This window comes from Catenulispora yoronensis (assembly GCF_039531695.1).
Taxonomy (GTDB): Bacteria; Actinomycetota; Actinomycetes; order Streptomycetales; family Catenulisporaceae; genus Catenulispora; species Catenulispora yoronensis.
On sequence record NZ_BAAAQN010000018.1, the window covers coordinates 57,672 to 115,342 of the forward strand.

The following is a 57,671-nucleotide window of genomic DNA, read 5'->3' on the forward strand; positions in this document are numbered from 1 at the left end:
GCCGAGCGGCCGGTGCTGCTGTGCGTGGACGACACGCACTGGCTGGACGAGCCGTCGCAGGACACGCTGGCGTTCGTGGCCCGGCGGCTGTCCGGGGCCCGGCTGGCGCTGCTGGCCACGGTCCGGGAAGGGCATCCGAGCGCGATCCTGCGCGCCGGGCTGCCGCAGGCCGACCTCTCGCCGCTGGACGACCGGGCGGCGCGGGCGCTGCTGGAGCGGGCCGCGGCCGATCTGGGCCCGGCCGACCGCGACGTGGTGCTGCGCGAGGCCGCCGGCAACCCGCTGGCCCTGGTCGAGCTGCCGGTCGCGCGGCGGCACGCGGCCGGGGCCGGGCACGGCGCCTCGCCGCTGGCCCAGCCCCTGAACGACCGGCTGGAGCAGGCGTTCGCCGGACGGCTGGACAAGCTGTCGGCCGGCACCCGGGCGGCGCTGCTGGCCGCCGCGGTCGATCCGGAGGACGCGCTGCCGGAGATCCTGGCCGCGGCCGGCACCCTGGCCGGCGCCCCGGTCGGCGTCGAGGTCGTCGACGACGCGGTGGCCGCGCAGCTGGTCGCCTTCGACGGGCTGCGCCTGCGGTTCCGGCACCCGCTGGTCCGCTCGGCGGTGATCCGGGCCGAACCGGTGGCCCGGGTGCTCGCCGCGCACGCGGCGCTGGCCGACTGCCTGGCCGAGGAGCCGCTGCGCCGGGTGTGGCACCGGGCGCAGTCCATCGTCGGGTTCGACGACGCGATCGCCGAGGAGCTGGCCGCCGGCCACACCGAGTCGCTGCGCCGGGGCTCGGTGCTCTCGGCGATCCGGACCCTGGAGCGGGCCGCCGAGCTCACCACCGACTCCGCGGCCCGCGGCCGCTGGCTGCTGCTGGCCGCCGAACACGCCTTCGGCCTCGGGCACGGCGGCCTGGTGGCCGACCTGCTGCGCCGGGCCGGCCACACCGAGCTGTCCGACCTGGACCGGGCCCGGATCTCCTGGCTGTCGGAGATCTTCGACGACGGCGTGCCCGGCGACGCCGAGCGGGTCTTCGAGCTCTGCGGCCTGGCCGAGCTGGCGCACTCCCGCGGCGACCGGGACCTGGCGCTGAACCTGCTGCTGGCGGCGTCGCTGCGGTGCTGGTGGGCCGATCCGGGCCCGGCCGCGCGGGCGCTGGTCGCCGAGAGCGCCGCCGCCCTGCCCGGCGCCCGGCCGGACCCGCGCGCGATCGCGGCCATCGCCACCGCCGAGCCGGTGCGCTGGGGCACCCGGGTGCGGGAGATGCTGGCCGCCGTCCGGATCAGCCACGACGTGGACCCCGACACCCTGCGGCTGCTCGGCCAGGCCGCGCACGCCGTCGGCGACCTGCCGCGCGCGGTGGAGCTGTTCGGCCGCTGCGAGCAGCTGCTGCGCGAACAGGGCCGGCTGGGCCTGCTCTCGCACGTGCTGACCATGCAGGTGATCGACCGGCTGCTGCTGGGCGGCTGGGAGCAGGCGGCGCGCGCGGTGGAGGAGGGGCGCCGGGTGGCGGCCGAGACCGGCCAGCCGATCTGGACCTCCGGCTCGGCCGTGCTCGACGCGATCGGCCGGGCGCTGCGCGGCCGGGCCGCCGAGGCGCTGGAGCTGGCCGCGCAGGTGGAGGACGACGTCCGGCACAGCGGTCTGAGCAACCTGCTGTGCTGCGCGCAGCTGGCGCGGGGCATCGCCCGGCTCGGCGCCGGCGACGCCGAGGGCGCGTTCGCCGACCTGCGGCGGATGTACGACCCGGCGGATCCGGCGTACCACGAGCGGGAATCCTTCGACGGCGTGATGTTCCTGGCCGAGGCGGCGGTCGGCGCGGGCCGGCCGGACGCCGGGCGCCGGATGCTGGCCGGGCTGCGGGCGGCGGCAGCCGAGACCGACGCGCCGCTGCTGCACGTCCAGCTGCTCTACGCCGAGGCGGTGCTGGCCGACGACGCCGACGCCGAGGTCGCCTACCTCAGCGCCCTGGGCCGGGACCTGACCCGCTGGCCGCTGGTGCGGGCCCGGATCGAGCTGGCCCACGGCGGCTGGCTGCGGCGCCGGCACCGGGTGGCCGAGGCCCGCGGGCCGCTGCGGTCGGCGCTGACCGCGCTGGACCTGCTGGGCGCCGAGGCCTGGGCCGAGCAGGCCCGGGCCGAGCTGGGCCGGTGCGGCGAGCACGTGGGCGAGGCCGGGGAGCCGGCGGAGCTGCTGAGCGCGCAGGAGCTGGAGATCGCGCGGCTGGCGGCGCAGGGGATGTCGAACCGGGAGATCGGGCAGCAGCTGTTCCTGTCGCCGCGGACGATCGGGTCGCACCTGTACCGGATCTTCCCGAAGCTGGGCATCACCTCGCGCGGCCAGATCGCGGCGCGGCTGGGGCTGGTGACGATCCCGGACCGGGTGGCGGTCGGGGCCGGGGTCGGGATGGCGGCCGGGGTGACGGCCGGGGCCGGGATGGCGGTCGGTGCGGCGGCCGGGGCCGGGGCCGAGATATCAGAAGCCTCCTTCACCTGACCGACCGCACAACGCTCCGAAGTCGCATGACTCAAGCCGTCCCGTCCGGTGCGCCTTAAGGTCGTCGGCGACGACACCGCCGAGGGGCGGCACCGGAAGGGGAAGAGACCTCGATGAGTCCACGGCTCCTGGTCGGGCGGCAGCGCGAGACCGATCTGCTGACCGGCGTGCTGGCGGCGGACGGCGGCGGCGCGGTGCTGCTGATCCTGGGCGAGCCCGGCATCGGCAAGTCGGCGCTGCTGGCGGTCGCCGACAGCCAGGCCCGGGCCCGCGGCCGCCAGGTGCTGTGCGCGGTCGGGGTGGAGCCCGAGGCCGGCTATCCGTTCGCCGGCCTGCACCAGCTGCTGGCGCCGTTGCTGTCCCGGGCCCAGCGGCTGCCGGCGGCCCGGCGCGACGCGCTGCTGGCGGCGTTCGGCCTGGACGAGGCGCCGCCGCCGGATCCGTTCCAGGTGGCCCAGGCCGCGTTCGAGCTGCTGGCCGCGGCCGCCGCCGAACAGCCGCTGGCGGTGCTGGCCGACGACGTGCAGTGGCTGGACCCGCAGACCCAGGAGGCGCTGACGTTCCTGGGGCACCGGGCCGACGGCGCCGCGATCGCGGTGGTGGCGGCGATGCGGACCGGGCACCGCGGACCGTTCCAGAGCGCCGGCTTCCCCGAGCTGTCGCTGGACGGCCTCGGCCGGACCGACGCCGTCGACCTGCTGCGCGCCGACGCGCCGCAGCTCAGCGCCGGCCAGCGGGAGCGCGTACTGGCCGAGGCGTCCGGCAACCCGCTGGCGCTTCAGGAGCTGCCGCGGTTCCTGGACCAGGACCCGCGCCCGGCCTCCGGCCTCCGGCCGCTGCCGCTGTCGGCCCGGCTGGAGAAGGCGTTCGCCGGGCGGGCCGCCGGGCTGCCGCCGGCCACCGCGGACATCCTGCTGGTCGCCGCCCTGGACACCGTCGACGACCTCGACGAGGTGCTGCGCGCCGCGCACGTCCTGCACGGCGGCCCGGTCGGACCGGAAGACCTGGCCCCGGCCCAGGACGCGAACCTGGTGACGGTCCGCGAGGACCGGCTGGAGTTCGGGCACCCGCTGATCCGCTCCGGCGTGATCCAGGCCGCCGGCGCCGCCCGGGTCCACGCGGCGCACACCGCGCTGGCCGGCGTCCTGCCCGACCAGCCCTACCGCCGGATCCGGCACCTGGCGCAGGCGGTGGTCGGCCCCGACGACGACATCGCCGACGCGCTGGAGGAGATCGCGGCGGTCGCGGCCGGCCGCGGCGCACTGCTGTCGGCCATCGCCGACCTGGAGCGCGGCGCCCAGCTCACCTCGTCGTCCCGGACCCGCGGGCGCCGCCTGCTCGACGCCGCCGAGCACGCCTTCGCGCTGGGCCGCGCCGATCTGGTCGACGAGCTGGTCACCGAGGCGTTCCACACCGATCTGGGCGAACTGGACCGGGCCCGCGGCGAGTGGCTGCGGGAGATCTTCGACGACGGCGTGGCCGGCGACGCGCCCCGGGTGTTCGAGCTCTGCGCCATCGCCGAGCGGTCCGCCGCCGCCGGGGAACCCGGAATCGCCCTGAACCTGCTGCTCGGCGCGGCCCTCCGGTGCTGGTGGGCGGACACCGGGCCACAAGCAAGGGAACGGGTCGTGGCCACGGTCGAACGGCTGGCGCCCTGGACCGCGCGCGATCCGCGACACGTCGCCACCCTGGCCGTCGCCGAACCGGTGGACGAGTGCCGCACCGTCCGGCAGCGCTTGGACGAACTGTGCCGCGACGGAGCCGGCGACGCCGACACACTGCGGATGCTCGGCATGGCCGCCCACGCCGTCGGCGACGAGGTCAAAGCGGTGCAACTCCTGGAAGCCGCGGCGGAACTGCTGCGCGCCGACGGCCGGCTCGCGCTGGTGTCGCAGGTGTTGAGCATGCAGGTCATGGCCCGCCTGGACCTCGGCGACCTGGAGCGGGCAGGCGACTGCGCGCAGGAGGGCGAGCAGCTGGCGCGGCAGACCGGGCAGCCGGTGTGGCGCACCGGGACCCTGGCGTGCGACTCGATCCTGGCGGCGTTGGCCGGGCGCGCGCCGATAGCGCTACGGATGGCGGCGGAGGCCGAGCTGGAGGCCGGAAGGCGCGGGCTCAACGACCTGCTCTCGTGCGTCCAGTTGGCGCGCGGACTCGCGTGGTCGTCCTGCGGCCGCGACCGCGACGCCTATATGGCGCTGCGCCGAGCGTTCGACCCGGAGGACCCTGCTTTCCACCGGCGCGAGCGATTCGGAGCCCTGATGTACCTGGCGGACACGGCGGTCCGGGCCGGGCACACGGAGGACGCCCGGGAGGTGCTGACCGGTCTGGAGCTGGTGGCGACAACAGTGGACGCGCCGATCCTGCACGCACACCTGGGCTACGCGCGCGCAGTGCTGGCGGCGGACAGCGACGCCGAGAAGCTGTTCCGGGCCGCGCTGGCCGACGATTCGGCGAGCGCCTGGCGATCCGTGCGAGCGATGACGGACCTGGCATTCGGGACGTGGCTGATCCGCCAGGGCCGGGTCGGCGAGGCCGAAGCCCACGTCGCCAAGGCCAGGGCCGAACTGGACCGCATGGGGGCGCTGCCGTGGGCGGACCGCGCCCGGGCCGTGGCGGCGGAGGCCGGGCTCGCGGTGGTGTGGCCGTCGGCGGGGGACGCGACGCGGGCGTCGGTGGAGGATCAGGCGCTGGCTATCAGATCTCTGCATCGCGCCGACCTGTCGCCGGAGACACTGGCGCGGCGGGTGAGCCTGCCGGCGGAGGTCGTGGCGCTGTATCTGGAGCGCCGGTGAGGCTGCCCGGAAGGTGATCAGCGACGAGCCAGCCGCCCGGCGAGCAACGAGATCGCGAGCAGAACCACTGAGCTCGGAACGGAAACAGCGCAGCGCCGCCTGGAACCTCCTCCCCACAGCCGTCCCCGCACCTGATCGCAGTCACCTGACTCAAGAACCGCGACCAGCCCGCCGCCTACCGTTGGAGACGCGCCACTCTCCCGGCGCCCCGGGGCCCGCGGCCCTCCCCTGCGGTCGGTTCCCTCCGACCGGCCGTGGGTCCCGGTGGAGAATCCGAACCCTGACGAACTCTCCGTGCCGCACAAGGTGCCTCACAAAGCGCCGCACAAGGCGCCGCCCCCGGCACGCGCCCTGGAGAGGGTCGGCGCACGCCGGGGGCGGCTTTATGAACGGCGCTCGCAGGATCCCGCGGGCGCCGGCTCCGCGAGTCGGCAGCTCAGCTGCTGACCCAGGTGTTCTCCTCGGTGAGCGTCCAGTACGCCTCGTACACCCCCGGGTCGAACACCACCTTCTGCAGAGCGGTGGTGGTGGTCAGGTCGGCCATCTGGCCCTGCTCGATCTGGCCGGCCTGGATGTAGTAGGTCGGGTGCAGGTCGAACTGGTGGCCCAGGTTGATGCCGCTGTTGCCGGCGACGGCCGGGCTCGGGGTGCCGTTGTCGCCGACGGCGATGGCCAGGGCGACGGACGGGCCGGCTTCCGGGGTGTACTTCGGCACCTGGGCGGTGGTGTCCAGGTAGACGTAGCCGTTCTTCACCGCGTGGGCGCCGGCGTTGTACTTGAACAGGTAGTCGCCGTCGTAGTCGAGCAGGACGCTGTTGTGGCGCTTGCTGCTGTCCTTGACGTCGATCGAGCCGTTCTCGGTCCAGACCGCGCCGGCCTGGGCGCCCTGGGTGGAGAACATGAAGGAGTAGTCGAGCGTCCAGGAGAACGTGACCTTGTTGCCCTTGTTGAGCCGCTTGGTCTGCCAGGCGAGCGGGAAGGTCTCGGCGTTGGCCGTGACCATGTCGATCACGGTGTAGACGGCGAAGGTCAGGCCCGGCTGGTCGGACTCGTTCTTCAGCGTGAGCTGGTACTGGTCACCCATGGCAATTACTTCCTCTCGTGCACGAAATTGATTCTCAAAAAGCGGGTCGCGCCGAATCTTTTTGCGCTTCTCGGGCGTGCGCCGCCATTGCCGACTCTTGCATTTCTTGCGAATCCGAAGCGGGCGGATCCGGCTTTCTCGGCCTCGATCCACAAATCGTCGTCGGGGAGCGGGACGGTGCCGCCGACGCTGCCCTTGTGGCCGTACACGCGGCACTCGCCGCCGCGTTCCGCCCGCAGCCGGGCGGCGAGCGCCGTCGCGAACCCGAAGTCCGTGCCCGGCCCCGGGTCCGCGCTTTCGCAGGCCGAGATGTAGACGCCGGCGCGGTAGCCGGGCGGGAAGATCGGTCCGACGTTCGTCCAGAACGTGGAGGCGTTCAGGTACAGGGCGTCGTGGGCGTCGCCGAGGAGCGGCTCGCCGTCGTCGCCGTCGGTGGCGCCGTGCGCGAGGACGTGGAGGTCTTCGGTGGCGCCGAGCATCGGGATCTCGGAGGCGAAGACCAGGTGCACGTGGCGGAAGACGTCGGGGTGCGCCTGGAACGACTGTCTCCCCACCTCCCAGGTGCCCCTCAGGTCGTCCCGGCAGACGCACAAAATCATGGCACCACCCCACCCCTTCATTTTCCCGGCTTATTGACAATCGCGGTTTTTGTCCGCATCCCGCTGATACCCGAGGAGATTCTCCGTTAATCGCATGATCGAACCTCCAAGGAGTGGATCACTCGAAGGTGGTAAAGCCTCGGCGGGCGCCGGTTGGACAACACCTTTATGGGCATCCGAACGAATATTGATAACGCGTTCTGCCAATTCCGTGACGAAAGGCGAGGACCGGCCGTGGAGTGTTCGATGTGCGGAACCCCGACCGGCGACACCGGCACCGGGCGGCCCCGCCTGTACTGCTCGGCGGCCTGCCGGCAGCGCGCCTACCGGGCCCGGACCTGGCAGGGCACCCCGCGGCAGACCATCGTCCTGCGCAACCGCGCCGCCCACCTGGCCTGCGCCCTGATAAACAAGGCCGCCTGCCTGCACGTCCTGCTGAACGAGCCCGAACCCGGCGTCGTCCGGGCCTCGGCCAGCGCCCTGACGGAGGCCGCCCTGGACCATGCGCGCGAGCTGCTCCAGGTGCTGGAACGCCGATGACGCCGTGACGAAAAACAGTGCCGTGACGCACAGCAGCGTCGCCCGGTGACGAATCGAAGCACGGCGAGCCAGCACACCCTCACCAGAGCACGGAATGTCATTAATTCAGTACTCTGTGTCAGCCCGCGCCAGTAGAGTCCGGCTGCCAGCGTCCGTCCTCGTCCCACCGGGAGTCGCGATGCCCAGCCCCGCCGCCGCAGCCGCCACGGCACCGGAACCCGCACCGGAACCCGCACCGGAGCCGGAACCGACCGCCCCCTCCGCCCCCGACCCGCTGTTCGGCCACGCCGGCCACTACAACACCTCGTGGTCCCGCCACGACCGCGCGATGGGCACCTCCACCTTCCGCACCGTCGCCGCGCGCCTGCCCCGCCTGATCGCCACCTGCCTGCGCCTGGCCTGGGCCGCCGACCGGCGCGCGGCGGCCATCATGCTCGCCGCCGAGCTGGCGACCGGCGCGTTCACCGCCTTCGGCCTGCTGGCCGTCAACGGCGTGCTGCGCTCGCTGCTGGCCGGCGGCGCCACCACGGCCCGGCTGCACGCCGCGATCCCGTCGGTCCTGCTCGCCGCCGTCGCGGCGGCCGCCAACCGCTGCTGCTCGGCGGCCTCCACCGGGCTGGCGATCCGGCTGGAGCCGAAGGTGCGGCGCCTGGCACAGGACCGGCTGTACCAGTGCACGAACGACGTCGAGCTGCTGGCCTACCAGCAGGGCGACCTCAAAGACCTGATCGACACCGCCCAGTTCGGCGCCTCCTGGATCGAGATGGCCATCAGCCGCCTGGTCGACCTGGCCTCCGGCCTGATGGCGCTGATCGCGGTGGCCGGCGTGCTGGCGGTGCTGCACCCGGCGCTGATCGTGCTGCTGCCGCTGATCGTGCTGCCCGGCGGTATCGCGGCGGTGAAGGCCAGCCAGCAGATGTACCGCTCCCGGCTGTCGATGCTGACGCCGAACCGGCAGCTGTTCCAGCTGGCGTTCCTGCTCACCAACGCCGACACCGCCGAGGAGATCCGCGTCCACGACACCGGCGGCTTCCTGCTGCGCCACTATCGGCGCCTGTCCGACTCCCTCGCCACCGAACAGGACCGCCTGGCCCGGGTCCGCATCCGCTCCTCGCTCACGGCGGGCGCCGCCACCGGCCTGGCCACGGCCGCCGCCTACTGCCTGCTGTTCGTCCTGGTCGACGACGGAACGATCGCGCTGTCCTCGGCCGGCGCGGCCGCGTACGCGCTGCGCACGGGTACCGCTCAGCTGGCAAGCCTGGTCCGCAGTATCAATGCCCTGTATGAGCTCGGGCTCTACATCGGCGACTGGGAGGCCGCGTGCACGAAGGCGCAGGCCCTGGCCATCCCGCCGGGCGGTGCGAAGGTCGACCGGGCCCCGGAGGTGATCGAGGTCCGCGACGTCACGTTCACCTACCCCGAGGCCGCGTCCCCCGCGCTGTCGGACATCAACCTGACCATCCGCGCCGGCCAGACCATCGCCCTGGTCGGCCACAACGGCTCCGGGAAGACCACCCTGGCCAAGATCCTCGCCGGGCTCTACCTCCCGGACGACGGCACCGTCTCCTGGGACGGAGCGCCGCTGCACACCCTGGACCGCCGCGCCGTGTTCCAGCACATCGCCCTGCTGTCGCAAGGCTTCTTCTGCTGGCCGTTCTCCGCCTCCGCGAATATCGGCATCGGCCGCCACACCCGGTTCGAGGACGCCGAGGCCATCGACGCGGCGGTGCGCGACGCCGGGGCGGACTTCGTCCACGACCTGCCGGAGGGACTCAACACCCTGTTGTGCAAGGACTACGACAAGGGCGTCAAGCCGTCCGGCGGCCAGTGGCAGAAGATCGCCCTGGCCCGCTCCGGCCACTTCCGCGACGGCACGCTGGTGATCCTCGACGAGCCGACCGCAGCGCTGGACCCGAAGGCCGAGATCGACACCTTCGAGACCGTCCGGCGCCTGCTGGCCGACAAGACGGTGGTCATGATCACGCACCGGCTGGGCTCGGTCCGGCAGGCGGACTACATCTATAGCCTGGACAACGGCCGGGTCGCCGAACAGGGGACGTTCGAGGAGCTGATGGCCGCGGACGGCGCCTTCGCGCGGCTCTACCGGTTGCAGGCCAGCCAGTACGTGCTCGGTGAGCCGAACTCGGTCACGCTCAGCGAGTACGAGCGCTGATATCGCCCTGAGCGGTGGTGGCGCGGATGGCGAGCTGAGCCCCGGAGCCGGTGTTCTTCAGGGCGTTCGTGACGCGGCCCAGGGCGGTGCCGGCGTCCAGGGTCGCGGAGGACTCGGCGGCGGCGCCGACGGTCACGTTCCCGACCTGCGTGGTCAGGGTGACGGTACCGGCGACCGCCTCGTCGACGGTGATGTCGCCGCGCCGAGTGCTCAGCTCCGCCGCCCCGCCCAACCGGCCGACCGTGATCGCGCCGTCCAGCACACTCAGGCGCGCTTCGGCGGTCTCGTCGAACCGGATCGGACCCTGCGCCGCCTCCGCGCCGACCTCGCCGAACCGCCCGACGCCGCGGATCGCACCGGCGGAGGTCCTGGCCCGCACCTTCGACCCGGCCGGCAGCGTGACGGTGACGTCCACCGAGCCGTTGTGCCCGATCAGCTTGTGCTTGGCCGGTTCGGCGCCGACCCGGAGCACGCCGTCCACGAACTCGACGTGGATCTGTTCCGCCAGCTTCACGTCGCGGTTCTTGGCCGCGTCGGCCGGCCGGACCTCGACGGAGGCCTGCGTGCCGGCACCGGCGACGAACCGGACGGCGCCGGCCGGGATCTCGACGACGGCGGTGATGGCGGCGGCGGTCTGGAAGGTCTGCATCGTTCTGCTCCTCGGGCTGTGACTCGTTGTTTCCGACACCACGAACGCTACGTTGCATTTATAGTTTCGGCAACTACTTCGTTGCACAGTTTCATTAAACTGGCAGCTCAGCGCCCAAAATTCGTTGCATTGAGCCCGACGGTTAACGCAACACGCACCTCATCACGTTGCAATGGATTGAAGGCGAACGCTATGCTGGACCTCCACCGCCACGAAGGAGACCGCGATGCCGGGAGGCAGGCTCACCCAGCAGGAACGCCAGCAGATCGCCCTGGGGCTGGCCGACGACCTCGCCTACGCGGAGATCGCGCGCCGCCTGGACCGGCCCACCTCGACCATCACCCGCGAGGTGATGCGCAACGGCGGCCCCACCGCCTACCGCGCCGACCTGGCCCACCGCGCCACCGAGCGCCGCGCCCACCGCCGCAAGCCGGCCGCCGCCGCGAGCACCGACACGCCCGCCCAGGCCGAGGGCCGCGACGCCGAGGCGCTGCGCGAGTACGAGGAGACCTTCACCACCGTCCTGATGGCTTCCGGCCTGTCCAAGATGATGGCCCGCGTCCTGACCAGCTTCTACCTGACCGACGCGGCCAGCCTCACCGCCTCCGAGCTGGCCACCCGGCTGCACGTCAGCCCGGCCTCCATCTCCAAGGCCATCAGCTTCCTCGAAAGCCAGGGCCTGGTCCGCCGCGAGCGCGACGAGCGCCGCCGCGAGCGCTACATCGTCGACGACGACGTCTGGTACCAGTCGATGATGGCCAGCGCCCGCTCCACGGCCCAGCTGGGCGACATCGCCCGCTCCGGCGTCAGCGTCCTGGGCCGCGGCACCCCCGCCGCCGCCCGCCTGGAGAACATCGCCCGCTTCGTCGACTTCGTCTCCGAGAGCATCACCCGGGCCGCCGAACAGGCCCGCGAGGTGCTGTATACGAAGCCTGAGACCGCGGACGCGCCCGAGACGCCCGACGAGTCCTGACCCATTCAGCCAGCAAAACGCCCTACGGCGTCACCACGTGACCATCAGAGGTCTTATTGCCCGACCAGACATTGCCCGCCCCGGACGCGTTCCACTTGGCGACGAACCCGTAGTAGCCGCCGTTCGGATGCACCTCGGTGGAGAAGACGTTGTTGGTGACCTTGATGTTGTGAGCACCAGCATCACCGCCGTAGAACGCATACGAACCGCCGGCCAACCAGTTGTCGTCCACCGTCGTGTTCGCCACCGGACCGTCGTCCGCGAACAACCCCACCGACGCCGACGCACCCTTGTCGATCGGATCCTCGTTGATCAGGGTATTGTGACGGATCACCAACCCCCCGGTGTCATCCCCACTGGAGATGATCGAGTCGGTGTGCACCCACTCATGGCCGAGGTTGATGAACATCGCCTGATTGTGCGCGAAGTTGTCATGCACATTGCCATGCCCGGTGGAGACAGCCGCCCCGAACTGCGAGATGTCACACCACCCCACCTCGAACGAACCATCACTGTTGTTCGAGACACCGTAGTCAGCACCACCGTTGTCGATCCCCCCGGTAGAGGTACCGATCAACGTCGTGTGCAGCACCCGCAGGTTCGTGTACCCCTTCCGCAGGTTGATGGCCCACCAGTTCTTCGACGTGATGCGGCTGTCGATGATGGTGACGTTGTTGGCGTAGACATCGAGCGAACCAGTCAGATCCCACCCACTGATCACCGCGTTGTCCGTAGTGACCTCCTGATCACCATGCTTAGGCGTCAGCGTCTTCAACCGAGCCCCAGCCGTCGCAGCACTGGGAAACCCACAACTCACCGACGTATTGCACCCCGCCGGCCGCGCCGTCCCCGCCACCGAAGTGGACGGCGCAGCACTGGCCGACGTCGACTTGGCAGACGCAGAAGCAGAGGAGGCAGAAGCGGAAGCGGAACCCGACGTAGCCGAAACCGAGCCCTTGGCCGAACTGGCCCCCGACGCCGAAATACTCGCAGCCGAACGCGCAGCAACCTGAGCCGCAGTAGAAGTCGGCGCCCCAACAACAGGACTAGCCGCCACCGACGACCCAGAACCACCCGCCACCACCGCAGGCGCCCCGGCCGAAGAACACCCCGCAGCCAATCCCAACGCCACTACCAGCAAGAACACCCGCACGTATCCCAAAACCCTGCCTCGCTCCCTACAGATGCGGCAGTTGCGGAACGAACGGTACAGCTGACCCTCCACATGATTCGACCAAACTTACGAAGAGGGCCGGAACCGGCCATGCCGAACCCGCACCCGGCTACCGTGTGCAGCGTGGGCGGCAGCCCAGCTCACGGCATCGGTCCTTACAGACGCCGAGCGTGCCCTCCCCGTCATTCGGCACCCAACAGAGCCGGCCCGTACCGCGAGGGATACGGCCCGGCCTGTCGCCGTGCGCAGTAGGCGCACTGCGCGATCAAGAGTTTCCAGGTGATGAATCAGACAACGAATCAGGCCGTCGCGAAAGGCGTCGCCAGAGTCGTGTTGCCACCGAGGTTCCGCTGTCCAGAGCCGTCAGCGTTGATGGCCCACAGCTTGTCGTCCATGCCCTGGAAATAGACGACGCCGTCAGCCGCGAACGGCGCGGACTTGGTAGTGTTGCCGCCGAGGTTGTGCTGGTCGGTGCCGTTGGCGTCGATGGCCCACAACTGGTTATCGGTGCCCTGGAAATAGACGACACCATCGTGCGCGAACGGCGTCGAAGCCGTCGAGTTGCCTCCCAAGTTGCGCTGATCGGTGCCATCGGCGTTGATGGCCCACAACTGATCGTCCGTCCCTCGGAAGTAGACGACGCCATCGGCCGCGAAGGGCATCGAGGCCGTCGTGTTGTTGCCAAGGTTGTGCTGATTGCTACCGTCGGCGTTGATGGCCCACAGCTGGTTGTCAGTGCCCTGGAAATAGACGACACCATTGTGCGCGAACGGCGTCGAAGCCGTCGAGTTGCCACCGAGGTTGTGCTGCCCGGAGCCGTTGGCGTTGATGGCCCACAACTGGTTGTCAGTGCCCTGGAAATAGACGACACCATCGTGCGCGAACGGCGTCGAAGCCGTCGAGTTGCCTCCCAAGTTGCGCTGATCGGTGCCATCAGCGTTGATGGCCCACAACTGATCGTCCGTCCCTCGGAAGTAGACGACCCCGTCGTCCGCGAAGGGCATCGAGGCCGTCGTGTTATTGCCGAGGTTGTGCTGATCGCTGCCGTCAGCGTTGATGGCCCACAACTGGTTGTCAGTGCCTTCGAAATACACCACGCTGCCACCCATGGAACTCTCCTAACTTTACGAGAGCGCTGCCGCGGTCTCCCTACAGATATATGGGGAGGCTAGGACAAAGCGGAGTTCCGCCTTCACGACAACACAACACGACGCTAGGTACGGCCCTGCGCAGCTGCATGCCGCATCGGCCATCCAGGCGAGCGAAACCCGTTCGAACAACGCGCCCCCGACCCTGTCACACCGGCTACGGACCCGCAGAACACATGGGCTGGTGTAGGCAGACGCGGAACGTCTGCCTACACCGAGGCGCAATCACGCGATCACGCGATCAACCGCCCAATCAGGAGTGCCGACCGCGCCGAGTCCGACCCGCCACCGTCACCAGGACGACACCAGCACCCAAGGCCAGGACCATTCCGAACCCGTACTCCACCAAGTGGACACCAGTCATCGCCAGCGGATGCGGCGCCGTGGGCTTCGGTGCCGGCTTCGTAGGCACAGTGGTCGGCGGGACGCTCGTCGGCGGAACAGTCGGCGGCGTGGTGGTCGGCGGCGGGCTGGTGGACGGCGTGGTAACCGGCGGCATGGCCTGATCGACGTTTGTGAACATACAAGTGATGTCTTGACCGAGATCCGGAGTCAGAACGCCGTTCGGCGTCGAAACCGCGGTCGTCGTCCCGGTCAGCACACAGGCAGGCCCGCCCAACTGGTGGTACCCCGTCGACGGACCGTCGCTCTCAGCGAGCTGGTAAGCGATCCGCGGCACGGCAGTCGCGCCGGTGACCGCCACCTCGCCGCTGTGTCCGGAAACAACCGGAGTCTGCTCGTCGACGATCGACGGCGTGGCGCTGAGAACCCAGTCGGTGGGGACCGCCGTGCCGCCGTTAGAGTTATCAACACTCTTCTTCAGCGTCAGCTTCGCCGGCTGCGCGGTGTTCTTCGCCGTGCACTCCGCATTCCGCCCCAGCTCGACGGTCACGCCGCCGTTAAGGCCGTCGAACTCGGGGCCGAGTGTCCCGCTCCGCGTGCGCAGCGCACAGTGCCAGGATCCCGTCGAACCGCTGACAGGGTTCGAGAACGCCGACTGCTCCTGCGCGTACCCGGGAACCGAGGTCTCCGCGAGCGCGTAGGTCACCTGCGGAGCGATGATCCCGGAGATCCCGGTGGTGCCGGTGACGACCGGGGTCGCGGACCCCACCGGGAGCGCGGACAGCGTCCAGGTGTCGGGCGAGGCGGTGGGCGGCCCGTAGGGGTTGATGACCTGCTTGAACAGCTTCAGCCCCGTCGTGCAGGTCACGACGTTGGCCACGCGGAAGACGTTGAGCCCGGCGACCAGCGTGTGCGCGCCGAGGTCGCCGCTGGCCGCGTCCGTGCAGCCCGGCGGCAGGAGGGTGAGATCGACCTGCTCCCCGACCGTCACCGAGTCGCCCTCGGAGTAGCCGCTGAACAGCTGACCCCAGGTCGGGGCCGTCTGACCGGTCAGGCTGAGCGCCGACTCGAAGGCCGTGGGCTGTGCCGGGTCGGCGTAGTCCGTGCCGTTGATCGTCCAGTTCTTGACCACCCGGACGCTGGCGGACGGGATCGGCGCCCGGTTGTACACGGTGCACGTCACGATGGCGTTGGCCAGCGCGTCGACGGTGAACCCGTCCGTCCCGCTGTTGGTGGCGGTCACCGGCGAGCCGTCGGAGGTGCAGGTGGCGTTGGCGCCGGCGACCTGCTCCAGCGTGAAGCCGGGCTGCTGCGTCTCGGTCACGGTGACCGGGAGCGTGGTGCTCCCGCTCAGGTCGGCCTGGAAGCTGACGGCGCCGGAGTCGCCCGCGGTCTGGCTGCTGGGCGGCGTGACGTTGGGGGTCGCCGTGGAGAAGGTCCAGCCGCCGGCGGGCAGCGCCGTGTCCGGCGTCCCGTTGGGCTGGATGACCTTCTTCACCACGTTGACGGTGCCGGAGCAGGACTTCAGCGCGATCGAGCGGAACACCGCGCCCAGCGCCGGGTAACCGGTCTGCACGTAGTCGGTCCCCACCACCGGACCCGAGATGGCCTGGAGGTTGATCGGGGTCCCACTGATGCCGGCCCCGACGCCGACGGCGACAACCTTCGTACCCAGCGCCTTGAGCGCATTGGCGGAGAAGATCCCGTTCTCGACCTCACGGAACCGGGTGAAGTCGCCCGGCCCGGCAGCGTTCGGACCGTAGTAGGTCGGCTCGCCGTCGGTGAGCATGATGACCGCGTCATAAGTGCTGCTCGCAGCGGCGATCTGGAACAACCCAGCGTCCCAGTTGGTGCCGCCGCCGGCAGTAAGCGCGTCGATCTTGGCCCGCACAGTGTCGGCGTTCGCGGCGGTGGACACGGCAGTCGGGCCCAGCAGGGTGGTCCCCTGGGCCGCGAACGAGTAGAGCGAGATGTGCGACGGCGTACCGGTCAGCGCGTCGACGAAGCCGTCCGCCGCGGCCTTCACATCCGGCAGGGACGGCCCGATCGACCCCGACACGTCGATGAGCAATGCGATGTTCAGCCCGCAGTGATCCGGCAACACGGGATTGTTGCGAACATCCGCCCAGACGCTGCCCCGCGCGGTCGGGTTGGCGTTACCGGTCCCGGCCTGCGGGAAGGAGTACGCGACGTTGTTCGACACCGGCCCGGTGAACAGGCTGTTGTAGTCCGTCGGCGTGGTGACGGCACCGCCGGTGGCAAGCTGCGGCGGCGCGGTGAACCCGGGCGGAGCCGTCCGCTCGACGATCCAGTAACCCTGATCAGTCCCGGCACGACCGGGAACGTCCACACTGCAGGTCCCAGCCGGCGCCGTCGTCGTGCAACTGGTCAGCGGGATGGCCCCGGACGCCGGAGGCGCCCCGGCGACACCGGCGTAGAAGTCGAACGTCGCATTGCCGAGCCCCGAGACCGTCTGCGGCCCGATACGGTCACCACCCTTGGAAACGGTGAGAGTGGTATTGGTCGGCGACGGCGCAGCGGTCGACCGCGGCGCGTCCAGATACAGGCCCGCACTGACGACAGCGGTCATAACCGCAGCGCAGGCGGACCATCGGCGAACAGAACGATCTCGACGGGACAAGGCGACTCCTAGGGAAACCGGACTCCTGGTGATGTCCCGGCACCGTCACATCCTTGGCCGACATATCGGGGCAAACCGCCCATTGCTCCGAAAGCGGGAGTGTCACACCCGGTCCCGCTGCGCGCTCGGCATCGCCGCCGAGCGCCTAAAAGGTGTGGATAACTCGTTCGATTTTGTGGACGCAGCTGTGGATGAAGCTGTGGACAAGCGTTCGAGCGTGCCGCTCACGACCGACGCCTACGTGAAGCTGCACGCCGCTGGGATTGCCGACCCGACCGTCCGACAGATCGCAGTGCGCGCCGCCCAGCGCCCGACGAATCCGACCGCCAAGTCTGACATGCCCGCGATCACCTGAGTCCGGGGTCGCCGACCCCCAGGACCGCCGGTCAACCGGCGGTCCCACCAGCCGCATCCGAGATCCCCAGCGCGCCCAGGACGAACCGCAGCTCCTCCGGATGCACCGCCAGCTGGAAGCCGCCCGAACCGCCGACGTCGATGCTCGCGATGCGAAGCTCAGGATTCACCGACGACCAGGCTTCGCGGCCGGTGGGTTCGCGCACCCCACCAAGGGTCAGCGCGCCGCCCGCGAGCCGATACTGCCTGTCGATGCCCGAGTAAGCCCAGGTCGGCAGCCCGGAGTTGATCGTCGCCTCGCCATGACCCCACTGCCCGCGGGTGATCGCCGGATGCCACAGACCGCAGGGCACCTTGACGACCTCGCCCTGCTCCAGCCCGGCGACCCGAGCACGGCGCTTCCGGCGTTCACGGACACCGACGAACCCGCCGCCGATCAGTCCACCCAGCAGCTCGACGATCATGATGACAGTCTGGGCATGATCAGCCGCACAAGCAATCGACGACCACCCCCACCTCGACGTCAGCTGGAGAAGCGGGACTTCAGCCTGGGGAATGGTCACTGAACGCTCGAAGCCGCCCAGCGAAGTCGCCGCGATCATTTCGTGCGTTGCCACCAATGGAAGGGGGCTTGCTCGGGACTGCCGTTCGGCAGTCCCGAGCAAGCCGGGCAAACCGAGAACTAGATCCCGATACCTTCCATTCCGCCGCCCAGCGTCCCGGTACCGACGCTGACCGTCGAGGTGGTGGCCGACACGGCGGTCGTGATCACCGAAACCGTGTTCGAGCCGCGGTTCGCGACGAAGACCGACGTGCCGTCGGGGGTGACGACCAGGCCGCCGGGACTCAGGCCCACAGCGACGGCCACCACCGGGGCGATGGTTGCGGTATCGATGACGAACACGACGTTCCGCGTCGCGTCCGTGACATAGACCAGCGTCCCGGACGCATTGAACACGACCGCGTTCGGTGCGCCGCCGATGTGCAGCGCCTTGATGACGGTCCTGGCGGCGGTGTCGACGACCTCGACACTGCCGGTCTTGCCTGACGTCACGTAGAGCCTGGCACCGTCGGGCGAGATCGCGAGCCCTGATGTACCCGAGACGGCGGGGTTCAGCGCGATGCTGCCCGCCGGGGTGTCAGTGCTGAGGTCGACCACCAACACCCGCCTCCAGAAGTCGAACACATAGGCGGTCTTGCCGTCCGGGGAAACCACCACCGACTGGGGCAGGTCCACAGGGAGGGTCGCGGTGACCTTCCCGGTAGCGGTGTCGACGATCGAGAGCCTGCCCTGATATTTCGTGGTGACCAGGGCCGACGCGCCATCGGGGGTGAACACGATCGACGTCGGATATCCCCCCACCTCGACGGGAGCGCCGATGATCTTGTGGGTCGCGGTGTCGATGACCCGGATGCTGCTGCTCGCGGTACCGCCGACGTAGAGCTTCCTGCCGTCCGGGGTCACCGCGACGATGGTCGGCCCGTCCACCGCGTCCGCGATTGTCGCGGTGGCCTTCGCGGACGCGGTGTCGACGACCGTCAAGGTCCCGTCGGAGGTGTTGGTGACGAAAGCCACCGCACCGGACGGGCCGAACGTGACCGAGCTGGGGCGTGTCCCGACAGTGACGGTCGCGGTCACGGTGTGCGACACCGTGTCGATGACCGACACGGTGTTGGACGTGGTGTTCGGCAGATACGCCAGCGCACCGTTCGGGGACAGCGAGACCGGAGCCGGATGGGTATAGGCATCGCCGGAGATACCGATCTCGGCCGTGACGGACCCCCTGGCGGTACTGATCACCGCCACGGAGTCCGCGCAGGTCACGAACGCCTGCGTCCCATCGGCGGAAAGGACTACCTGCTGCGGCTCCCACGCCACGGCGATCATCGCGACGGTGTCGGTGACAGTGTCCAGCACCCCGATCGAGGAGGCGTAGGGACTGGTGATGTACACGTGGCGACCGTCAGCCGTCACCGCCATCACACCCGGCGAGAAGGAAACCGGGATCGTGGCGACGACCGTGTCCGTCGCCGTATTCACCACGGTGACCGTGCGGGCCCCTGTGCCCCCGGAGATGTAGGCGCGGCCACCGTCCGGGGCCAGCGCGAGGTAGCTGCTGTAACCGCTGACGGCCAGGCTCGCGCTGACCTTGCCGGTGGCAGCATCGATGGTCAGGAACTGCCCGGCGGTGGTGACGGTGTAGAGCGTGGCGCCGTCGGGCGACAGGGCCGTCGAGGCGGCGGAGGACACGTTCTTGATCGCTCTGACGATCTTGTGAGTGCTGAGGTCGACGGTCAGCAGATGGTCGTCGTTGGAGACATAGGCCATGGCGCCGTCGGGGGACAGCAGGAGTTGCTCCGTCTCGGTGCGGGCCGGCATGGCCGTGGCCCAGGCCACGGCGCCGGTCGCGATGTCGTACTCGGCGAGCGAGTCCCCGAGCACGTAGACCTTCCTGCCATCCGGCGACAACCGGGAGATGTGTGCGTTGATCGGGATGCCGCGCGGATTCGTGGTCGTGGTGGTCGCGGTGACCGTGCCGGTGGCGGGATCGATCGCCGAGACGGTTCCGGCGGAAGCGTTGGAGACATACACCGTCTGATGCGCGGCGGCGTTAGCCGGACCAGCCCGGCCTACTGGACCTGCCGGACCCGGTCGGGCTGCGGCGTGCGCGGTCAGGGGGCTCGCGATCACGGCGGCGCTGACCGCGAGGACTGCGAGTGTTCGAAGATGAGACTGCTTGATGCGAAACATCGGCCGGCTCCTCCTTCAGCGTCCGATGACGATGCCGACGGGACCCATGTGGTCGCCGGGGGAACCGACCGGGATCGTGGCGGTGACAGTGCCGGTCGCGGGGTCCAGGACCGAAACCGAATCGGCGCCGGCGTTGTCGACGAACAGCTTGGTCCCGTCCGGTGTCATCGCCAGGCCCGCGGCGTCGGCGCTGTCGGCGATGCGCATGGCGATGTTGTGCGAGGCGGTGTCGACAGCGAGAACGGAGCCGGCCGCCACATAAGCGGTTCGGCTATCCGGAGCGAACACGACAGCATGCGCGCCCTCGGAAGTGAACACGGTGGCGACCAGCGATTCGGTGGCCGCGTCGATCACCGACACCGACCCCGAATCGTCGGTGACGACCACCTCGGCACCGTTCGGACTGACCGCGACCGACCCGGCCCCGCCGTCCAGCAAGGGGATCTTGGTCTTGACGGTGGACTTGGCCGGGTCCAGGACCACCAGATAGCCGGAGTCGACCAGGTAGAGCTTGCTGCTGTCCGGGGCCTCGGCGATACCGGACAGGCTACCGCCGATCATGATCCTGCCCCCCGTGCCGGTGGCGGTGTCCATCATGACCAGCATGCCGCCGGCCGTCGCGACATAGGCGTAGCGGCTGTCGGGGGAGAACGTGATGGCCCGCGCGGTGTCCGGCAGCGAGATGACCGGGCCGAAGACTTTCATGGTGGCCGGGTTGACCCTGCGCATGACGTTGCCGACACTGCTGGCGACCAGCATCAGCTTGCCGTTCGGCGCCTCGGCGATCGCCCCGGGCTCGTTCAGGATGCTCGAAACGGTGTTCACGACCAGGTCGACGTCGGCCTCGATGATGCTCAGGGTGCTGTGGTCCCGGCTGGCCGTGAAAACGTACGCGCCACCGTTGCCGAACACCACCGGCAGCGGATGCGAACCGACCAGGATGGAGGTTTTCACCCTCCGCGTCGAGGTGTCGATGACATCGACCTTGCCGCTGTGAAGATCGTTGACATAGGCCAGCGTCCCGGCCGCGTTGAAACGAACCGTGCCGCCGAACGTCGCGAGCCAGATCGTCGCGGCGACGGTGTTGGTCGAGGTGTTCACCACATCGATCGTGCGGTCGCACGATATGTAGATCTCGTTGCCCGTGGTCGCGCTCTCGTTGTCCGGCTTGTCGCCGAGGTCGATCGTGGCCGTCTGGGTCTCGGTCGCCGTGTCGATGACACTGGCCTTGCCCGAAGCCCGCTCCAACACATACGCGCGGCGTCCGCCGTCGACGAAGAGGATCTGGCCGGCGGGCGCCCCCAGGGCGATGTGCGCCACCGCCTTGAAGGTGGACGTATCGAACACCACGATGTCACCGCTGGTTTTGCCGCCGACATAAGCCCGGGTGCCGTCGGGGGAGAGCGTGACACGGTCCGGACCGAAGGCCGGGTCCATCCGACCTGAGATCGTAGCGCTGGCGGTATCGATGACCGACACGGTCTGGGCGGCCGTGTTCGTGACGTAGAGCTTGGACCCGTTCGGCGCGAGGCGCTCGCTGTGCGTGTCCTGACCGATGGCGATGTCGGCGGTGACGGCGTCGGAGACGAGATCGACCACCACGACCTGGGTGGGGGTGAGCACGTATGCGGACTTGCCGTCCCGCGCCACATCGAACCCCAGCGGCCCGAAGCCGACCGGTATCGTCGCGGTCACCGCACCGGTCGTGGCCCTGACCACGCTCACCGTCCCGCTGTCCCGGTTCAGGACGTACACCTGGCTGCCGTCAGGAGCCGCCGCCTCAGCGATCGGCGAGTCACCGATGCCATAGTTCTCCGCGACCTCGATGTTCCCCGCGACCGCCCCGGTGGCGGTGTTGACGACGGCGACGGCGGGGCCGTGACCGGTGACGTAGGCCATGGGCGGGAGCACAGCGGCGCGCGCGGGCGGCGCTGCCGCGACGGCTGCGCGTGCACCTGGCGCCGCGCCGACGGCCAGACCCAGCGCACATGCGCAGGCCCCGACCAAGGCCGACCAACGGGAGAGCAGAGCAGACGTCATCGGAAGCCTCCATCCCGCACCGACCCCGTCGGACCGCCCAACGCGACCGCCCGAAGCCGTGCTACGACGGGGCCGGGCCCGCACGCCACAGGTATCGCAGAACCCTGACCCCCATTGGCGCCCCAGTCTGTGCGCGCTTCGCAGGGCTGTCGAGGCGCGGAACGTGGCGGAATGCCCCCTTGGCGGGTTTACGGCACCGCCCACGACCACCCCGCCGATTTCAGGACAAGGTATCGATCAGGACGGAGGGAGCGGCTCACCCCATCACCCTGACCTGCACCAGCCAGGGCCGACGCGGTATTTCGTCGAGCAGCGGACCGCCGTGTCCTGTCCCAGCGGGGCCGACGAGATGGTCAGCGATTTCGTCGAGGCCCGCGGCGGCCTGACAGGCCGCTTCCACGTGAGGCGTCGGTCCGTGTTCAGTCGTATCTCGCCATACGGTGCGAGGTGGGTCCCCAGAACAGAGGGGTGGGGCCGCGTAGGTCTTCGTCCGTCAGCGTGTTCTGCCACTCGGGTTCGGCCAGGATGTCCTGGATCAGTAGCGTCTTGACGTACGCGAAAATCTGGTCGAAGATCCGCAAACACGTACTCACCGAGGCCGAGTTCGCCACGACGCCGGGCCGACGCCCGTACGACCTGCGCCATGCAGCCCTCTCCACCTGGCCCAGGTGCCGGACCGTCTCATTCACGGCAGGCGCATCGACGAACCGGACCGAGGTGCTGTCGCACGGCGACGCAAGTATTGACACCGTCCCGGGTGAGCAACCAAGCCCTGACCCAAGGAGAGCGCGCAAAAACGGGGCCGCAAATGGACCGCGGACACCGACGGATCGTGATCCACAATGGGGCATGGTGACGGATCGTCAACCCCGAGCAGGTTTCAGTAAACCAGCCCTGACCTGGCCCTTAGGCCTCTCACCAGCTGCGGAGGGCCAGGTCATTCTGTTACGAAGTGGAGCTGATGTTGCACTACTTGAACACCGCTGACCTGATGGAATACCCCTGCATGAACTAGACCCGGGAAGAGACCCACTCGTGGGAGGCAGGGCGGCCGGTCGATGGCTCAGTGGTAGTCCAGTGGCACTTCAGCGGCAGTGCTCAGTGGCAGTGCTCGTGCCTCCCCAGCGACTCCTCGGGCGTCGCGCCGGGCCGGGTCCACTGCGGCGCCGGCCGGCTGCGGTCCCACAGCGACCCGTCGGCGTTGCCGTTCCCGTCCGCGTCGGCGCGCCAGTACCAGCACGGCCCGTTGCCCTCGGGCCAGCCCTCCGGGGTCTCCTGCCAGGCCTCGCGGCGGCCGTAGGGAGTCATGTCGAGCAGCGCGAAGGTCCCGGAGTGGTTCTCGGTACCGCGTCCGGTGGTGTAGTAGGTGAGGAAGACACGGTCGCCGTCGCGCAGGTAGCTGGTCAGCACCCCCATGTCGCCGCCGACCGGCTCCTCCAGGCCGCGCACCGAGTACCAGGGCGTGGTGTAGCCCATGAACTCCACGAACGGCGCGACCTCGCTCCACGTCCCGGTGGTGACGATCGCCAACGAGACGCCGCGCACGTTCAGGTAGGTGGCGTCGCGCAGATGCCAGGCCGCAACCGTGCAGCCCTCGCACTGGCCCTGATGCGGCGCGCCGTCGTGCCACATGTGCTTGTAGACCAGGAGCTCGTCTCGACCCTGGAACAGGTCCAGGAACGGCACGGGCCCGTCGGGGCCGACGACCTCGGTCTTGCCGTCGAACTCGAACATCGGCAGCCGGCGCCGGGCGGCGGCGATGGCGTCGCCCTCCCGCGTGTGGGCCTTCTCCCGGATCAGGAGCTCGTCGCGGGCAGCCTGCCAAGCGGCCAGGTCCACGATCGGCGGCCGGCCCGGCAACTGCTCGGCCGACTGGGCGCTCTCGGTACTGATCATCGCTGTCTCCTAGAGTCTCCACGCCGGGGCAGCCGTCAGCGCCACACCGGTCTTCCCGTACAGACGACCCGGGCGGCCGAAACTCATCGGCGCGCCGACACTACGCTATTCCTGCACTTCAGCCGCCATCCGCCGAAGCTCGGCGACCGCCCGCCGAACCGATCGAGCCGTTCGTCACCGTCCACCGCATGACGGCCGTCTCGACGGCGTCCGGGAACGACGAAACGGCGGCATCATCGAGGATGATGCCGCCGTTTCGGTGTAAAGCGTCACAAAGTGGACTCACCGGGATTCGAACCCGGACCAGCCGCGTGCAAGGCGGCCGTGCTGCCGTTGACACCACAAGCCCATGGCGGGAGCCGGATTCGAACCGGCGACCTCGGATTTATGAGACCCGCGAGAACGACCGAACTTCTCCACCCCGCCTGGACCATAGTCGCTGGTGAGCAGCATGAAGCGCGAACGGTTTTCCTGCGGAACCCCGGGGTTCGGGAAGCTACTGCGGCGGAGCCCCACACGGCATAGCAGAACAATGGTTTGTGTCAGTGGTCTGCGAGATGCTGGCCCTCGTGGGGTGCACACTCGATCCGGCGGTGGTGCCGCCGCACACCGACGCGAAGACGTGGGCCCGGTTCTGTGCCAAGACCGTGGTCACCAGCGACCACGTCATCTGGGTGGCCGGCCCGTCCGACGGCTACGGCACTTTCTACGACGAGCGCTTCCGCGACGTCGACCTGGAGCTGCTGAACCACAAGCCGACAGTGACCGCCACCCGGTGGCACTACACCGCCTGAAACGGTCCGATCGAGCAGCGTCAGCGCATCATGCACCGGTGCGAGCTGCCGATCTGTGCCGGCTGGACCACCTTGGGGGTCTGACGCACGCAGACATCCCGAAGATCGTACGTGTCCTGGCCGATATCGCCGACAACACCGAGCCGCAGCGGTGGGACTACCTGCTCAGTCGCGAGCAGGAACAGCCAATCTCCCGGGCCTCTCAGGTCCGGCGCCAAATGGACGCCGATCGGCCCGCGCTGCTTCCCGAGCTGACCGGCAACGCGCTGGAGTCCCTGCTGGTCGCCGCCGGGCTCACCCGATACGGACTGATCAGCGCCGGGCCCCGGCACATCGACCTGATCGTGGAGACCGCCATCGAAGCCGTGCTGCTGCCGAACGGATCGGTCTTGTACATCTCCCAGTCTCCGTCCGGCTGCCGCCTCCACCGCGGGGACGGCCCCGTGATCACCATGGACATCCGCGAACTTATCGCCGCCGACGGCGGTTCGATCCCAGCAAGCGAAGCGGCTCGGCACATCCTCACCGTGCTGCACAACCGGCGGCTGACCGCCGCACTCGTGAGCCTGCCGCCGCTCGGCCTGCCCAACGACGCGACCTGGGGGTTACTCGATGCCCAATCCCCAGGCTGCACCCCGCCCAGTGGGCTCTCGATCAGAAAGCGGGCCGATGCCCATCCTGGAGTTGTGCGCTGGCTACAGCGGCCTGGCCGTGGCCGTGGCCGTGGCCGTGGAAGCCTTCACCGGGGACGTGACAACGGTGGTCGCCGAGGTTCACCCGGCGGCCTGCAAGATCATGGCCGTCCGGTTCCCGGACCCCCCCAACCTGGGCGACGCCCGGGATATCGACTGGAAGCAGCTGCGCGGGAAGGTTGACACGGTCTCCTGCGGCTTCCCCTGCCAGGACATCTCCGACTCCGGAACACGAGAAGGAATCACCGGTGAGCGATCAGGACTGTGGTTCACCATCGCCCATGCCATTCGGATCATTCGACCCCGACACGTCTACCTGGAGAACGTCAGCGCTATCCGAAATCGGGGACAAGCGGCAGTGCTCACATCGCTTCACACGATCGGGTATGACACGAGCTGGACGACTCTACGAGCTTCAGATATCGGCGCCGCCCATCACCGTGACCGGTGGTTCGCCTATGCCACTCCTACCCACAGTGCGGGCCGCTGACGGCAACCGCGGGCCCACCCTCAACAGTCCCACCCACGCCGGCGGCGAGGACCTGGTCACCACCGTGGTGAAGCTCTACCGGGACAACCCGGAGAACTACCCGCTGCTGCCCACCCCGACCGCCCGGGACTGGAAGTCCTCGGCCTCCAACATGCACAGGGTGAACAGCCGCCCCCCTCAACGAGGTGGTGGCCAAGCTCTACCACGACAACCCGACGGTCTTCTTCAAGACGGCCACGGCGAACCTTGGCCGCAACGGATCCGCCCAGCACCCGGACTGCCGCAAAGCAGGCGGACACGGGCCCACCCTCCAGGACGAGGTCTGCTTCCTGCTGGACGTCACCCCCGAGGACACCGCGGCGGACGGACCCCACTCCCCGGCGCAGTGGTGGGGCAAGTTCGGGCCGGCCGTACACCGCTGGGACGCGCTGACCGGGACGGCCGCGCCGGTTCCGGTGATCCGAGGGCCGCGAGGCGGCATCAAGCTGTCCCCCCGGTTCTGCGAATGGCTCATGGGACTACCCGACGGCTGGGTCACCCAGGTACCCGGCGTCTCCGTCAACGAGCAGATCGCCCACATCGGCAACGGGGTCGTGCCCGCGCAGGCCTACGCCGCGTTCAAACTGCTGCGCGAAGCCCGGCAGCAGTGGGAACACGACCACGGCCCGGCACCCGCGCAGCCCACCGACGAACCGATCAGCGACACCATTCAGCCCCCGGCCGCCGACACCCCGCCCCGCCCGGCCGTCCAACTGGCGGCCTGAATCCCTGACCCGAGGAAGGCCTTCGTGACCGAACCCGACGACTTCGCCGGCTTCGACACCCCCGAGCACCGTGCGGCGCAGTCCGGCTGTCACCACTTCGTGCACTGCGCCATGGACGCCGTCACCCGCCGTGCCATCAGCGCGGACCTGGACAACGCCCGCGCCACCACCCCGAACCTGATCCCGGTGTACATGGCGATGCTGACCGGGCTGTGCACCCGGCCATCACGCGTCGCCAACCCCACCGATCCCACCCCGCAGGACGCCGTCACCACCGGACCTCCGCGCGACAGCAGGACTTGGGCCAGGCGTACAGGCTCGCCGCAGAGCCGTGCAGGTGTGAGGACTTGCAGTGCGGACCCCTGCGATGACGTCGGCGCCGTCACGCTGCGCCTGGAAGAACGTGACGCCGTCGGCCAACAGCTTGCCGAACAGCGTGCCAGCGGCGGCGATCTTGAATGTCTGCGACGTCGCCGAGGCGCTGCCCGCAGCCTTGAGGCGATAACGGGACCGTGGGACGCCCGGCGAATGAGGGGGAAACAGCTTTTAAATCAGTTCTCTGTGTTATGGTGCCCCGTCCCGCCCGGTCCTATGCTCACCGCTACGGGGCGCGCACCGTCCGCGACCGATCAGCGGGGCGTGCCCGTCCCCTCCACGCCGAGAAGACCTTGGACAGGAGAACCGCTGATGCAGAGCAGGACGTTCAGACTGGGCGCCGCTACAGCCGCGCTGGCCCTCGGAGCCGGGCTGGGATCGGGCACCGCCGCAGCGAGCACCGCAACCTCCGCGCACCACGCACCCGGCGCAACCATCCGCCAAGTGGCGCTGGTGCTGTCGGACACCATCAAGTTCAGCGGCACCGCCACCCCGACCGGGAGCGGGAACTACACCCTCACCACCAACACATGCACCCTGACGTCGGATGGGGAGACGCCGGTCTACCCCTGCACCGTCAACCTGACCTTCAGCCTCGCGACGCTGACCGGCACCATCCACGTCATGAGCCCGGACGGCATCATCAACGGCACCTTCCGGATGAACCCAGGCCCGGTGGCCATGAGCTACACCCTCACCGGCCTGTGCACCACCGGGGGCGTCTGCTACGAGATCGACCAGGACGACCCGACCCCGATGTACCCGTTCGACGACATCACCGGGAACATCACGCTTGCCCCCATCGCCGGCACGCCGAACTTCAAGGTGACGGCGACGGTGAACATCTGGGAGGACCCGAGCAAGCCGTAACGATTCCAAAGCCGCTCGCTTTCTAGGCTTCGCGGTGGGGCTGGGCCCCGGACCCGCCGCGAAGCTGCGCCCTGACCCGGTACCGACACGGTGTATGTGATCGTCAACGCCCAGGCTGATGCCTGGGTCGGCGAACGCTGGATTTTGAAGGTGCCGCGCGGGCTGTGGGACGGCCCCGACAGAAACACGGTCTGGGACTGGATGCAACACCCACTTGCACCACCACGCCGAGCTCCTGGATGAGGAATACGGCGACAACGAGACAGACCGGCAGCTGCTCCCGAGCTCGGCCTGGAACTCACCGAACCGCCAGCCCCCGCGACCGAGCGCACGCCCCACCAGATAGCCGGGCGCCACGCCGGCCTGTGCAAGGCGATCTGGTCGAGCAGGGAAACCCTCGGCGAGCAGCTGGACCCGCACCAGTGGCGCCTGCTGGGCCAGGCCATCCGCCATTCCGGCGTGCCGCGGCTGCTCGCCGACGTCGTGGCCGCCGCGCTGCGCCGGCTCGGCGACGGCACCCCGCCCGACGCCTCGCAGCCGTCCCCGCCTTCATGAGAGGAATCCCCCGCTGCACTCCGCTCTGCGCCCTGACGACCCGCCCGGCGCCCGCTTCCACCCCTACCCGGGCCCGCCGCTGCCGGAGGTGTGGGCGTACGTCGTGGACGACTACGCCATCCTCTACGGCCCCGGCATCTGGCCGTTCTGGCGCCGCCCGCCCAATGGCAGGCTCCTGGAACCGGCCAGTGTGCGGGTCGCGCCCGACATGTCTGCGGCGGTTTGAAGTGGATCTGGCTCTGGCCCACATGCCGTGAAGGCGCTGTCGGCGGTCGATCGTTCGAGGCTGAACGCTGCTGCTGAGCCAGTCACCTGCTCTACCGGATCACGGAATGTGGGCCAGATCCGCATGAAGCCGCCACAAACAAACCTGTCCAGTCGATCAAACCGGTCGACAAGCGCCGACTGGCTGACCCCGCCACCGCTGAAGCCCTGGTCGACGCCGTCGCGCATAGCAGCCGCAACGGCGAAGCCCAATCTTTGGCGATCGAGGTCATGTATCGAGCCGGGCTCCGCCCCGAAGAAGTCACCCCACTGCTGGTCGAGAGCTTCACTGCGCCCGTCACGCCAAAGGGCTGGGGCGAGCTGACGTTCGAGGAGGCGGCCCCGGAGACCGACAAACGGTGGACCGACGACGGGTCACGCCGTCAGCGCCGCTCGCTCAAGGCCCGACCCAGGGGGGCGACCAGGACCGTCCCGGTACATCCCGTACTAGCGACCAAGCTCGCGGCCTACATCACGAACAGGGAGCTCAAAGCCAAGAACCGGCTGTTTTCCGGATACCGAGGCGGCGAGCTGAACTACTGCGTGCTGGACAAGGCTCTCAAACGGGCCCGCGAACTCGTCTTGACTCCAGAACAGGTGGGCTCCCCGCTGGCCAGGACGCTCTACGACTGGCGCCACTTGTGCCTGACCAACTGGATCAACACCGGCGTCCCGCCGGCCACCGCAGCCCGGTGGGCAGGCAATAGCGTGACGGTCCTGATGGCCACCTACGTCAACGTCATCGACAACGAGGTGAGCTTGCGGGCACGCCTGGAGGGAATGTACGACATCCCGACCGCAGCCTCGAATAGTGATCCACATAGCGACTGAGCTGCGAAAGTGCCCAAGATCGCGTGCCGCGTATGTGCCGCGAACAGCCACATACAGTCGTGGAAAGCCGGGTACAGCCGGGTACAACAGCCCGGGGGGAGCCTCTCCAGTATTCAAGTAGTTGATAGATGGCAATCGGCCCTGACCTGCATACATGCTGGTCAGGGCCGCCATTTTCATTCTGTTACGAAGTGGGGCGTGAGGGACTCGAACCCACGACCAAGGGATTATGAGTCCCCTGCTCTAACCAGCTGAGCTAACGCCCCTTGCGCGAAGTGCTTCGCCGCCTGCGACGGCGATGGTGGGCATCTGCCCAGCGCCGTGGCGGATCAACCCTCCCCAGTCACCAACTCCCCCAGTGACGGCAAACGTCCCCGGCATCGCGCTGGATTTCGCGCGAGCGGAGACGCTCGTCGTGCGCTCCTGCAATAGGACTCGAACCTATAACCTGCCGGTTAACAGCCGGCTGCTCTGCCAATTGAGCTATGCAGGATCGTTCTGGCGCGGCGGGTGGCCCCGTTTTGCGGCGGTTCCGGCCCGGCGTGCGTGACTAGGTTAGCGCATGACGGGGGGAGATCCGCAATCGGCTTTCCGGGGCAGGTGGGGCCGGGTGCGGGAACCTTGGGTGGTCGCCCGTCCGTCGTAAGTTCGGTTCATCGGATGCCTATGGGTGGGTAGAGGGGTTGCCATGAAGGCTGGGACGAAGCTGACGTTGGCGGCCGGGCTCGGAGCCGGGTATGTGCTCGGGTCGCGCGCCGGACGGGAACAGTACGACAAGATCGTGGCGGCGGTGCGGAAGGTGGCTGAGGCGCCGGCCGTGCGGCAGACCGCGAACGTGATCCAGGTACAAGCGTTCGAGATCACCCGGACCACCGCCCACAAGGGCCGCGAGGCGGTCGGGTACGTGGTGGAGACCGTGCGGCACCGCGGCGACCACGACGGGGAGAGCGAGGGCGAGGATGGCGAGGAGAACAAGAACGGCGCCACGGACCTCACAGGCCCGCCACGACGCTCAGGCGCCCAAGCCGGCCGATAGGGCCTGATAGGAGCTGACAGGACCTGACAAGGCCTGACGAAGCCCCGGCAAGGACCAAGAACCCCCTACCCCCTGCTCCCCCGCTCTGCCGTGCGTCTGCCCTCCGCCTCCAGGAGGGCAGACGCACGGCAAAGCAGGGCAGGGACCGGCCCCGGCACGACAAGCCGGTAATCAGCTGTGTGTTGACGTCGGGTCGGATGACGCCTCTTGGCCGCGGTTCGAACCGCCGACCGACCGAACCACTCCCACCCGCACTCCCACTCGCACCGCCGCCTCCACCGCCGCCTCCAAGCCAACCCTCCCAAGCCAAACCCCGCCCCCAAGCCAACCCCTGCCGCCTAACCAACCCCCGCCCCGACCAACCCCCACCCCTGCTCCCCCACCAACGAACCACCCCTCACCGCCCAGCATCACCGCACCTCAGCCAGTCCCTCAACCCACCCCCACCCCACCCCCTCACCCCACCGCAGCCCCCGGCGCCGCCAAAACCTCCATCGAAGCCGTCGCCGCCTCCCGCGCCCCCGCGAACTGCGCCCGCACCCCGGCCCCGATCCCGGACTTGGCATTCGGTGAGTCCTTGAACATCACCGCCTCGTTCCACGTCGGCGGCACCGTCAGCGCCTCCCCCGCCGGCGACGTCGACGCCGCCAGCACCCACGCCGCCTGCCGCGCCGCGCCGATCGCCATGATCTCGCTGCCGCCCATCATCGCCGCGCCGGTCGGCCGACCGGATCCGGGCCGCGGCACCCCGGTGGCGTCCAGCGCGGCGAACACGCCGGTGGACGTCAGTCCGCCCCCGGCGTTGTCCTCGAACGAGGCCGACACCGCGACCGCGACCGGAACGCCGAAGATCGCCGGCGCGATCAGCCGCACCGCGTCCAGGCGCGCGCCCTTGCCGGTGAGGATCACCCGCCGCAGCGGCGTGCCCACCGCGGTCATCTGGTCGGCCAGCGCGTCGAGGCCGTCGGCCAGGCCGCACAGCAGCCCCTCGACGGCGGCCCGGGCCAGGTTCGGCGCCGTCATCCGGGCCAGCCGCAGCCCGGTCAGCGATCCCGGCTGCCCGGCCGTCGGCGGCACCAGCACCACGCCCTGCGCCCCCGGCGTCGACTCCAGCGCCAGCCGGGACAGGGTCTGCAGGTCCACGCCCATCATCTTGGCCGCCGCCTCCAGCGTCGGCATGGCCTCGCCGGTCCGGGTCATCGCCAGGAAGCCGCCGGTGGCGTCGGCGAAGCCGGAGACCGCGCCGACCGGGTCCGCGACCGGGCGCGGCAGCCCGCCGGCGAACAGCGTGCCGGTGGCGCCGATGCTGATCACGACGTCGCCGGGCTCGGCCGACAGCCCCAGCACCTGCGCCATCGCCGAGCCGGTGCCCGGCGCCACCAGCACCCCGGCGCTGGTCGTCCCGGCCGGCTCCACCGGCCCCAGCACCCGCGGCACCGCGACCTCGCGGCCGAAGGCGTGCTGCATCAGGGCCATGCGATAGTCGCCGGAGAACGGGGACCAGTAGCCGGTCCCGGAGGCCTCGCCGCGGTCGGTCATCGGCGCGGCCGCGCCGCCGAGCAGCAGCCAGGTCAGCCAGTCGTGCGGCTGCAGCACGGCCGCCACCCGCGCGGCGTTCTCCGGTTCGCGCTGCGCCAGCCAGCGCAGCTTGGCTATCGGGAAGGCCGCGGTCGGCACCGAGCCGACGGCCGCCGTCCACGCGCCCGGCCCGCCGCCCTCGGTCACCAGGTCGTCGGCGGAGTTCGCGGCCCGGTAGTCCGAGGACATCAGCGCCGGGCGGACCACGCCGCCGGCCGGGTCCAGGGTCACCAGCGCCTGCCGCTGCCCGGAGACGGCGACCGCCTGGACGCCGTCCAGGATGTCGCCGTCACAGGCTTTGACCAGGGCGTTCCACCACTCGTGCGGGTCGTCGTCGCCGGCGGCGGCGTGCGCCACCGCCGCCTTGCGCATCACTTTTCCGCTCAACGCGTCGCAGACGACGACCCGAGTGGTGCTGGGCGAGGAATCGATACCCGCGACGATCGGCATGACGCCAGATCATGCCGTATGCGCCGCGCGCCGGAAACCGGTGTCGCCCAACCGTTTCGGACCAAATTCAGTGCGATTGAAGCTACCTGATGGTGACCCAGCGCTATCGCAGGTAGTCAAGCAGCTGATCGGCGTAGGTGTGGCCGCGCAGCTTGGCCAGGGTCTTGGCCTCGATCTGGCGGATCCGCTCCCGGGTGACGCCGAAGGTGCGGCCGATCTCCTCCAAGGTGTGGGGCTGGCCGTCGGTGAGCCCGTAGCGCAGCTGCACCACGCGCTTCTCGCGTTCGCCGAGCGTGGACAGCAGCGCGTCCAGGTGCTCGCGCAGCATCACCACCGCGACCGAGTCGGCCGGGGAGACCGCGTCGGCGTCCTCGATGAGGTCGCCGAGCGCCACGTCGTCCTCCTCACCGACCGGCGCGTGCAGCGACACCGGCTCCTGGGCCAGGCGCAGCACCTCCACCACGCGCTCGACGGCCACGCCGAGCACCTCGGCGATATCGTCGGGCGTGGGCTCCACGCCGTTCTCCTGCAGCAGCCGGCGCTGCAACCGCACCACGCGGTTCATCAGCTCGACCACGTGCACCGGCACCCGGATGGTGCGGGCCTGGTCGGCCAGCGCCCGGCTCATGGCCTGCCGGATCCACCAGGTGGCGTAGGTGGAGAACTTGTAGCCGCGGGTGTAGTCGAACTTCTCCACGGCCCGGATCAGGCCGAGGTTGCCTTCCTGGACCAGGTCCAGGATCGACATGCCGCGGCCGAGATAACGCTTGGCTATCGACACCACCAGCCGCAGGTTCGCCTCGATCAGCCGGCGCTTGGCGGCCTGGCCCTCCAGGACCAGGATGGCCAGCTCGCGGCGCAGCTGCGGCTTGAGATTGGTCTCGTAGGTGAGTTTCTCCTCGGCGAACAGGCCGGCCTCCACGGCCTGTGCGAGCTCCACCTCCAGGACCGCGTTCAGCAGCGGTACCCGCCCGATCTCGCGCAGGTACTGCCGGAACAGGTCTCCGGCCGGTCCGGCGGAATCGGCCCAGGCATTGACTTTCGAGTCGGCCTCGGCCTCTTTCTCCGGCTCGGTCTCCGCTTCCTCCTCCAGCGCCGCTTCGAGCTCTGCGATCTCGGGTGCGGCAGGTCCCGTGATCCGCAGGGAACCGAGCTCGTCCGGTTCTTCGTCCAGACCCAGGGTGGCACCGGCCTGGAGGGGGGACGAGGGAGAGGGGCGGGTCGGCGCGAGGGTGTCGAGGAGGGCTACCGGTCCCTGTGCGACAGCACTGTTCACGACAAGCTCCAAGTGGGGGGTTCGCGACGTCTTCGCCACACGCTTACCCCACCCGTCGCCCGGATATCCCAGATGGCGGAAATCAGAACATGATCACTGACGCGTTATCAGCCGCCGCCCAGCTCTCGGCACGCGTTCGCGCGCCAAGATTTTTTCATCGACGGTTCACCGGCCCGTGACCGTTATGAGACTTCGGCCAGGCCACGCTTATATTGCTCCAGAGCGACCAGCTCGCCGAAAAGTTTGTTGTATTCCTCTTGCTGGGCAACGGGATTGAGCCGCTGCAACCGTGATCTCACGTCCTTGATACGCCGGTCCACGGTGTGGATGCGCACCCTTGTCATGACTTCGGCGACATACCGCTCATCGGCCGGACCGCGGGAATGGACGGCCTCCACGGTGAGCTCGGTGACCAGACCGCGGATGGCATCGTCAGGGGCCTGATCCTGCACTCTTCCGGTCCAGTTGTTGTCATTGCCGGTGACGCAGCCGCCGGCGCCGCGCACGGCGGCGCAGACCGCCGCGTAGGCCGGGACCGTGAACTCCTCAGGGGCGAGGCCGTCGAAAGTCGCACCCGCGAGCTGCGGGTACTGCAAAGCCATTTTCAAGGCCTCGCGTTCGGCGCCCGCCACCGGATCACGGTTGCTGGGGACAGTCGCGGCTTCCACCCCGAAAAGTCCGTCAGGCCCGGATGGCGCACTGTATCCGCCTTCATAACCTCCGCCGCGACCGCCCCGGTTTCCACCGCGACCGCCGCCGTATCCGCCTTGCCCGCCTTGTCCGCCCTGTCCTCCCGGGCCTCCGAAGCCGCGCTGGCCCCCTTGGCCGCCTTGTCCCCCTTGGCCGCCGTAGCCACCGCCCGGGCCGCCGCCCGGCCCTCCGTAGCCCCCGCCCGAGCCGCCTCGACGGTTGTTCGAGCCCTGACGTCCCTGCCGGTCCCCGTACTGGCCGCCGCGCCCGCCGCCGTCGCCGGGCGGGATCACGATGTCGTCGACACGGCTGCCGGACGCCGTCACGAGCCGCCGCACAGCGGGCTGCACGTCCCGCTCCTCCAGGCCGAGCCAGCCGGCGAGGCGGCGCGTGTAGTCGTTGCGCAGCGCCGAATCGCGGATCTTCGCGACAATCGGGGCGATGGAACGCAGCGCGTGCACCCGGCCCTCGGACTCGTCGAGATTGTGCTTGGCCAGCTCGGCGCGGATCACGAACTCGAACAGCCGGGTCCGGGTCGCGACCAGCTCCCGCACCGCGGCGTCGCCCTTGGCCAGCCGCAGATCGCAGGGGTCCATCCCGTTGGGCTCGACGGCGACGAAGGTCTGCGTGACGAACTTGTCCTCGTCGAGATAGGCACGCATGGCCGCCTTCTGTCCGGCCGAGTCACCGTCGAAAGTGAACACCACCTCGACACCCAGGAACTGGTTCCGGTCGGCGAGCAGGCGTCGCAGGATCTTGATGTGCTCCTCGCCGAACGCGGTGCCGCAGGTGGCCACCGCCGTCGGCACGCCGGCCAGATGGCAGGCCATCACGTCGGTGTAGCCCTCGACGACGACCGCGCGCTCCTGCTTGACGATCTCGCGGCGGGCCATCTCCAGGCCGTAGAGCACCGAGGACTTCTTGTAGATCGGAGTCTCGGGGCTGTTGAGGTACTTGGGGGTCTCTGGATCATCGGTGAGCCGGCGGCCGCCGAACCCGATGACGTCGCCGGACAGATCGGCGATCGGCCACATCAGCCGGTTCCGGAACCGGTCCATCGCGCCGCGCCGGCCCTCGGAGGCCAGACCGCCGGCGAGGATCTCCCGGTCGGTGAAGCCGCGGCCGCGCAGATGCCGGACCAGCGCCTCCCACGACTCCGGGGCGTAACCGACGGTGAACTTCTCGATCGCGGCGGCGTCGAAGCCGCGGCCGGCCAGGAACTCCCGGCCCTTGACGGCCGCGGGGGTGGCCAGCTGGTCGACGAAGAACTCGGCGGCGACCTTGTGCGCCTCGATCAGGCGGGTGCGCTCGCTGCGCTCCCCCTGCTTGGTGTAGCCGCCCTCGGTGTAGCGCAGCTCGATCCGATACTGGCTCGCCAGCCGCTCGACCGCCTCGGTGAAGGTGAGGTGGTCGTACTCGATCATGAACTTGATGACGTCGCCGCCGACGCCGCAGCCGAAGCAGTGGTAGAAGTTCTTCGCCGGGCTGACCTGGAACGACGGCGACTTCTCGTCGTGGAACGGGCACAGTCCCTTCAGGTTTCCGCCGCCCGCACTGCGCAGTTGGACGACCGCGCCGACGACGTCGACGATCGACGCCGCCTTGCGTACCCGCTCGATGTCGTCGTCGTTGATCCGTCCAGCCACGATGAGAGTTTAACCGCGCGTTCAGACGGTTCCGAGCCGCCTGCTCAGGCCGTACGCGGCGTCGTCGGTGAGGGAGGCCACCTGGTCCACGACGACGCGCAGGCGGGTGCCGTCGTCGGTGGCGTCGGCGTACCAGGAGCGGAAGGCCGGTTCGAGCGCGTCGGGCGCCGCGGACAGGCCCTCGACCAGGCCGGAGACCAGTTCACGCTGCCGGCGGCGCAGCTCGCGGGCGTCGGCGCGGGCCATGACGTAACGCGCGGTGATCGCCTTGAGCAAGGCGCATTCGAGGCGGATTTCCCGGGGGACGACGAGATCGGCGACGTACCGGGTGAGGGGGGCGGTGGTCGGGAGGTTGGGGTTCGTGGGGGTGGCGAGCGGCCTCGCCGGGGCGGCGGTGGTCCCGTTAGTTGTAGCCGCCGCAGCCGCAGCCGCCATCCCGGTCGCGCCCGCAGCCGCTGCCTCGGCGGCAGCCGCGCGGGTCGCCGCAGCCGCGGTTTGGCAGAAGCGGCCGATCAGGCTGCTCGTCGTGTTCTTGAGCGCGGCCTGCGCGGCGAAGGTGCCGTCGTAGTCGCCGGGCCAGTAGTCGAGCGTCAGCAGCCGGGTCAGCGCCTCGGCCAACTCCGCCGGCTCGGCGCCCGGTGCGTACCGGACCTCGGTCAGCTCGAACAGCTCCGCCTGCTCGTCGCGGGACAACAGGGCCTTCGGCACCAGGTGCCCGGCGTGCAGGGCGTCCTCCAGGTCGTGGACCGAATACGCCACATCGTCGGACCAGTCCATCACCTGCGCCTCGAAACAGGTCCGGCCGGGCTCGACGCCGCTTCGCATCCAGGCGAACACCGGCTCGTCGTCGGAGTAGACGCCGAACTTGCCCGTGCCGCGCGCCTCACCCTCCGCACGGGTCCAGGGGTACTTCGTCGCGGCGTCCAGGGCGGCGCGCGTCAGGTTCAGGCCGCCGGGCTCGCCGCCGGGGCCGAGCGCCTTCGCCTCCAGCCGGACCAGGATCCGGAACGACTGCGCGTTGCCCTCGAAGCCGCCGCAGCCGACCGCGGCGAGCGCCAGCGCCTCCTCGCCGGTGTGGCCGAACGGCGGGTGTCCCAGGTCGTGGGAGAGGCAGGCGGCCTCCATCAGGTCCGGGTCGGCGCCAAGTTCCTTGCCGAGTTCCCGGCCGATCTGCGCGCATTCGAGACTGTGGGTCAGGCGGGTGCGGGGGCTGTCGAGGTAGGCGCCGAACGCCGAGTCGCTGGAGCCGGGTTCCACGACCTGGGTCTTGGCGGCCAGGCGGCGCAGGGCGGCGCTGTGCAGCACCCGGGCGCGGTCCCGCTCGAACGGGGTGCGGCGCACGTTGCTCGGGTTGTCCGGGAGGTGGCGCTCCCGGTCGGCGTCGGTATAGGCATCGCTCACCGCCCCACGGTAACCCCCGGAGGTAACCCGTCCGGGCCAACACGGTCTGAAGACTCGTCGCGGGGCGGCGTGGCGCCGGTGTCAGAGCAGCGATTCCGGGGCGCCGACGATCACTGCGCGGCCGTCTGTATAGCGCAGGAGGTTCTCGACGTCCTGGGCGCAGGCCAGGCCTTCCGGCGAAGCGAAGGAGGCTTGGAGGTCCTCCATGGAGTCCCAGCAGAGTTCAGCGACGCGGAAGAATGCCTCGCCGCGAACGGCGACTGCGTTGTCGGTGATCGTGTAGCTGCGCAGGCCGGGGAGTCTGCGCGCAAGGGGGATGTGGACGTCGCGGTAGTGGCGGTCGAACGCCGCCGGGTCGGTGGGCTGCTCGTAGTAGAAGTAGAAGCGGGCGGTTGTGGTGGCGGTGCCGGCGCTCGTGTTGGTGTTGGTTTGGGTATCGGTGTCGGTGTCGGTGTCCACGGGATCTCCTCGCTAACGTCGTCGACGGTCTCGCGAATGAATACCGGCGAGACCGTCGAAACGAATCGCTAGAGACCGAAGAGTTCGAACACTCTCGTGCCCGCAGCTCCGAACAGGCTCGAATCGGCGAAGACAATGTTGGCCGTGACCAGCCCTTCGGCGACGGAGAACACCTGCAAAGTGTGCGGTAGGTGCGCGCCGGGGTTGGCGGGGTCGGGGAAGTAGGCCGCCATCGCAGGCTGGCCGTTGGCGGTGGTGAGCCGAGTGCGCCAGCCGGTGCCGAGCAGCCGGAAGACGCGCTCCATGAAGCGGGCGTAGTCGTCGCGGCCCTGGTACCAGAGCGGAACCGGGGGCATCTCCATGATGACGTCGTCCGCGAGGAGGCGGACCAGGCTGGGGACGTCGGCGGCCTCGAAGGCCTGCATGTAGCGTTCGATCACCGCGCGCTGGGCAGGATCGTCCACTTCCCGCAGCGCTTCGGGCTTCTCGACACCGCGCACCGTGGCGCGAGCCCGTTGCAGCGCGCTGTTGACCGAGGCGACGGTCGTGTCGAGCTGCTCGGCGACCTCCGCGGCCGAGAAGTCGAGCACATCACGCAGAACCAGCACCGCCCGCTGGCGAGCCGGCAGGTCCTGGACTGCCGCGACCCACGCCAGACGCAGGTCCGCGCGGGCTTCAACGCTAAAGCGCGAGTCGGGGAACGGCTCCAGCCACGGGATGTCGAGCGCCGGCTGGAGCGGTGCCTCGGTGTCCTGACTCGCGGCGCCGATGCCGGAGGGCAGGGGGCGGCGCTTGCGGGACTCCAGGGCGGTAAGGCAGACGTTGGTCGCGATGCGGTAGAGCCAGGTGCGGACGGAGGCGCGGTTCGCGTCGTAGCGGTCGCGGGCCTTCCAGGCGCGGAGGAGGGTTTCCTGGACGAGGTCCTCCGCGTCGTGGACCGAGCCGAGCATGCGGTAGCAGTAGGCGGTGAGTTCGGCGCGGTGCGCTTCGAGGTCCACGGCGGAAGCCTACTGACTACGGAAGTTCGAGGTAGCGGGTCGCGGAGCCGACCACGAACCCGGCGCCGATAGCCGCAACCCAGATCGCTTGGTAGCGGTTGGCCCAGGGCCTACGCGCCCCTTCCCGCCACTTGATGACCTTGGCAGGACTCCCAAGCGTTGCCACCACAGCAGCCCCGAAAACTACGCCAGTAGTCCGCAGCTTGATAGTGGAGAAATCGTCCCCGCCATACGACGACACCATGTTCCACCCGATGTACAGCACCGCCGCCACAAACATCCGCGTACCCTCAACCGCCAACCCACGCTGCATCCCCCACCACAACGCCCCAAAGAACACGACAAGCACCGCGCCGAACACGCACCAGTCCCGCCACCCTGCCGCCGACACCGCACCCCCACCCACCCGCTCCGCCCAACACACAACGATCTTCCAAGTCGGGCCACCCTACGGTCGCACCCACCACCCACGCCATAGCCCTCACTACCGTTTCCCCATGACCGACATCGGCCCACCCGCCATAGCCGCCGGCGAAAAAGAAACCCTGGTCGCCTTCCTCCACTACCTCCGCGAAGCCATCATCCGCAAAGTCGAGGACCTCCCCGATGACATAGCCCGCACCCCCACCCTCCCCTCCGGCACCACCCCCCTCGGCCTGATCAAACACCTGACCGGCGCCGAACTCGTCTGGCTCGAATGGGCCTACCTAGGCCACGACCCCATCCCCGAACTCAGCATGACCCTCACCGAAGAAGACACAGTCAAGTCCTGCATAACAGCCTTCCGCAAAGCCTCCGCCCACGCCGACGAACTCCTAAAACCCCTCACCAACCTCGACACCACCTCCCACCGCGAAAACCGCACCCTCCGCTGGATCCTGATCCACACAATCGAAGAACTAGCCCGCCACGCCGGCCACCTCGACATCCTCCGCGAGCAGTACGACGGCCAGACTGGCCGGTGAGTTGTCTTACGGGGTGCGGCAGGGTGCGGTGGGGTGCGCGGCGGTATGGCGGCGCGGCCCACGGCGGCAGGGATGATGCGCGGCCATGTGGCGGTCTAGCAACGCACTGCGGCGGCACTTCGGCACCCATGTCGCTACCAGCTCAACCACGACCCGCGTCGACACGACCGACCCCGCCGGACATCGCCAACCGCGAGTCACACACGCCGCAAGTCCCTGCCTTACAGGCCACCCACCATCACAACTCCCGCCGCCCACTGTTCGCCGCTCCCACTGCTCGCTGTACGCAACTCCGACCGCACGCCACTCGCTGCTCGCCACTCGCGCTCGCCCGCTGTTTGCCGCACGCCGCCGGCCATCCGCTACTCGCCGCTCGCCGCCTACCGCCCACGGCTGCTCACCGCTCGTCGCCCGCTCGTGCCCGCCGTTTGCTGCTCATGGCCATCGCTCGTCGCTTTTGCCGCTCACCGCTCGTCGTTTGTCATTTGCCGGCGCACCTGACCCACCACCTCCGCCAGCCAGCCAGCACAAAAGACTCGCGCCACTCACCCCCGACACGCCAAAACCCGCCAAACTACCCCCATTTGGGGGATACCGCAGCCTCTCCCCACCCGGCCACAATCATCTTGCGGCCGGGATGTTCGCGACACCTGGACCCGGCAAACCCACGACTGATGCGTGCCGAGACGTCAGCACGTGCCGATGGGGGGAATGTCCCGCACGCTCTCGATGACGATGTCGTCGGCTGCCCGAGACCGGTGTGGCGTTCAGCCTCCGGCTCTTGCCAAGTCGGAGGCGATGGGGGGCCACACTCCCGGTCTCGAGCAGGTTCTCCGCGGAGGACAAGCACCGGCCGGGTCCGGATACTGCCCCAGGCATTCGGACCCGGCCACCACCGGCGGCGCTCAGCGCCGCCGGGCAATACCCCATGTCAACGCGAGTCGCTCCCACCCGACTCGATCGCCGCCCGCGCTGCTTCCAGCCGCGCGACCGGCACCCGGAACGGAGAACAGGAGACGTAGTCCAAGCCGACCTCCTCGAAGAAGTGCACCGACTCCGGATCCCCGCCGTGCTCACCGCACACGCCGAGCTTCAGCTCCGGCCGCGTCCGACGCCCCTCCTCCGCAGCGATGCGCACCAGCTTCCCGACTCCGTCACGGTCGATCGTCTCGAAAGGCGACACCCCGAAGATGCCCCGATCCAAGTACGCCGAGAAGAAAGCCCCCTCGACATCGTCCCGAGAGAAGCCCCACGTCGTCTGAGTCAGGTCGTTGGTCCCGAAGGAGAAGAACTGCGCAGCCTCAGCAATCTGCCCCGCCGTCAACGCGGCCCGCGGCAGCTCGATCATGGTCCCGATCAGCGCCCGGATGTCAGCCCCGGTCCGGGACTTGACCTCGTCCAGAACCCCCTGCGCCTCCTCCCGGATGATCTCCAACTCCTGCACAGCCCCGACCAACGGCACCATGATCTCCACCCGAGCCACCCCGCCGGCCTTGGCCACCTGCGCCGCCGCCTCAGCAACAGCCCGCACCTGCATGATGAACAGACCCGAGATCACCAAGCCCAACCGCACACCGCGCAGCCCCAGCATCGGGTTCGCCTCGTGCATCTTGTGTACAGCCTGGAGCAGCCGCAGGTCGCCCTCGCTGGTCTCACCCCGTGCCTCGGCCACGGCCACGCGCACGGACAGCTCGGTGATGTCCGGCAGGAACTCGTGCAACGGCGGGTCCAACAGCCGCACCGTCACCGGCAGACCGCCCATCGCGGTGAAGATCGCCACGAAGTCGTCCCGCTGCATCGGCAGCAACTCGGCCAGCGCCGCCTCCCGCTCGGCATCGTCCTCAGCCAGAATCAGCCGCTCCACCAGAGCCCGCCGCTCGCCCAGGAACATGTGCTCGGTACGGCACAAGCCGATGCCCTGCGCCCCGAACCGCCGAGCCCGAGCGGCGTCCTCTGCCGTGTCTGCGTTAGCCCGCACGTACAGGCGCCGACGTTCATCGGACCATGTCATGATGCGATGAACCGCGCGTACCAGGTCGTCCGCCGACGGCGAATCAGCACCCAGCCGGCCCTCGAAGTACTCCACCACCGGCGACGCGACGACCGGCACCTCGCCGAGGTACACCGCGCCGGAGGTGCCGTCGATCGAGATGACGTCGCCCTCTTCGACCACCACGCCGTTCGGCGCGATCATGCGGCGTCGCTTCGTGTCCACGTCCAGGGTCTCGGCGCCGCATACGCAGGTCTTGCCCATGCCGCGGGCCACCACGGCTGCGTGCGAGGTCTTGCCGCCGCGCGATGTCAGGATGCCCTGTGCCGCGATCATGCCGTTGAGGTCGTCGGGGTTGGTCTCGCGACGGATCAGGATGACCCTCTCGCCGGAGCGGGACCACTTCACCGCGGTGTAGGAGTCGAACACGGCCTTGCCGCTGGCGGCGCCGGGCGAGGCGTTCATGCCCTTGGCGATCTTCTCCGCCTTGGCGTTCTCGTCGAAGCGCGGGAACATCAGCTGCGCCAGCTGGGCGCCGTTCACGCGCTGCACGGCCTCGTCCGGGCTGATGCGACCCTCGTCGACGAGTTGCACCGCGATGCGGAATGCCGCTGCGGCGGTGCGCTTGCCCACGCGAGTTTGGAGCATCCAGAGCTTGCCGCGCTCGATGGTGAACTCGATGTCGCACAGGTCGCGGTAGTGCTCCTCAAGCGTGGACATGATGCCGGTCAGCTGGGCGTAGCTGGCTTCGTCGATGTGCTCCAGCTCTTGCAGCGGCACCGTATTGCGGATGCCGGCCACCACGTCTTCGCCCTGGGCGTTCTGCAGGTAGTCGCCGTATACACCGGTTTGGCCGGAGGCCGGGTCGCGAGTGAAGGCGACGCCGGTGCCGGAGTCCATGCCCAGGTTGCCGAACACCATCGAGCAGACGTTGACCGCGGTGCCCAGGTCATTGGGGATGCGTTCCTGGCGGCGGTAGAGCTTGGCACGGTCGCCGTTCCAGGACTCGAACACGGCGCGGATCGCCAGGTCCATCTGCTCGCGCGGGTCCTGGGGGAAGGTGCGGCCGGCCTCCTTCTCCACGATCACCTTGAACGCTTCGACCAGGCCGCGGAGGTCGTCGGCGCCGAGGTCCAGATCGTTGTGGGTGCCCTTGGCGGCCTTGGCTTCGTCCAGGGCGTGTTCGAACAGTTCGCCGTCGACATCGAGGACTGTCTTGCCGAACATCTGGATGAGGCGGCGGTAGGAGTCCCAGGCGAAGCGCTCGTTGTCTGCCTGGGTGGCGAGGCCGAGGACCGATTCGTCGTTGAGCCCGATGTTCAGGACCGTGTCCATCATGCCGGGCATGGAGAACTTGGCACCGGAGCGGACCGAGACCAGGAGAGGTCCGTCGGCCTGGCCGAGCTTCTTGCCCATCTTCACTTCGAGGGCGTCGAGGTACTGAGTGACCTGCTCGCGCAGCTCCGGGGGCTCCTGGCCCTGCTCCAGATAGACGCGGCAGGCATCGGTGGTGATCGTGAAGCCGGGAGGGACCGGCAGCCCGAGGTTGGTCATCTCGGCGAGGTTGGCGCCCTTGCCGCCGAGCAGGTCCTTGAGGTCCTTGTTGCCTTCGGTGAAGTCGTACACGAACTTCGGCACGCAGATACTCCCTGACTGATCTGAGTGGCACACCTGCGGCGGCGGTGGGACGGATGAGGGGAGTCCCACCGCATGCCCTGACGCTGCGGAGCGTAGCGCGTCGGCGGCGCGCGCTCCCCACGGCTATACCCCTAATACGCCGTTTCGTTCCTGTGAGCCGTCTCACCCGGGGTGCGGACGTGTTCACCCGGGCGGAGGCACAGGTGGGCGCGCCGGGAATGAAACTGCCGCAGGGTGTGCTGTGGGGGACGGTAGGTTAGTTGAACGCTAAACCAAGATCGCACGACCGACCCTGGAGGAAGTTCGCAATGAGCACCGACTACGCGTCCCTGACCGGTGAGTACACCTTCGACACCGCCCACAGCACGGTCGGGTTCATCGCCCGGCACGCGATGGTCACCAAGGTGCGTGGGGGGTTCAACGAGTTCGAGGGCACGATCCACATTGACGGGGCGAGCCCTGACAAGAGCAGCGCCGAGGCTTCGGTCACGGTCGCCAGCGTCGACACCCGCAATGAGCAGCGCAACGGGCATCTGCTGTCCGGCGACTTCTTCGAGCAGGACAAGTACCCGGTGATGTCGTTCAAGTCCACCGGGGTCAGTGCCAAGGGCGACGACCAGTTCGTGCTGCACGGCGACCTGACGGTCAAGGACGTCACCAAGCCCATCGACTTCGAAGTGGAGTTCCTGGGGACGACGGTCGACCCGTATGGGAACACGCGCATCGGGTTCGAGGCCAAGACCACCGTCAGTCGCAAGGAGTTCGGGATGACCTGGAACGCGGCGCTGGAGACCGGTGGTGTGCTGGTCAGTGACAAGATCCAGATTGAGCTGGAGATTTCGGCGATCAAGCAGAGCTGAGCTGCTTGCCGCCGAGAGGGACGGAGCGCCGGAACCGCCTGGAGGGTTCTGGCGCTCTTTGCTGTTTGGGGCGGCGGGATTGCTGCGGCAAGGCGGCAAACCGCAGTAAAGCGCAGTGAGCTGTTGCCGGTGCGAGGTGAAGCCTCGGCTGCCAGGTTCGCTGGAATGGCGCTTGGCGGCACCGCGTTGGCTGCCAGGTTCGTCGGCGTGGTGCTTGACGGCACCGCGTTGCTGCCGGGTTCGCCAGCACGGCACTTGGCGGCACCGCGTTGGCTGTCAGGTTCGCCGGCGTGGCGGTTGACGGCACCACATTGTCGCGCCGCAAGCGGGCTGTCGCCTGCCTGGGTGTTCGGCGGCACGGCATGGGCGCTGTGGGCAGGCTGCGGTTGGGAGGCGGGCCGCCGTCGTTGTCTGGGGAGTAGACCGGTGGCTGGCGTGTCGACAGGCTGAGTGCGCCGTTGTTGCGCTCGACGGCACCGTGTTCCTCGGGGCAGGAGCGCGCCGCCACACACACCTAGCGGGTGACGCATAGCGCGTGACACGCCGCGCGCCACGCATAGCGCATCGCGCCAGCCGCCCTGCCGCCCTGCCGCTCAGCCGCTCAGCCGCTCAGCCGCCCGAATCTTCCAGCTCCGCCGCGGTCGGCACCGTGTCGTCGTCGCGATCGTCGAGCCAGCCGTGGGGGAGGGTTACTTTGCCTGGGGAGTTGGTGCGGCCGCGGGGCTTGCCGAGGGTTTCGGTGGGGAAGGGGGTGGCGGGGTCCAGGTGGGTGAAGTGGTTGTCGAGGTCGGTGAGGGTGGAGGCCGTGGCGAGGGCTCGGCGGGTGTCGCCGCCTACGGGGAAGCCTTTGAGGTACCAGGCGACGTGTTTGCGGAAGTCGACCACACCTGCTTGTTCGGTGCCGAGCCAGCTGGCCAGGAGTTCGGCGTGGCGGCGCATGGTGGTGGTTACTTCGCCGAGGGTGGGGAGGGCGCGGGTGGGGTTGGCGGTGAACGCTGCCGCGAGGTCGGCGAACAGCCAGGGGCGGCCCAGGCAGCCGCGGCCGACGACCACGCCGTCGGCGCCGGTTTCGGACATCATGCGGAGGGCGTCGGAGGCTTCCCAGATGTCGCCGTTGCCGAGGACGGGGATCTGGAGGGATTCCTTGAGGTTCTTGATGGCGCTCCAGTCGGCTTCGCCGCTGTAGCGCTGGGCTGCTGTGCGGCCGTGGAGGGCGACCCAGGTGGCGCCGGCTTCTTGGGCCAGGCGGCCGGCTTCCAGGTGGGTGGGGTGGTCGTCGTCGATGCCGATGCGCATTTTGACGGTGACGGGGATGCCGGCGGGGGCCGCTGCCTGGACGGCTGCTTCGACGATCTGGGCGAAGAGTTTGCGTTTGTAGGGCAGCGCGGCGCCGCCGCCTTTGCGGGTGACGCGGGGGACCGGGCAGCCGAAGTTCATGTCGACGTGGTCGGCCAGGTTCTCGGCGGCGATCATCTCGACGGCTTTGCGGACGGTGGTGGGGTCCACGCCGTAGAGCTGGAGGCTGCGGGGGTGCTCGTCGCTGGCGAAGGTGATCATCCGGAGGGTCTTCTCGTTGCGCTCGACCAGGGCGCGGGTCATGACCATCTCGCAGACGTACACACCGGCGCCGTGTTCGCGGCACAGCTGGCGGAAGGCCACGTTGGTGATGCCGGCCATGGGAGCCAGGACCACGGGTGGCGCAACGGGCAGGGTGCCGAGGGTGAGGTGTGGTTTGCGGGGGGAAGTCACGGTTCCAGGATCCCATACCGCGGGCCGACACCCGTTCGGGATATTTCGAGTCGGTGTCGTGACAACCGGCCCAGTACTCTGAACGTCATAAGGAATGAGTTAAAAAACCGGCGGGGGGACACCGCTGGAACACTGGACAGCGGGTAGGCGAGAGTGAGAAGCGAAGTGAAGGCAAGGAGCCGTGCCGGCGGAGGCGGCACGGACCTGAGCGGTCCGCGGGGGCGGGCGGCGGAGCGGGGGCGCGACAAGCTCGCGCCGGGGCTGCTGGCCGGTGCCCTGGGCATCTTCATAGCGGTGGGCATCTCGGCGTGCAACACCAACCCGCACGCCGCGGATGTGCCGCCGCCCTCCACCGTGGAGCAGCAGGCGCCGGGCCAGACGCCCGACAACGCCTCCTCGGAACACCATTCCAAACCGAAACCGGGTATAGAGCTGCCGAACACCATCCAGGTGCTGTACGCGACCACCCCGGCCTTCCAGGACCTGACGCACCACATCGTGCTGTGGAACGCGTCCCAGGCCTACAAGGCCGAGTACGCCGCCGCCTACCAGCCGGCCTCGGCCGCGACGCCGGACCTGAAGCGGTACTGGACCGGCGCCGGGTACCAGCAGGCGCACACCTGGGCGCAGACCTGGATCGACACCAAGCACCAGCCGGTGGGCCAGGCGGTGCTGTCCAACGTCAGCGTGGAGAGCCTGACCGCGGACCAGGCCACGGTCGGCTTCTGCGAGGACCTGGCCGGGGTGGTGCGCGGCGACGTCCAGACCCACACCCCGGGCAAGGCGCTCCAGGAGCACGGCACGCCGGGCAACCGGGTCGTGTTCACGATGGTGCCGACCGGGTCCAAGGGGCAGTGGCAGGTCAACGCCGAGTCGATCACCAAGGCTTCGGCGCTGTGCCCGCCGCCGACGGAGAAGAAGCGCCACCACTGATCGGGAATAGCGGCTTGATCACGGATTGCCGATGATGGTGAACCGTCAACTATCAACCGGAACAGCGAACTGTGAACAGGGAACCGCGATCCGGGCGGAGACGTAGATCACACAAGCGAAGCGGATCACACCGGTTACCGATCGGTACGAAATGCATTTGACAATGGGACCGCCGGAAGGTTTTCCGGCGGTCCCATTGTTTTCGGCCCGCGATAGCGCTTTCAGGCCATATGGCGTGGCGTGGGAGGGAAGCCCGCCCAGCAAGGCAGGCCACGGCGCGTGCAGCGCGTGACCTGCGAGTGAGAGACCCGCGAGCGCGTGCGTGACCTGCGAGCGCGTGACCCACGAGCGCGTGCGTGACCTGCGAGCGCGTGACCCACGAGCAAGAGCCTCATGAGCAAGTGACTCACGAGCAAGAGACTCACGAGCAAGAGACCCTGCGGCGGATGAGATGACCAGGCGGCTTAAGCAGTCTTGTGCGCGTTCAGCACACACGATGCTCAAGCCGCCCGATCACAGAACTCAAGCGCCGATCAACCGCGCCGCCAGGTAGCCCTCGACCTGGTCCAGCGCCACCCGCTGCTGCTCCATCGAGTCCCGCTCCCGGACGGTCACGGCCTGGTCCTCCAGGGTGTCGAAGTCGACCGTGATGCAGAACGGGGTGCCGATCTCGTCCTGGCGGCGGTAGCGGCGGCCGATGGCGCCGGCGTCGTCGAACTCGACGTTCCAGTTGCGGCGCAGGTTCTGGGCCAGGTCGCGGGCCTTGGGCGAGAGGTCGGCGTTGCGGGACAGCGGCAGGACCGCCGCCTTCACCGGGGCCAGCCGCTTGTCCAGGCGCAGGACCTTGCGGACCTCCATCTGGCCCTTGGCGTTCGGCGCCTCGTCCTCGGCGTAGGCGTCCAGCAGGAAGGCCAGCATGCCGCGGTTCACACCGGCCGCCGGCTCCACCACGAACGGCGTCCAGCGCTCGCCGCTGTCCTGCTCCAGCTGGGTGAAGTCCTCACCGGAGTGCTTGGAGTGGGTGGACAGGTCGAAGTCGGTGCGGTTGGCGATGCCCTCCAGCTCGGAGAACTCCTGGCCGCCGAAGTTGAAGCGGTACTCGATGTCGACGGTGCGCTTGGAGTAGTGCGACAGCTTCTCCTGCGGGTGCTCGTAGAAGCGCAGGTTCTCGGCGCGCAGGCCCAGGTCGACCCACCAGTTATAGCGCTCGTTGAGCCAGTACTCGAACCAGGTCTCGTCCTCGCCGGGCTTGACGAAGTACTCCATCTCCATCTGCTCGAACTCGCGGGTGCGGAAGATGAAGTTGCCCGGCGTGATCTCGTTGCGGAAGGACTTGCCGATCTGGCCGATGCCGAACGGGGGCTTCTTGCGGGAGGCGTCGCGGACGGTCTTGTAGGACACGAAGATGCCCTGCGCGGTCTCCGGGCGCAGGTAGGCCAGGCCCGCTTCGTCCATGGTGACGCCCAGGTGGGTCTGGAGCATCAGGTTGAAGACCTTGGGCTCGGTGAAGGTGCCCTTGTTGCCGCAGTTCGGACAGTTGAGGTCGGCCAGGCCGTGCTCGGGGGTGCGGCCGTGCTTGGCCTCGTAGGCCTCGATGAGGTGGTCCTCGCGGAAGCGCTTGTGGCAGGACTGGCACTCGGTCAGCGGGTCGGTGAACTCCTTGACGTGGCCGGAGGCCTCCCACACCTCGCGCGCCAGGATGACCGAGGAGTCCAGGCCGACGACGTCCTCCCGGCCGGTGACCATCGCCTTCCACCACTGGCGCTTGATGTTCTCCTTCAGCTCCACGCCGAGCGGCCCGTAGTCGTAGGCGGCACGAGTGCCCCCGTAGATCTCGCTGGAGGGGAAGACGAAGCCTCGGCTCTTAGCGAGCCGGACGATGGTCTCGATCTTGTCGGCGGCCACAGTCGCTCTCTTTCTTGTTGCCACCGCATCCACGGTGGCGAAGCCCGGCCGGATGCCGGGTTTCGGATGATGCCCCAGCTTAGCCGGTCGGGTGATCGGATTCGGAGCGGTTTCGCGGCTAGGAGGAGACGGCGAGGCGACGACCCCGGACCGGGTCGGCTGCGAACGAGTGGGCGAACGCGAGGGAGGCGGTCCGGGGCGGCCCGGAGAGTGGTCCGGTCGGCCCGGCAGTTGGCCCGGCGGTTGGTCCGGCGGTTGGTCCGGCGGTTGGTCCGGCGGTCGGCCCAGAGGTCGGCCCAGAGGTCGGTCCGGGGCGCCCCGGAGTCCGGGATCCGGTCCGACGATCAGGCAAATTGACAATCGTTTTCATTTTCAGTCACCATGACCGCATGCCCATCCCGCGTCGTGCGCCGTCCGTCCCCCGTCCGCGTCCTCGTCCCGTCGTTCCGGCCGCGGCGGCCGCGCTGGCCGTCGCCACGGCGGCGACACTCGTGCTCGGCGGCTGTGTGAAGGCCGCCGACCGGCCCGGCGCGGCCGGGGGCCGGCTGGACGTGGTGGCCGGGTTCTATCCCTTCGCGTTCCTGGCCGAGCGGATCGGCGGGTCGCATGTGCAGGTGCGGAACCTCACCAAGCCCGGTGCCGAGCCGCACGATCTGGAGCTGACGCCGTCGCAGGTGGCGGCGGTCGGCCTGGCCGATCTGGCGATCTACGAGAAGGGGCTGCAGCCGCTGGTGGACTCGGCGGTCGCGCAGGAGAAGCCGAAGGCCGCGCTGGACGCCGCGACCGTGGTGCACCTGGAGAACCACGGCGACCTGGGCGAGGGCGACAGCCGCAGCGACGACCCGCACATCTGGCTGGACCCGGTGGACTTCGCCAAGGTCGGGGACGCGGTGTCGGCCAAGTTGCAGCAGGTGGACCCGGCGCACGCCGCGGACTACCGGGCCAACCAGGCCGCGCTGGACGCGGATCTGAAGTCGCTGGACGCCGACTACCGGGCCGGTCTGGCCCAGTGCCAGCGCAAGGCCATCGTCACCAGCCATGCCGCGTTCGGGTACCTGGCCGAGCGGTACGGGCTGACGCAGGTCCCGATCGCGGGCCTGTCCCCGGACGACGAGCCGTCCGCGTCCCACCTCGCGAAGATCCAGGACCTGATCAAGACTGAGGGCGTGACCACGGTCTTCTTCGAGACCCTGGCCAGCCCCAAGACCGCGCAGACGCTCGCGGCGGACACCGGGACGAAGGCCGCGGTGCTCGACCCGATCGAGGGGGTCCAGGACCCCTCGAAGCAGGACTACCTCTCCGTGATGCGCGACAACCTCGCCGCGCTCCGTTCCGCGTTGGGATGCGCCTGATGGCCCGTGACACCTCCGACATAACGGTTCCGGCCGTGGCGGCCCACCAGGTGACGGTGGCGCTCGGCGGACGGGCGATCCTGCACGGCGTCGACCTGACGGTGCGCCGCGGTGAGACGGTCGCGCTGCTGGGCGCCAACGGCTCCGGCAAGTCCACGCTGGTCAAGACGATCGTCGGGCTGTATCCGGTGGACGGCGGCCGGATCGAGCTGTTCGGCACGCCGCTGCCCGGGTTCCGGTCCTGGCAGCGGGTCGGCTACGTCCCGCAGCGCACCACCGCGGCGGCGGGCGTGCCGGCCACGGTCGGCGAGGTGGTGGCGAGCGGCCTGCTGACGCCGCGGACCTGGATCAGCCGGCGCGGCCGGGCCGACCGCGGCGCGGTCCGCGAAGCGCTGGCGACCGTCGGGATGCTGGACCGGATCGGCGACCCGGTGGCGGCGCTGTCCGGCGGCCAGCAGCAGCGGGTGCTGATCGCGCGGGCCCTGGCGCGCCGCCCGGACCTGCTGATCATGGACGAGCCGATGGCCGGGGTCGACCTGGTCAGCCAGCAAACGTTCGCGGACACGCTGGGCGAGCTGTCGAAGCAGGGCACCACGATCCTGCTGGTGCTGCACGAGCTGGGGCCGCTGGCGCCGCTCATCGATCGGACCGTGGTGCTGCGGTCCGGAGTGGTGCTGTATGACGGGGCGCCGGTGGAGCACGGCGAGGACGACCCGTTCCACGGCCACGAACGGCCCGAGCACGACCATGTGCATCCGCACGACGCGCCGAGCGAGGCGCCGGGGACGCCGGCGTGTCCGCCCGGGCCCACGCCGGTGGACACGCTGAAGGTGAAGGAGGCTCGGGCATGAGGGGCCTCGCGGCGCGCGCCGGAGCGGCGGGCACCACAGCGGCAGGCACCGCACGAGCCGCGAAGGCTATGGCATCGGCCTCGGCCCTGGCGTCGGCCTTGGCGTCGGCCCCGACCACGACCCCGTTTTCCACCCCGCTCCCCGCACCGGAGGCAGGTCCCGCATGCTGAGCGACACCATCTTCGGCCTGGCCTTCATGCAGAGGGCGTTCCTGGCCGCGCTGGTCATCGGTTTGGCGGCGCCGGCAATCGGCACGTATCTGGTGCAGCGGCGGTTGGCGCTGATGGGTGACGGCCTCGGGCATGTGGCGTTGACCGGTGTCGGGCTGGGCCTGATCACGAAGACGTCGCCGGTGTGGGGGGCGGTGCTGGTCGCGGTGGCGGGCGCGGTGGCGGTGGAGCTGATCCGCGAGCGGGCCAAGGCCAGTGGTGATGTGGCGTTGGCGATGTTGTTCTACGGGGGTCTGGCCGGCGGGTCGATGTTGATCTCGCTGTCCGGCGGCAACGCGAACCTGAACTCGTATTTGTTCGGGTCGATCCTGTCGACGTCGCCGGGCGACTTGTGGGCGATCGCGGCGTTGGCGGTGGGTGTGCTGCTGGTGACGTTGGGGCTGCGGCGGGCGTTGTTCGCGGTGTGCCAGGACGAGGAGTTCGCGCGGGTGGCGGGGCTGCCGGTGCGGAGTCTGAACCTGCTGCTGGCGGTCACGACCGCGGTGACGGTGACGGTGGGCATGCGGGTGGTGGGGGTGCTGATGGTCAGTGCCCTGATGGTGGTGCCGGTGGCGGCGGCGCAGCAGGTGACGCGGGCGTTCGCGGCGACGATGGGGCTGGCGATGGTGATCGGGGTGGGGGCGGCGATGTCGGGGGTCACGATGTCGTACTACGCGGACACGCCGCCCGGGGCGTCGATCGTGCTGATCGCGATCGGGGTGTTCCTGCTGGCCAGCATCGGCGCCGGGTTGCTGCACCGGCGGCGGGGCCGGTCGGAGGCGCGGACGCCGGCCGGGCCGGGTTCGAGGCCGGGCGCCGGTTCGAGGCCGGGCTCGGGCGCCGGTTCGGGCGCCCGTCCGAGGCCGGGCTCAGGCGCCGGTCCGGGCTCCGGCAGCTCCGGGTCGCGTCCGGGCGCCCCGGTTTCGGATCCGCGGACGCAACCACCGGCCGCCACCGCCCCGAGCCTGCCACAATGACTGCTGGCCGTCGTGCCCGCAGCTCCGCGCCGCACGCCACCGCACCGCTAGGAGAAGCCACAGTGAGCACCGCAGACAACTCCGGCGACCACGAGGCCGCTCGCGGCCTGCCCACTCAGGGCCGTTCGACCCGGCAGCGGTCGGCGGTCGCGGCCCTGCTGGACGAGGTCGACGATTTCCGCAGCGCCCAGGATCTGCACGATCTGCTGAAGCAGCGCGGCGAGTCGGTGGGGCTGACCACGGTCTACCGGGCGTTGCAGTCGCTGGCCGACGCCGGCGAGGTGGACGTGCTGCGCACCGGCGACCGGGAGGTCATCTACCGCCGCTGCTCGACGCCGCGGCACCATCACCACTTGGTGTGCCGGGAGTGCGGGAAGACCGTGGAGGTCGAGGGTCCGGCGGTGGTGGAGAGCTGGGCGGAGCGGGTCGCGGCCGAGCACGGCTACTCGAATGTGTCGCACACGCTGGAGATTTTCGGTACCTGCGGCGACCACTGACGGCGCCGGCCACGCGGAACGCCGAACCCCCGGACCGCACCGGACCCGGGGACTGCACCGGACCGAACACGCAGACCGTGCAGACCGTGCAGACACCGCAGACCGCTCCGACCTCCGCCAGGGCGGGGACGGTAGTTTGGGGCCACGGCGCGGGGGTGCGCCGCGACCGTCGCATGTTCGCGGAGCGCCCCCGGGCCGCTCCGCCACCACTCCCCCATCACTCGGCCCGCCACTCCCCCGCCGCGCCGCGCAGCTCGGCCCGCAAGCCGCCCCACTCCCCCGCCGCCCCGCCTACCCCTCGTCCGGGTCGGCGTACTCGCTCTCGTCGTACTCGGGCCCGGACTCGGCGGCGAACTGCTCCTCGTTGGTGATGGCGCCGCCGTACCGCCGGTCGCGGCCGGCGAAGACTTCACAGGCCCGCCACAAGTTGGTGCGGTCGAAGTCCGGCCACAGGGCCTCGTCGAAGTACAGCTCGGCGTAGGCGGACTGCCACATCAGGAAGTTCGACGTGCGGTGCTCGCCCGAGGAGCGGATGAACAGGTCGACGTCGGGCATGTCCGGCTCGTCGAGGTAGCGGCCGACGGTGCGCTCGTTGATCTTCTCCGGGTCCAGGCGGCCGGCCTTGATGTCGCGGCCCATGGCGACCATGGCGTCGGCGATCTCCCACCGGCCGCCGTAGTTGACGCACATGGTGAGGGTGAGGAGCTTGTTGTCCTTGGTGCGCTCCTCAGCCCATTCCAGCTCGTCGATGACCGACTTCCACAGCCGGGGCCGGCGGCCGGCCCAGCGGATGCGGACGCCGAGCTCGTCCATCTCGCCGATGCGGCGGCGGATGGTGTCGCGGTTGAAGCCCATGAGGAAGCGCACTTCCTCCGGCGAGCGCTTCCAGTTCTCGGTGGAGAAGGCGTAGGCCGAGATGTGGGTGATGCCGCCGAGCTGCACGGCACCCTCGACGACGTCGAACAGCGAGGCCTCGCCGATCTTGTGGCCCTCGATGCGGGACAGGCCGCGCTCCTTGGCCCAGCGGCCGTTGCCGTCCATCACCACGGCCACGTGCCGGGGCACCAGGTCCAGCGGGATGTCCGGCGGCAGCGCGCCGCGCTTGTGCGGGAAGGGGTCCCGCAGGACGCCGGGCTGCCGCTTGGCGAGGCGCTCCTCCAGGATCCGTCGGGTCAGTCTCACCGGTCCACCTATCTCGTCCTCGTGTCGCTGTTCGCGCGCGCCGGGCGCTTCATCGTTCGACCAGCCGCAGGGAGCGCAGGCCGCGCTCCAGGTGCCACTGCAAGTAGGCGGCGACCAGGCCGCTGCCTTCGCGCCGGCATTTGTCGGCGCTGGCGTCGGCGGCGCCCCAGTCCCCGGCGAGCAACGCGCCCAGCAGGGCGAGTGTCTCACGGGCCGGCGCCACCGACCCCGAGGGCTTGCAGTCCGAGCACACCGCCCCGCCGGCCGGCAGGTTGAAGAACCGGTGCGGGCCCGGGTCGCCGCAGCGGGCGCAGTCCTCGAAGGACGGCGCGTAGCCGGCGACGGCCAGGGAGCGCAGCAGGAACGCGTCCAGGACCAGTCCGGCGGAGTGCTCGCCGGAGGCCAATGTACGCAACGCGCCGACCAGCAGCAGATATTGCTGCACGGCGGGCACATCATCTTCACTCAGCCGTTCCGCGGCTTCCAGCATCGCCTGGCCGGCGGTGTAGGCGGGGTAGTCGGCGACCAGGGTGCCGCCGTACGCCGCCAGCGTCTCGGCCTGGGTGACCAGGTGCAGGTCGCGGCCTTGTTTCTCGAAGATCTGGACGTCGACGAAGGTGAACGGTTCCAGCCGGGAGCCGAATTTGGACGAGGTGCGGCGCACGCCTTTGGCCACGGCGCGGACCCGGCCCCGGTCGCGGGTGAGGAAGGTGATGATGCGGTCCGCCTCACCGAGGTTGCGGGTGCGCAGGACAACGCCTTCGTCGCGGTGCAGGGGCATTGTCCAAGTGTAGGCGCCGGCGCGGACGGTGAGGGCCCGCGTGACCGAAGTGGTCACGCGGGCCCGGGTGGCGGCTGGGGAGGCGCTGCGCGGTGACGCGAGCGCCGCGATCGCCGCGTGGTGCTGCGAATGCCCAAGGTGCCGCGTGGTGCTGCGGTTACTGCTGGGGTTACTGCTGGTTCGAGGACCAGGCGCCGGGTTCCCGGTGGTCCCGGGTGACGTGCGTGGGTTCCTCGGCCGGGTCGGCCGGGCGCTGCGGCGGGACCTGGTTCCTGGGCACGACCATCGTCTCCATCGCCGAGGAGTCGGAGAGGACGTCGTCCGCCGCGTCGGTGACCGGGGCGACCGGGGCCGCGACCGGCGGCGCCGGAGCGGCCAGCGGGGCGGCGGGGGCCGCGATCACGACGGTCTCGGCGGTCGGTACCGGGATGGTCAGGTCCGGGTCGGCAGCCGGAGCCGCCGGGGCCGCCTGCGCCGCCGGAGGAGCCACCTGAGCAGGAGCCGCCGGAGCCGCAGCCGCCGGCTTCGGCGGAATCAGCATCGTCTCCATCGACGAGGTGTCCTGCACCAGCGTCGCATGCGGCGCCGGCTGTGCCGGCTGCGCCTGAGCCGCCGGCTTCGGCGGGATCAGCATGGTCTCCATCGACGACGACGTGTCGACGTGCGTCGCGTTCTGGTCGAACCGCGGCGGCACCGCGTCCTGCACCGCCCCGTAGGACCCGCTCGGCGTCTGGAACCCGGTGTGGCTGCCCGTGTTCCCGCCGACCCCTGCTGGCGGCACAGAAGCGACGACTCCGGCCACGTGCGCCTGCGTCATCCCCAGCGCCGCGCCGACCATGTCGATGACGGCGCGTTCGGCGGCGTCCACCGGCCCGTCGGCGGCGGCCACGCGGATCGCGCCGCGCACCATCGCCTCGCGTCCGGTCTCCGGCAGCTGCCCGGCGAGCCCGCCCAGCAGCTGCGTGAGGTCGTCCGGGACCACCTGCATGTCCTGCGCGAGGTTCGCCTCGGAGTAGCCCACCGCGCCGGCCGTCACGATCTCCTCGACCGCCACCGCGCGCGCTGCGGGGTTTCCTGCGCCGCCTCGGCGGAGCACGTTGACCATGACGCCGCGTACCGCGTTCTGGAGGCGGTCGGTGAACTGCGCGGCGGTGGGCCGGGCCAGTACGGACTCGCGGAAGTCGGTCTTGCAGTGGGTGCAGCGGATGAATTCGCCGATGGTCTTAAGCGGAATCAGCGGGATGAAGAACAAAGTGAAGAACCGTTGCGCGCGCCGCCGCTGATACTCCCGGTCGGTGCCGCAGCTCGGGCACGAGAACACCCCCGTGCCGACGACCCGGAAGACGGTCCGCCAGCCCCAGATAATCATTGGTACGAATCCCCTCCGTTCCGCTCGCTGCGGAACGGAGGAGATCCTGCCATACGGCCGCGTGTGAGAAACAGTGTTGTGCGGAAGCGCGGGCGGCGGCGGCCGGTTTCCGGTCAGCGGAAGGCGCGGTTGACGGCGGAGACGATGGCCTTCAGCGAGGCGGTGACGATGTTGGCGTCGATGCCGACGCCCCACAGGACGCGGCCGCCGATGGCGCATTCGACGTAGGAGGCGGCTTTCGCGTCCTCGCCGGAGGTCAGCGCGTGTTCGACGTAGTCCAGGACGCGTACGTCGATGCCGACGCCGCTGAGCAGGTTGGTGAAGGCGTCGATGGGGCCGTTGCCGACGCCTTCCAGGGTGGTGGTGCCGCCGTCGACGGACAGGTCGACGCGCAGCTGGTCCTTCTCCTCCACGGCCGAGGAGGAGTGGTGGCCCAGCAGCCGCAGCCGGCCCCAGGGGGCGGCCGGGTTCGGCAGGTATTCGTCGATGAAGCAGTCCCAGATCTCCTCGGGGGTGACCTCGCCGCCTTCGGCGTCGGTCTTGGCCTGGATGACCTGGGAGAATTCGATCTGTGCGCGGCGCGGCAGGTCCAGCTGGTGCTCGGTCTTCAGGATGTAGGCGACGCCGCCCTTGCCGGACTGGGAGTTGACGCGGATCACGGCCTCGTAGGTGCGGCCGACGTCCTTGGGGTCGATGGGCAGGTAGGGCACGGCCCAGACGATCTCGTCGACGGTCTTGCCGGCGGTCGCGGCGTCCCGCTCCAGGTGTTCGAAGCCCTTCTTGATGGCGTCCTGGTGGGAGCCGGAGAAGGCGGTGTAGACCAGGTCGCCGCCGTAGGGGTGGCGGGGGTGGACGGGCAGCTGGTTGCAGTATTCGACGGTGCGGCGGACCTCGTCGATGTCGGAGAAGTCGATCTGCGGGTCGACGCCCTGGGAGAACAGGTTCAGGCCCAGGGTGACCAGGCAGACGTTGCCGGTGCGTTCGCCGTTGCCGAACAGGCAGCCCTCGATGCGGTCGGCGCCGGCCTGGTAGCCCAGTTCGGCGGCGGCGACGGCGGTGCCGCGGTCGTTGTGGGGGTGCAGCGACAGCACGATGGAGTCGCGGCGTTCCAAGTTGCGGTGCATCCACTCGATGGAGTCGGCGTAGACATTGGGGGTGGCCATCTCGACGGTGGCCGGCAGGTTGATGATGACCTTGCGGTCGGGGGTGGGCTGCCACACCTCGGTGACGGCGTTGCACACCTCGACGGCGTACTCCAGCTCGGTGCCGGTGTAGGACTCGGGCGAGTACTCGAAGTAGATCTCGGTGCGGGTGCCGTCGGCGCGGGGCGGCATGGTGTCGGCGTACTGCTGGCAGACCTTGGCACCGTTGACGGCGATCTGGGTGATGCCGGCCTTGTCCAGGCCGAAGACGACGCGCCGCTGGAGGGTGGAGGTGGAGTTGTACAGGTGGACGATGGCCTGCTTGGCACCCCGGACCGATTCGAACGTGCGTTCGATCAGTTCTTCGCGGGCCTGGGTCAGCACCTGGATCACCACGTCGTCGGGGATCCGGTCCTCTTCGATGATCTGCCGCACGAAGTCGTAGTCGGTCTGCGAGGCGG

47 protein-coding genes and 4 tRNA genes (2 of these 51 cut by a window edge) are annotated in these 57,671 nt (G+C 69.5%); 20 read left to right on the top strand and 31 right to left on the bottom strand.

The genetic code is table 11. From position 1 onward, the window contains the following. Nucleotides 1-2,481, top strand: partial view of an AAA family ATPase gene (locus tag ABD481_RS16970; protein ID WP_344666635.1) — the 3' portion only. Its footprint begins 381 nt before the window's first position; the window shows 2,481 of its 2,862 coding nt (coding positions 382-2,862); its start codon lies beyond the left edge, outside the window; its stop codon occupies nt 2,479-2,481. 113 nt (nt 2,482-2,594) lie between these two features. After that, nucleotides 2,595-5,276, top strand: coding sequence for an AAA family ATPase (locus ABD481_RS16975; protein ID WP_344666636.1), 2,682 nt, complete (start codon nt 2,595-2,597; stop codon nt 5,274-5,276). 436 nt (nt 5,277-5,712) lie between these two features. Here ABD481_RS16975 and ABD481_RS16980 read toward each other — a convergent pair whose 3' ends face one another. Beyond that, nucleotides 5,713-6,360, bottom strand: a complete 648-nt coding sequence (locus ABD481_RS16980; RefSeq protein WP_344666637.1) for a hypothetical protein — start codon at nt 6,358-6,360, stop codon at nt 5,713-5,715. A 5-nt stretch (nt 6,361-6,365) separates the two neighbouring features. Beyond that, nucleotides 6,366-6,914: a hypothetical protein gene (locus tag ABD481_RS16985; RefSeq protein ID WP_344666638.1), complete on the bottom strand. Its 549-nt coding sequence runs from the start codon at nt 6,912-6,914 to the stop codon at nt 6,366-6,368. Nucleotides 6,915-7,205: 291 nt separating this feature from the next. Here ABD481_RS16985 and ABD481_RS16990 point away from each other — a divergent pair, with 291 nt between their 5' ends. Continuing rightward, the gene (locus ABD481_RS16990; RefSeq protein ID WP_344666639.1) at nt 7,206-7,499 is read left to right on the top strand and encodes a hypothetical protein; all 294 of its coding nucleotides are present in this window, start codon (nt 7,206-7,208) and stop codon (nt 7,497-7,499) included. Nucleotides 7,500-7,677: 178 nt separating this feature from the next. Next, nucleotides 7,678-9,672, top strand: a complete 1,995-nt coding sequence (locus tag ABD481_RS16995) for an ABC transporter ATP-binding protein (RefSeq protein ID WP_344666640.1) — start codon at nt 7,678-7,680, stop codon at nt 9,670-9,672. Here the strand turns inward: ABD481_RS16995 and ABD481_RS17000 are convergent. Next, entirely contained in the window at nt 9,653-10,321 is a 669-nt protein-coding gene (locus ABD481_RS17000; RefSeq protein ID WP_344666641.1) for a DUF4097 family beta strand repeat-containing protein, read from the bottom strand. The two genes, ABD481_RS16995 and ABD481_RS17000, sit on opposite strands and share 20 nt — an antisense overlap. Nucleotides 10,322-10,547: 226 nt before the next feature. On the opposite strand from ABD481_RS17000, the gene ABD481_RS47405 reads away from it, so the two are divergent. Beyond that, the gene (locus ABD481_RS47405; RefSeq protein WP_425559198.1) at nt 10,548-11,294 is read left to right on the top strand and encodes a helix-turn-helix domain-containing protein; all 747 of its coding nucleotides are present in this window, start codon (nt 10,548-10,550) and stop codon (nt 11,292-11,294) included. A 22-nt stretch (nt 11,295-11,316) separates the two neighbouring features. On the opposite strand, the gene ABD481_RS17020 is transcribed toward ABD481_RS47405, so the two are convergent. The 3 genes from ABD481_RS17020 to ABD481_RS17030 form a co-directional block, all read right to left on the bottom strand. Further along, nucleotides 11,317-12,069, bottom strand: a complete 753-nt coding sequence (locus ABD481_RS17020; RefSeq protein WP_344666642.1) for a hypothetical protein — start codon at nt 12,067-12,069, stop codon at nt 11,317-11,319. 698 nt (nt 12,070-12,767) lie between these two features. Beyond that, the gene (locus ABD481_RS17025; protein WP_344666643.1) at nt 12,768-13,577 is read right to left on the bottom strand and encodes a DUF5050 domain-containing protein; all 810 of its coding nucleotides are present in this window, start codon (nt 13,575-13,577) and stop codon (nt 12,768-12,770) included. A 292-nt stretch (nt 13,578-13,869) separates the two neighbouring features. Then, entirely contained in the window at nt 13,870-16,548 is a 2,679-nt protein-coding gene (locus tag ABD481_RS17030; protein ID WP_344666644.1) for a VWA domain-containing protein, read from the bottom strand. Between the two features lie 205 nt (nt 16,549-16,753). Between ABD481_RS17030 and ABD481_RS17035 the strand changes: the two genes are divergently transcribed. Beyond that, complete coding sequence (locus ABD481_RS17035; RefSeq protein WP_344666645.1) at nt 16,754-16,954, top strand: hypothetical protein; 201 nt, start codon at nt 16,754-16,756, stop codon at nt 16,952-16,954. Between the two features lie 31 nt (nt 16,955-16,985). Here ABD481_RS17035 and ABD481_RS17040 read toward each other — a convergent pair whose 3' ends face one another. The 7 genes from ABD481_RS17040 to ABD481_RS17070 all read right to left on the bottom strand — a co-directional run bounded on the left by ABD481_RS17040 (nt 16,986) and on the right by ABD481_RS17070 (nt 24,067). Further along, a complete protein-coding gene (locus ABD481_RS17040) occupies nt 16,986-17,627 on the bottom strand; it encodes a hypothetical protein (RefSeq protein ID WP_344666646.1) in 642 nt (213 codons plus the stop codon). 8 nt (nt 17,628-17,635) lie between these two features. After that, on the bottom strand, nt 17,636-19,705 hold the full coding sequence (locus ABD481_RS17045) for an outer membrane protein assembly factor BamB family protein (RefSeq protein ID WP_344666647.1): 2,070 nt from the start codon (nt 19,703-19,705) through the stop codon (nt 17,636-17,638). A gap of 15 nt (nt 19,706-19,720) precedes the next feature. Then, the gene (locus ABD481_RS17050; protein WP_344666648.1) at nt 19,721-21,604 is read right to left on the bottom strand and encodes a YncE family protein; all 1,884 of its coding nucleotides are present in this window, start codon (nt 21,602-21,604) and stop codon (nt 19,721-19,723) included. 560 nt (nt 21,605-22,164) lie between these two features. Then, complete coding sequence (locus tag ABD481_RS17055; protein ID WP_344666649.1) at nt 22,165-22,434, bottom strand: hypothetical protein; 270 nt, start codon at nt 22,432-22,434, stop codon at nt 22,165-22,167. A 409-nt stretch (nt 22,435-22,843) separates the two neighbouring features. Continuing rightward, nucleotides 22,844-23,641: a DUF899 family protein gene (locus ABD481_RS17060; protein ID WP_344666650.1), complete on the bottom strand. Its 798-nt coding sequence runs from the start codon at nt 23,639-23,641 to the stop codon at nt 22,844-22,846. Between the two features lie 277 nt (nt 23,642-23,918). After that, nucleotides 23,919-23,990, bottom strand: a tRNA-Ala gene (locus ABD481_RS17065). A 1-nt stretch (nt 23,991) separates the two neighbouring features. Further along, nucleotides 23,992-24,067: transfer RNA gene (locus tag ABD481_RS17070), tRNA-Met, on the bottom strand. 143 nt (nt 24,068-24,210) lie between these two features. Here ABD481_RS17070 and ABD481_RS17075 point away from each other — a divergent pair. Continuing rightward, complete coding sequence (locus tag ABD481_RS17075) at nt 24,211-24,435, top strand: hypothetical protein (RefSeq protein WP_344666651.1); 225 nt, start codon at nt 24,211-24,213, stop codon at nt 24,433-24,435. Between the two features lie 20 nt (nt 24,436-24,455). Here ABD481_RS17075 and ABD481_RS17080 read toward each other — a convergent pair whose 3' ends face one another. Continuing rightward, complete coding sequence (locus tag ABD481_RS17080; RefSeq protein WP_344666652.1) at nt 24,456-24,953, bottom strand: hypothetical protein; 498 nt, start codon at nt 24,951-24,953, stop codon at nt 24,456-24,458. 151 nt (nt 24,954-25,104) lie between these two features. Here ABD481_RS17080 and ABD481_RS17085 point away from each other — a divergent pair, with 151 nt between their 5' ends. Further along, a complete protein-coding gene (locus ABD481_RS17085; RefSeq protein ID WP_344666653.1) occupies nt 25,105-25,617 on the top strand; it encodes a DNA cytosine methyltransferase in 513 nt (170 codons plus the stop codon). A 185-nt stretch (nt 25,618-25,802) separates the two neighbouring features. Then, complete coding sequence (locus ABD481_RS17090; RefSeq protein ID WP_344666654.1) at nt 25,803-26,381, top strand: DNA cytosine methyltransferase; 579 nt, start codon at nt 25,803-25,805, stop codon at nt 26,379-26,381. Nucleotides 26,382-26,470: 89 nt separating this feature from the next. Here the strand turns inward: ABD481_RS17090 and ABD481_RS17095 are convergent, their stop codons facing one another. Next, complete coding sequence (locus tag ABD481_RS17095) at nt 26,471-26,620, bottom strand: hypothetical protein (RefSeq protein ID WP_344666655.1); 150 nt, start codon at nt 26,618-26,620, stop codon at nt 26,471-26,473. A gap of 448 nt (nt 26,621-27,068) precedes the next feature. Between ABD481_RS17095 and ABD481_RS17100 the strand changes: the two genes are divergently transcribed. The 3 genes from ABD481_RS17100 to ABD481_RS17110 all read left to right on the top strand — a co-directional run bounded on the left by ABD481_RS17100 (nt 27,069) and on the right by ABD481_RS17110 (nt 29,276). Continuing rightward, a complete protein-coding gene (locus ABD481_RS17100) occupies nt 27,069-27,626 on the top strand; it encodes a hypothetical protein (protein ID WP_344666656.1) in 558 nt (185 codons plus the stop codon). A 658-nt stretch (nt 27,627-28,284) separates the two neighbouring features. Then, nucleotides 28,285-28,407 (top strand): hypothetical protein, encoded by a 123-nt coding sequence (locus tag ABD481_RS17105; RefSeq protein ID WP_344666657.1) that lies wholly within the window; start codon nt 28,285-28,287, stop codon nt 28,405-28,407. 269 nt (nt 28,408-28,676) lie between these two features. Then, nucleotides 28,677-29,276 carry a hypothetical protein gene (locus tag ABD481_RS17110; protein ID WP_344666658.1) on the top strand — a complete coding sequence of 200 codons (600 nt, stop codon included), beginning with the start codon at nt 28,677-28,679 and terminating at the stop codon, nt 29,274-29,276. Nucleotides 29,277-29,468: 192 nt separating this feature from the next. Here the strand turns inward: ABD481_RS17110 and ABD481_RS17115 are convergent. Together ABD481_RS17115 and ABD481_RS17120 are read right to left on the bottom strand one after the other, a co-directional pair. Next, nucleotides 29,469-29,542: transfer RNA gene (locus tag ABD481_RS17115), tRNA-Ile, on the bottom strand. A gap of 154 nt (nt 29,543-29,696) precedes the next feature. Then, nucleotides 29,697-29,769, bottom strand: a tRNA-Asn gene (locus ABD481_RS17120). 195 nt (nt 29,770-29,964) lie between these two features. On the opposite strand from ABD481_RS17120, the gene ABD481_RS17125 reads away from it, so the two are divergent. Beyond that, nucleotides 29,965-30,312, top strand: coding sequence for a YtxH domain-containing protein (locus ABD481_RS17125; RefSeq protein ID WP_344666659.1), 348 nt, complete (start codon nt 29,965-29,967; stop codon nt 30,310-30,312). A 456-nt stretch (nt 30,313-30,768) separates the two neighbouring features. Here the strand turns inward: ABD481_RS17125 and ABD481_RS17130 are convergent, their stop codons facing one another. The 7 genes from ABD481_RS17130 to ABD481_RS17160 all read right to left on the bottom strand — a co-directional run bounded on the left by ABD481_RS17130 (nt 30,769) and on the right by ABD481_RS17160 (nt 39,171). Then, on the bottom strand, nt 30,769-32,340 hold the full coding sequence (locus tag ABD481_RS17130; protein WP_344666660.1) for an FGGY family carbohydrate kinase: 1,572 nt from the start codon (nt 32,338-32,340) through the stop codon (nt 30,769-30,771). Between the two features lie 103 nt (nt 32,341-32,443). After that, entirely contained in the window at nt 32,444-33,616 is a 1,173-nt protein-coding gene (locus ABD481_RS17135; protein ID WP_344666661.1) for an RNA polymerase sigma factor, read from the bottom strand. Between the two features lie 182 nt (nt 33,617-33,798). Next, nucleotides 33,799-35,952: a DNA primase gene (dnaG, locus tag ABD481_RS17140; protein WP_344666662.1), complete on the bottom strand. Its 2,154-nt coding sequence runs from the start codon at nt 35,950-35,952 to the stop codon at nt 33,799-33,801. Between the two features lie 21 nt (nt 35,953-35,973). After that, complete coding sequence (locus ABD481_RS17145) at nt 35,974-37,353, bottom strand: deoxyguanosinetriphosphate triphosphohydrolase (RefSeq protein WP_344666663.1); 1,380 nt, start codon at nt 37,351-37,353, stop codon at nt 35,974-35,976. 81 nt (nt 37,354-37,434) lie between these two features. After that, entirely contained in the window at nt 37,435-37,812 is a 378-nt protein-coding gene (locus ABD481_RS17150; protein WP_344666664.1) for an EthD family reductase, read from the bottom strand. A 68-nt stretch (nt 37,813-37,880) separates the two neighbouring features. Continuing rightward, a complete protein-coding gene (locus ABD481_RS17155) occupies nt 37,881-38,810 on the bottom strand; it encodes a sigma-70 family RNA polymerase sigma factor (RefSeq protein WP_344666665.1) in 930 nt (309 codons plus the stop codon). A gap of 16 nt (nt 38,811-38,826) precedes the next feature. Then, nucleotides 38,827-39,171, bottom strand: a complete 345-nt coding sequence (locus ABD481_RS17160; RefSeq protein ID WP_344666666.1) for a hypothetical protein — start codon at nt 39,169-39,171, stop codon at nt 38,827-38,829. A gap of 136 nt (nt 39,172-39,307) precedes the next feature. Between ABD481_RS17160 and ABD481_RS17165 the strand changes: the two genes are divergently transcribed. After that, on the top strand, nt 39,308-39,775 hold the full coding sequence (locus ABD481_RS17165) for a DinB family protein (protein ID WP_344666667.1): 468 nt from the start codon (nt 39,308-39,310) through the stop codon (nt 39,773-39,775). 931 nt (nt 39,776-40,706) lie between these two features. Here the strand turns inward: ABD481_RS17165 and ppdK are convergent. After that, nucleotides 40,707-43,403 carry a pyruvate, phosphate dikinase gene (ppdK, locus tag ABD481_RS17170; RefSeq protein WP_344666668.1) on the bottom strand — a complete coding sequence of 899 codons (2,697 nt, stop codon included), beginning with the start codon at nt 43,401-43,403 and terminating at the stop codon, nt 40,707-40,709. A gap of 308 nt (nt 43,404-43,711) precedes the next feature. On the opposite strand from ppdK, the gene ABD481_RS17175 reads away from it, so the two are divergent. After that, nucleotides 43,712-44,263: a YceI family protein gene (locus ABD481_RS17175; RefSeq protein ID WP_344666669.1), complete on the top strand. Its 552-nt coding sequence runs from the start codon at nt 43,712-43,714 to the stop codon at nt 44,261-44,263. A 609-nt stretch (nt 44,264-44,872) separates the two neighbouring features. Here ABD481_RS17175 and dusB read toward each other — a convergent pair. Then, nucleotides 44,873-46,012, bottom strand: coding sequence for a tRNA dihydrouridine synthase DusB (gene dusB / locus ABD481_RS17180; protein WP_344666670.1), 1,140 nt, complete (start codon nt 46,010-46,012; stop codon nt 44,873-44,875). Between the two features lie 165 nt (nt 46,013-46,177). On the opposite strand from dusB, the gene ABD481_RS17185 reads away from it, so the two are divergent. Further along, complete coding sequence (locus tag ABD481_RS17185) at nt 46,178-46,945, top strand: hypothetical protein (RefSeq protein ID WP_344666671.1); 768 nt, start codon at nt 46,178-46,180, stop codon at nt 46,943-46,945. Between the two features lie 522 nt (nt 46,946-47,467). Here ABD481_RS17185 and ABD481_RS17190 read toward each other — a convergent pair. Further along, the gene (locus tag ABD481_RS17190; protein ID WP_344666672.1) at nt 47,468-48,850 is read right to left on the bottom strand and encodes a glycine--tRNA ligase; all 1,383 of its coding nucleotides are present in this window, start codon (nt 48,848-48,850) and stop codon (nt 47,468-47,470) included. Nucleotides 48,851-49,239: 389 nt separating this feature from the next. Between ABD481_RS17190 and ABD481_RS17195 the strand changes: the two genes are divergently transcribed. The 4 genes from ABD481_RS17195 to ABD481_RS17210 all read left to right on the top strand — a co-directional run bounded on the left by ABD481_RS17195 (nt 49,240) and on the right by ABD481_RS17210 (nt 52,736). After that, the gene (locus tag ABD481_RS17195) at nt 49,240-50,202 is read left to right on the top strand and encodes a metal ABC transporter substrate-binding protein (protein WP_344666673.1); all 963 of its coding nucleotides are present in this window, start codon (nt 49,240-49,242) and stop codon (nt 50,200-50,202) included. Beyond that, entirely contained in the window at nt 50,202-51,053 is an 852-nt protein-coding gene (locus tag ABD481_RS17200) for a metal ABC transporter ATP-binding protein (RefSeq protein ID WP_344666674.1), read from the top strand. The genes ABD481_RS17195 and ABD481_RS17200 overlap by 1 nt, the downstream gene beginning before the upstream one ends. Before the next feature lie 163 nt (nt 51,054-51,216). Further along, a complete protein-coding gene (locus ABD481_RS17205) occupies nt 51,217-52,239 on the top strand; it encodes a metal ABC transporter permease (protein ID WP_344666675.1) in 1,023 nt (340 codons plus the stop codon). Between the two features lie 62 nt (nt 52,240-52,301). After that, on the top strand, nt 52,302-52,736 hold the full coding sequence (locus ABD481_RS17210; protein WP_344666676.1) for a Fur family transcriptional regulator: 435 nt from the start codon (nt 52,302-52,304) through the stop codon (nt 52,734-52,736). 291 nt (nt 52,737-53,027) lie between these two features. Here ABD481_RS17210 and ABD481_RS17215 read toward each other — a convergent pair whose 3' ends face one another. The 4 genes from ABD481_RS17215 to leuA all read right to left on the bottom strand — a co-directional run. Continuing rightward, nucleotides 53,028-53,912: an isoprenyl transferase gene (locus ABD481_RS17215; protein ID WP_344666719.1), complete on the bottom strand. Its 885-nt coding sequence runs from the start codon at nt 53,910-53,912 to the stop codon at nt 53,028-53,030. A gap of 55 nt (nt 53,913-53,967) precedes the next feature. Next, nucleotides 53,968-54,699 carry a DNA repair protein RecO gene (recO, locus tag ABD481_RS17220; protein WP_344666677.1) on the bottom strand — a complete coding sequence of 244 codons (732 nt, stop codon included), beginning with the start codon at nt 54,697-54,699 and terminating at the stop codon, nt 53,968-53,970. 169 nt (nt 54,700-54,868) lie between these two features. After that, nucleotides 54,869-56,068 (bottom strand): zinc-ribbon domain-containing protein, encoded by a 1,200-nt coding sequence (locus ABD481_RS17225; protein ID WP_344666678.1) that lies wholly within the window; start codon nt 56,066-56,068, stop codon nt 54,869-54,871. Between the two features lie 113 nt (nt 56,069-56,181). Further along, nucleotides 56,182-57,671: the 3' portion of a 2-isopropylmalate synthase gene (leuA, locus tag ABD481_RS17230; RefSeq protein WP_344666679.1), read on the bottom strand. Its footprint extends 244 nt past the window's final position; only the last 1,490 of its 1,734 coding nucleotides appear in the window; its start codon lies off the right edge, out of view; the stop codon is at nt 56,182-56,184.

What these genes read in the sequence shown, in the direction of transcription:
- ABD481_RS17045 (WP_344666647.1), bottom strand. Translation starts at nt 19,705, where the DNA reads ATGTTTCGCATCAAGCAGTCTCATCTTCGAACACTCGCAGTCCTCGCG.
- ABD481_RS17125 (WP_344666659.1), top strand. Translation starts at nt 29,965, where the DNA reads ATGAAGGCTGGGACGAAGCTGACGTTGGCGGCCGGGCTCGGAGCCGGG.
- ABD481_RS16995 (WP_344666640.1), top strand. Translation starts at nt 7,678, where the DNA reads ATGCCCAGCCCCGCCGCCGCAGCCGCCACGGCACCGGAACCCGCACCG.
- ABD481_RS47405 (WP_425559198.1), top strand. Translation starts at nt 10,548, where the DNA reads ATGCCGGGAGGCAGGCTCACCCAGCAGGAACGCCAGCAGATCGCCCTG.
- ABD481_RS17110 (WP_344666658.1), top strand. Translation starts at nt 28,677, where the DNA reads ATGTATCGAGCCGGGCTCCGCCCCGAAGAAGTCACCCCACTGCTGGTC.
- ABD481_RS17085 (WP_344666653.1), top strand. Translation starts at nt 25,105, where the DNA reads ATGCCCATCCTGGAGTTGTGCGCTGGCTACAGCGGCCTGGCCGTGGCC.
- ABD481_RS17195 (WP_344666673.1), top strand. Translation starts at nt 49,240, where the DNA reads ATGCCCATCCCGCGTCGTGCGCCGTCCGTCCCCCGTCCGCGTCCTCGT.
- ABD481_RS16980 (WP_344666637.1), bottom strand. Translation starts at nt 6,360, where the DNA reads ATGGGTGACCAGTACCAGCTCACGCTGAAGAACGAGTCCGACCAGCCG.
- ABD481_RS17200 (WP_344666674.1), top strand. Translation starts at nt 50,202, where the DNA reads ATGGCCCGTGACACCTCCGACATAACGGTTCCGGCCGTGGCGGCCCAC.
- ABD481_RS17130 (WP_344666660.1), bottom strand. Translation starts at nt 32,340, where the DNA reads ATGCCGATCGTCGCGGGTATCGATTCCTCGCCCAGCACCACTCGGGTC.
- ABD481_RS17025 (WP_344666643.1), bottom strand. Translation starts at nt 13,577, where the DNA reads ATGGGTGGCAGCGTGGTGTATTTCGAAGGCACTGACAACCAGTTGTGG.
- ABD481_RS17000 (WP_344666641.1), bottom strand. Translation starts at nt 10,321, where the DNA reads ATGCAGACCTTCCAGACCGCCGCCGCCATCACCGCCGTCGTCGAGATC.
- ABD481_RS17225 (WP_344666678.1), bottom strand. Translation starts at nt 56,068, where the DNA reads ATGATTATCTGGGGCTGGCGGACCGTCTTCCGGGTCGTCGGCACGGGG.
- ABD481_RS17165 (WP_344666667.1), top strand. Translation starts at nt 39,308, where the DNA reads ATGACCGACATCGGCCCACCCGCCATAGCCGCCGGCGAAAAAGAAACC.
- ABD481_RS17205 (WP_344666675.1), top strand. Translation starts at nt 51,217, where the DNA reads ATGCTGAGCGACACCATCTTCGGCCTGGCCTTCATGCAGAGGGCGTTC.
- ABD481_RS17060 (WP_344666650.1), bottom strand. Translation starts at nt 23,641, where the DNA reads ATGATCAGTACCGAGAGCGCCCAGTCGGCCGAGCAGTTGCCGGGCCGG.
- ABD481_RS17100 (WP_344666656.1), top strand. Translation starts at nt 27,069, where the DNA reads ATGCAGAGCAGGACGTTCAGACTGGGCGCCGCTACAGCCGCGCTGGCC.
- ABD481_RS17030 (WP_344666644.1), bottom strand. Translation starts at nt 16,548, where the DNA reads ATGACCGCTGTCGTCAGTGCGGGCCTGTATCTGGACGCGCCGCGGTCG.
- ABD481_RS16975 (WP_344666636.1), top strand. Translation starts at nt 2,595, where the DNA reads ATGAGTCCACGGCTCCTGGTCGGGCGGCAGCGCGAGACCGATCTGCTG.
- ABD481_RS17050 (WP_344666648.1), bottom strand. Translation starts at nt 21,604, where the DNA reads ATGGCCTACGTCACCGGTCACGGCCCCGCCGTCGCCGTCGTCAACACC.
- recO (WP_344666677.1), bottom strand. Translation starts at nt 54,699, where the DNA reads ATGCCCCTGCACCGCGACGAAGGCGTTGTCCTGCGCACCCGCAACCTC.
- ABD481_RS17175 (WP_344666669.1), top strand. Translation starts at nt 43,712, where the DNA reads ATGAGCACCGACTACGCGTCCCTGACCGGTGAGTACACCTTCGACACC.
- ABD481_RS16990 (WP_344666639.1), top strand. Translation starts at nt 7,206, where the DNA reads ATGTGCGGAACCCCGACCGGCGACACCGGCACCGGGCGGCCCCGCCTG.